The sequence below is a fragment of the Chitinophaga sp. genome, assembly GCF_036569185.1.
GTDB lineage: Bacteria > Bacteroidota > Bacteroidia > Chitinophagales > Chitinophagaceae > Chitinophaga.
On sequence record NZ_DATCRD010000162.1, the window covers coordinates 1 to 57,671 of the forward strand.

Here is a 57,671-nt window from a genome sequence, read left to right on the forward strand (position 1 = left end):
AGATGTTTTTGTTTTGATGCTATTTATGGGAAGTCAGCCGCAGCGCAGCTTTCAGCTGATCCGCCACGGAGGAGGTGTAACCGGGCATAGCGATTATTTCCCTGTTTTTATTGAGAAGGATATAGGTAGGATAACCGCTGATCTGCAATTTATCAGGATAACCGCCGGTACGGCCATTGTATAAAAAGAGCACTCCGGGCACGGCTGTACGTTTACTGAGGAATGCCTTCATTTTTTCCAGGTTAGCATCCACCGAAATAGATACAATGGTGAGCTGCCCTTTGCTTTGGCTGATCCAGTCCGGGAACTGTTTCATTCCTTCCAGGCAGCCCCAGCACCAGGTGGCCCAGAAATCAACCAGGATCAGTTCTGATTTAATATCCGCAAGCGTTATCGTTTCATTCCTTTCATTTTTCAAGGGCAGCACCGGGAATTTATTTCCAATACGTGCGCGGGTATTTTCAGAGATGACGTTGAGCAACATATTCCTGGCACTCATGCTGAGAGGATTATTTAACATAGTGGCATGGATGCGGCGTGATAACTCCTCTTTCTTTTCCGGCTCACGGTTTATGCGGTAGGCCTGCTCACAACCGGCTACCAATGCCAGCTCCCCCAGTTGTGGTGAGCTGAAGTATGCCGCTTCGTGAAGGGCCCTGTCCAGGAGGTCATCCGCGTTTCCCTTATACCGGCGGTGGGCCAGCATGATCATTCTTGTTTCCATATAATTACCCAGCAGCTTCATGTAAAACGGATTCCCCGTTGTTACAGGTGGGGTATTGAAATAGGTATTCTCAAAATGATCCATCAAACCTGTAGTATCCGGCAGCTGCTGCAGAAATAAAAGGTAATATAAGGCTGCATCATAGCGCAGCAACGGGTAGGCGGGCGACGAGGTATCGGTGGTATATTTTGATACAATATCCCGGAAACGGCTAAAAACCGTATCTGCCGGCTGTGTTAACCGGAAAAGACCGGTGGGATCTGCAAACAGCGGGTACCAGTTTTGTACCAGGTCCTGTTCCATATTATGCAGCAGCTGGTTCACGGGCATGCCGGCATTGTCTGTTACGGTGAATACACCCGTGCTGTCGTAAATGGTATAGGTGCCGCCGGGCAGTGCCAAAAAAGAGAACGATCTGTTTGCTACCAGGAGCTTCAGCAGGGGACCGCAGGAATCTGCTATCGTTGCCCGGAAACTGCCTGCCCCATTGGTAGGCACCCGTATAATTTCCACCGGCGCTTTACTGATATAATCGGCATAGCCATAAAGCGTCACAAAACTATGCGGATCTCCCTTCAGCTGCCCTTCAATAACAATAGCGCCTTTTCCCGCCAGGGGCATGATAAACAACCAGGTCAGCAGCTGCAGTAAACGGAAATTCATGTACACGATAATTTAAATATGAAGATAGTGTTTATAACTGGTAAGAAAATGTGCGTTAATTGTTCACATCTTCATACGGTAACTTTAAACCTCTCCCGAAATAAGTATGTTGTTTACAAAGAATTTACACTTGATAATCTGCATTCTTCTACCTTGAATGCGTCAGGACAAAACCTGCAACCCTTTTAACACGAAAAACCTGGACTTTATGAAAAACAATTTTACCCCAACCAGGATGAACGGCAGTAATACGGAGGCAGATGATACAAAGGAGCGGATGATAAAGATTGTCAATTCCCTGGCTAAAAGCGCCAGCCTGCTGGCATTTATACTAGGCTGCCTGTTATATTATATGACAGGCCACAAGGTCATTTTACTCCCGGCCCTGCTGGAAAGTGCCCTCTTCCTCTCTATCCTGCTGGTTACAAAATACAGCAAGCCGGTATATGGAAAACGGTTTATGTTCTTTTTACACAGTATATCCATCTGGTTCTTCGGAGTATTACTGGGGCCCGCTTCACAGATCTACCTTTTTGCCCCTTTCCTCGCTTTCTGCGTGTTCCTGGTATTTGAAAAACCATGGTCGCAGGTATTAGTACTTGCCACCAGCCTGGTGGCCATGATACTTGTTATCGTCAACTACCGCTACCCCGTTATAGCATCGCTTCCGCTTAATAAGGAAACCGAACTATATTTACACTGGCTGGTAATCGCTTCAGCTACTTTACTGAATGGCACTGCGTTGTATTATTATGCAAAAGAAAGCAGGTACCAGAACAAACAACTGAAAAAGCTGGTAAGCCAGCTCGACAAAACCAACCAGGCCATGCGTATTTATGTGCGCGAAACTACGCATGAGATCAGGTCGCCGCTCAATGTGGTGAACAGTATCCTGCAGAATTACATTGAAACGGCCGACCAGAGCAAGAGGACCGTCCAGGTTGGTTTTGCACACCTGGAAGCCATTCATTTTGCCTGCCAGGATATGCAGCTGGTAGTGAGCAATGCATTGGGATGGTCGAAAATTGAAGCCGGCAAAGACGAGATCATTAATTCCCCGTTTCACTTCGGCGACTGGGTACTGCATTTGTGCGACACTTATGAATACCTCGCCAAAAGAAGATCCGTCCATATTAATATTGCTTTGCACGATAACCTGCCGGAGTATATCCTGGCAGACAAATCCAAGTTGCGCACCATTATCGTTAACCTCCTCAGCAACGCTATCAAGTTCACGGCATTCCGCTCCATTATTACAGTAAAGGCCGGCATGAAAAACGGCCTGCTGGTGGTTTCCGTTACTGACCAGGGCGTGGGTATCCCGGCAGACCGGAAGGAACATATTTTTGATCCTTATGTTACCGAGCCGGGGCAACATACCGAATCAAGCGGGCTTGGGCTGCCCATTGCCCGGCATATGGCCCGTATGATGGGGGGCGACCTTACCGCAACTGATAACACAGATGGAAGCGGCAGTATCTTCACCCTGCGGATACCCGTGGAAATCACTACTGCGCCCTCCTCTGCCCATCATATCCTCGACTTCTCCCTATTAAAAGGACTAAAAGTACTGGTGGTAGACGATGATCCGCTGAACCATCTTGCATTTTCACTGGCGCTCAAACGCATGGGCATAGAAGTCATACTGGCAGACTCCGGCCCCCAGGGGCTTGCCAAAGCGCTGCTGCATCAGCCGGATGCCATACTGATGGATATGATCATGCCATACGCCAGCGGTGTGGAAATGCTCTCACAGTTCCGTGCCAACCGGGACCTGCGGCATATCCCTTTCATCCTGGTATCCGGCAATAGTTATAGTGAAGTAAAGGAAGAAGTGACCGCTTCCGGAGCAGATGGTTTTTTAAGCAAACCCGTAAATATTGAACAACTGTATACCATATTAAAAGACCTGGTGATAATGGCGGACGCCCAGGTTTCAACTGCCAGGTAGCGCTGATCCGGCACCTGCTAAAAAACGGGCATAAAAATCCGGCACCGGGCTGTTGCGGATACCAGCAATTGTTTCCTCCACCGGGTAAACTACTTTCCGGATAACCGGTGTAATATTATTACCGGCAACCGTAAGCTGCAGGTAAGCGGCCAGCCGGTCTTCTTCTTTCGACCTGCCTACAGACCCGGTATTGATCACCATTTTTTTCCCCGCTTTCAGCGGGCGTATATAAGAAAGATGAGTATGCCCGGTGATCATTATATCTGCATGATGTTCGTCCATCATTCCCAGCAGGTCATTTTCGTCGTGATCCTCGTAAACATATTCATTATTACTGCGGGTGCTGCCATGTACCAGCAATATTTTTGCCCCACCCGCCTCCAGCTGCAGATAGGGTGGCAGCCCCGCCAGGAAAGCCGCATGCTGTGGCGCAATGGTTTCCTTTGTATGATTAATGGCCAGCAGCCTGGCCTCCCGTTCCTCCCTGCTGTGCTTAGGGAGCGGATGTACCGGGTGATCAAAGGCAATGCGCTCATCATGATTCCCCATAATTACCGGGATATTCCTTTCCCTTATCAGGTCTATTACTTCATTATGCCAGGGCGCCGCATCGGTAAGGTCGCCCAGGCAATACACCTGGTGGGCGCCAAACTGTTCTATATCTTCCAATACCGATACCAGCGCAGGCAGGTTGGCGTGGATATCGCTGATAATGGCCAGCTTCAACATTTCATTATTCATTTTAATCACTGCAACGTTACTACTTAATTCAGGCGCTGTTCGCACCGCCCTTAAAAAATACTATAATTCCCTGTAATAGTACCACTAATTCCTATTGTTATAAACGTACTGTTACGCACCTTCTATGGTTGTTCACTCCACGCGCAACGCGCACATATACCCAACCGGGAATAACAGCGCCGGAAAAGGTCAGGTCCTGTTTCCACACAGGCGCCGGCGCAAAAATGATGCCCCGCACAATAGTTAATACCTCCTGGAAACACCGCAAGAACCGGGTTTTCTGTGGAAGCCCTGGCAGCTAATTTTATATCTCCATAAATTATTACCAGATGAAAGATATTAAGAAACGGTTGCTGCAGCACAACTGGCAGCAGGCAGCAAAAGATCTCAACGAACACGGCTATACGTTGCTCAGGGGAATGCTTACCAAAGAAGAATGCGATTCGCTCATCAGCGATTACCAGGCAGATGATACCTATCGAAAAACCATAGTAATGGAACGTTACCGTTTTGGGAAAGGGGAATATAAATACTTCCGGTATCCGCTGCCGGGGCTGATTACAGCTATCCGTGAAACGGTGTATCCGTTTATTGCACCAGTGGCCAACAAATGGATGGAGGTATTGAATATAACACAGCGGTACCCGGATACACATGCAGCGTTAAAGGAATATTGTCATGCCAATGGGCAAACGAAACCCACTATCCTCATCCTCAAATACGGGAAAGACGGCTTCAACACGCTGCACCAGGACCTGTATGGCGATATCTATTTTCCCATGCAACTGGTGGTATTCCTGAACCAGCCGGGGGAAGACTATAACGGCGGTGAGTTTGTATTGACCGAGCAAATTCCGCGGGCACAATCCAAAGCCAATGTGCTGCAACCCCAACGCGGCGATATGCTGATATTCACCACCAACTTCCGGCCGGTAAAAGGCAGCAAGGGATATTACCGGGTAAACATGAAGCATGGCGTAAGCCCCGTGCATAACGGGAACCGGCATACGCTGGGTATCATCTTCCATGATGCCCTGAGCTGAGTATTACTCTCCCCAGGCGGTAAGCAACAGGTTCCGGGGGCCGCCGTGGTTGCGGTGCTCACAAAGGTAAACTCCCTGCCAGGTACCTGTTGCAAGTCGCCCGTTGCGGATGGGGATCATCACGGAGCTCCCCAGCAGGGCGGCTTTCAGATGTGCCGGCATATCATCGGGGCCTTCATCATCATGGAGGTATTCCGGGTCATTTTCAGGAACTGTTTTACTGAAATACATTTCAAAATCTTTCCGCACAGTGGGATCTGCATTTTCATTCAATGTAAGCGATGCAGAAGTGTGCTGGATAAATACCTGCAGCATACCGGTTTTTATTTCCGAGAGTTGCGGAAATGCCTGGATGATCTCTGTGGTGATAATATGAAATCCTCTTCTTCTTTGTTGCAGTTGTAATGCCTGCTGGAATATTTTCATGCTATGCAAGTTAAACATTTCGTTACTGACCATACGCTACTTTCCAGATACGATTGGTTTTATCGTCTGTTACCAGCAATGCGCCGTTCTTTAGTACCAGTAATCCTACCGGGCGGCCGTTTACATCTGCAGTAGTGGAATCTTTTATAAAGCCGGTGAGAAAATCTTCCGGTTTACCGGAGGGTTTTCCGTTGGCAAAGGGTACAAACAATACCTTGTAACCTGATATCGGCTTGCGGTTCCAGGAACCATGCTGGGCGATGAATGCGCCATTGCGGTATTTTCCCGGGAATTTATCTCCCGTATAAAATGCCAGGCCCAGGGAAGCAGTATGAGCGCCCAGCTGCACATCAGGCACAATGGTATTGTTTACTTCCGGTGGGGCGGGATCTTCCACCCGTGTATCCTTATGCTGGCCGTAATAAGTCCAGGGCCAGCCGTAAAAACCGCCTTCTTTTACATGGGTAAGATAGTCGGGGACCAGGTCATTGCCCAGCTTATCCCTTTCATTTACTGCTACCCACAACGTGGAGGTACCAGGCGCCCAATCCATGCCCACAGGGTTTCTCAGGCCGGACGCATAAATGCGGCGGCCCGAGCCATCGGGATTTATTTCCACGATGGCGGCCCTTGACTGCTCATTCCCGATACCTTTTTCCGCGTGATCCGTGCCTGAACCTATTGCGATGTAAATTTTGGATTGGTCTTTATTGGCGATGATGTTACGGGTCCAGTGCTGGTTTATCTTACCCGCAGGAAGGTCTGTGATTTTCTCCGGTGATGCTGTAATAACGGTATCGCCGGTTTTGTAAGGATAGCGAAGTAATGCGTTGGTATTAGCTACATAGAAATGATTTCCTATCAGCAACATCCCGAAAGGCTGGTCCAGGCCGGTGAGGAAAACAGCGCGCAGGTCCGGTATGCCATCATGATCGGTATCACGGAGAAGGGTGATACGGTCCGCGCTGTTCTTCATGCTTTTGGATTTACTGGCGCCAATGATAGCAGCGCCTACCTTTATAAAAAACGGGTAGTTACTGTTAGACTCCGCCACCAGCACATCTCCGTTGGGAAGCGCATACATCCAGCGGGGATTCTGAAAACCTTCCGCATACAGTGAAACATGAAAGCCAGCTGGTGCAACCGGGGTTTCACCGGGCTGCCATCCGCGTACCTGGCTATAGTTTGCGTATGATTTTGTAGCGTGGGGCGGCGGTAAATGACTGCTGTCCTGCCCCGGCAGCCGGTAAGCTGAAGACAACAATGCAAGTGATAACAAATACTTTTTCATGAGAAGGGTGTTTTCAGGATGATACCCTGAAAACGTTACAATATCTGCGCCACCGGGTAGCGGGCACAGGTATATGTATTAGGAAATATTTAATTTGAATTCCGTTACATTTTTGTTTACCTTCAGTGTTCCCGCCAATAGAATCAAACGAGTGTGAAGACCTAAATGCTTAAAATTTTAGACATGACAAGACCACAACAGATAATGATCATTGATGATGATGCGGATGACAGGGGATTTTTCCAGGAAGCCATTAATAATATTTCCCCCATCATTGAAACCCATGTTTGTAACAGTGGAATGCAGGCATTAGCCATGCTCCAGGAAAAAAAGATCACTGCTCCCGATTACATCTTTCTTGATTTTAACATGCCCCTGATGAATGGAAGGGAATGCCTGGTAGAATTGAAAAAGATCCTGCAGCATCAGCTTACCAACATTGTTATACTGAGCACTTCCGACATGAAGGAAGATATGGAAGATGCCATGCGGCTTGGCGCCAAATTATTCCTGACCAAGCCTAATACTTTCCAGGAATTATGCGCTATGCTGAGGGGGGTACTGGAAGGGCGGTGGCATAAGCTCTTTTCCAATTCCACAGGCATAGAAAAGTAAAGAATTATTTGGCGACTGCCCCTTTATTGTATTTGTTCCTGTATTCGAGTGGTGACAATCCCGTGGTTTTCTTGAAGATTGTTCTGAATGCCTTTGTATCCGAATATCCTACCTCCCACATAATTTCATTGATGTTCTTACGGCTGCTTTCAAAGCTTTTTTTCGCCACTTCTACTTTTACCCTTTGAATATATTCCGATACCGTGTTGCTGGTTGCTTTTTTAAATCTTCTTTCCAGGCTTCTGCGGCCCACGGCGAACATAGATGACAACTGTTCCACCGTGATCTTTTCCTGCCAGTTCTGTTCAATGAATTCCTGCGCCTGTTTTACCGATTCGTCCTGGTGCTCACGCTGACCTTTAAAAATGGTAAAGGTAGCCTGGTTGGTACGGTCTATCTCAATTTCAAAATACTTGGACGCCAGGATCGCCATATCGCGGTCGGTATATTTTTCTATCAGGTAGATAAGCAGGTTCCAGAAGGAATTAGCGCCACCGCTGGAATAAATACCATTTTCATCGGTAATGATCTTTTCAGATACCAGTTCTATATCGGGGAACATATTCCTGAACTCATTGGCGGCCAGCCAGTGGGTGGAGCAACGCTTTCCTTTGAGCAAACCGGTAGATGCCAGTAAAAAGGCGCCTACGCAAAGGCTCGCCACTTCCGACCCTTCCCGGTGCTGCTTTACAATCCAGGGGAAGAATTCCTTATTCTGTTCAATGACTGTTTCCCTCTCCCCGTTTACAGCGGGAATGATGATCAGGTCGGCTTTATGTTTCTCGGTGATGAGTACATCCGGCGTTACTTTAAAAAAGCGGTCGTATTCCTGCGCTTCTTTGGAAAGTCCTACCAGCTGTACATTAAACAGGGGTTCTTTTCCAACGCTTTCCAGGAAGTCGTTGGCCTTTGTGAAACATACAAACGGGCCTTCAATACAGCTGAGCGCCACAGCGCCTTTGGGAACGAGAATGGATATTTGTTTCATAGTTCAAATCTAAGATAAAAGTTTGTCGGAATCAACCCTTAAACAGTGTTGAAGGACACTTTTTCCAGATAAAAAAAGAAGCCGGTGCTGCCGGCTTCTTTCTTAATACTATGCTTCCGCCATCATGCCTGCAGCATTGGCTACAGCGCCCTGGGCCAGTTTTCTTTTTACAATCATACTAACCCGGTACACCAGATAAATACAGGGCAGCGTTAACCCTACAATTACCCAACCGAGTGTATCGTAATGTTCAATGGGGCTGAATTTATCTTTCTGTGTTACGATCATGCCCCCGATAACGGCGGCTATTCCGCCGGCAATTTGCTGCAGAGAGGAGTTCACGCTCATAAAGGCGCCACGGTCCGACAAATCGGGGATACCCGTAGTTAATGCGGTGAACGGGATCATACGTCCCATGATACCGGCCATCATCAGCACGTTCAGGCACATGATGATCCAGAGTGGATGCGGCGATAAGTGGGTATAAATAATAATGATCACCAGGGCATATATAGAGGCGATAGTGAAGAGGGTAAACCTGTCTTTCTTATCACTCAATTTTCCAACCAGTGGCATAATGAACAGGGAACCTATACCGGTAACCATGAACAACAAGGGCAGCTGCTCCTGTGTAACATGCAGGTTGTTCACCGCAAATGCGCTACCAAAGGGCATCATCATAAATCCGCCTATAGACATTAATGCGGTGGTAGTAAAACCAACCCGGTAATCACTGTTCTTTACGGTATGCCACAGGTGAGTGAAAGCATTCCTGTCGTGCTGCACCGCCAGGTGTGCAATAACCGGTTGCATCCGGAGAATGATCAGCAGCATCACTACAGCAGCGATACCTGCTACCAGGAAAAAGGGCGCTTCCCATCCCCAGGCGTTGGCCAGGTATAACCCGATAGGAATTCCCAGCACCTGGCTGGCGCCAAATGCCATCTGCACAAAGCCCATTACGCGTCCGCGTTGTGAGATATCAAAAAGATCGGTGATGATGGCCAGGGAAATAGATCCTATTACGCCGCCAAATAAGCCGGTAATGATACGGGCCGCGATCATGGTGTAATAAGTATTGGCAAAGCCGCAGCAAAGTGTGCCTGCAATAAAGCCGGTATAAAAAAATACCAGTAACTTTTTACGGTCGAACCGGTCCGCGAAGCCTGCGGTAAGCAGCCCGGAAATACCGGCGCTGAAGGCATATGCGGATACGATCAGCCCGAACTGGTTAGGCTTTATACTCATTGATTTCATGAGCATATCGCCCAGTGGCGACATCACCATGAAATCGAGTATGATGGTAAATTGTGTGAGTGCCAACAGGGCAACTATCATTTTCTGGTGACCGGAAAATGCGGTTGATGCTTGTTTCATTTCAGGGAGATTTGAGCTTATGTATTTGTTAGTCTTCCAGCTCCGCACATTCGTACGCGCTGGCATTGATCAATGCGATAATGCGGTCCGGTACCGGCTCAGCGGCTACTACCCTGAGCACGCAGTCCACATCTTCCATGTCTACCGTCCACCGGTCAATAAAGGGTTGCTGGTCCAGTACCTGCGCTACTTTAGAGCGGGCTTCCGGGGTGGCAATATTGGTTTTGAAAATAAGAACGTGTTGCATAACCAGGTACTTTGTGAGCGAGCGTTCATTTATAAATTAACTAAAAAAAACTATTTCATTAACCCTTTTATTACGCAGTCGAATGTTTGTTTCATGACTTTATCTGAGAATTTAAATTTGCGGCCGCCAAGGCTTTGTCCTTCGTTATGAAACTTGATCAATGAATACAATGGAGCAAAAGCAACAGACCAGTATACCTCAAGCGGCATTTCGCTGATCTCCCCCCGTTTCACTGCGTTTTGTATATAGTCGCCCATGATCTTACGAAACTCCATCGTGATTGTTTCCAGCATTTTATCTTTGTAGGTGGAGTTACGCAGCTGCTCAAAGAAATTGGCCGACTGGTGATTATCCAGTGCAAAGGCGGCCCTGTTTTTCCATTGTACCCAAAGTCCTTCTTTAAAGGTCATTTCCGGGTCAAAATTTTTGAGGGTGGCCCTTGTCATCCTCAGTCCCTCTTCTGTGCTGATACTGGTTAGCAGGTCTTCCTTATCCTTATAATAAATATAAATTGTTGCCGGAGATACTCCTGCTGCTTTTGCCAGCCGGTTGATGCCAAAATTCTCCAGCCCGTCTTTAGCCACCATCTGGATAGCGGACTCGCGGATGGCCTGTATTTTATTTTCGTCCCTGTATCTCATGCGGCACAAAGATAAGTGAGCGATTGCTTATTTTAAAATATTTTTTGAGATAGGGGATTTTGTCGGACGCGGATTTTGTCTGACTCAGGATTTTGATGATTTCGCTGATTTCGCTGATTTTGTTTTTTGAATTTTATATAAGAGGGGAGATAAAAGTGGATACCCGCTTCTATCTCTCCTTTTTTTCATCCTACAAAAAACGAAATCAGCGAAATCAGCGAAATCATCAAAATCCTGAGTCAGACAAAATCCGCTTAAAGCATCACCACCAGTTAGCCTGCTGGAAAAAAGCCTGCGGCGTTTGCCCGGTGAAGGCGCGGAAGTCTTTTATAAAATGGGCCTGGTCGTAATAGCCTGCCTCGTAGGCGGCTTCTGTCAGACTTTCCGTTTCGGGGAAATGATCGAGCAGGTGGCGGAGCCTTACAATAGCGGAGAACTGCTTGGGGGTGGCGCCGACGCTGCGCCTGAAACGTTTTTCAAAAGCATCCTGGCTGATATACAGGCTGGCAGCCAGCGATTTGATCTTTACATTGCCGGCGGCTGTTTTAATTTGCTGTACTGCATTGCGGATCAGCAGATCCGGTTGCCGGCTGCTGAGCGCTGCGATAAGGAATTGTTCTACAATAGCAACACGTTGCAGGTTACTTTTTGCTTCATGCAGCTTTTCTTCTACGGCTGCAATTTTATGATGCTCCACCAGTTGATCCAATGATTCATGGGTGCCAAAGAATTCGTGAAGAGGTGTTTTGAAAAAAGCGGCGGCGCCTCCTTCCCTGAACTTCACCAGCACATTCCCTGTACCGGGCGCATAATGCAGTAAGCGGGAGGTTCTTCTCAACCCTGTGAGTGTGGTTGCCGGCAAACCGGTTGCTTCACCAGGCTCCCCTGCCGTTACCTTACCTCCAAACCTGAAAGCCATCATCACAGCGGTTTCCGGCAACACGCGGTTCTCCATGCCATCTTTACTTTCAATGACCAGGAAAGCACTGACATAAGGAGAAAGAATAACCGAGGGAAGATAGCTTTCCATATTCATGCAGAAACAAATTATGTGCTTATAAAGGTACGGAGAATTAGTGTTTAGTCCTGCGAACTAAACACTAACCCTTTCACTCAGCGCATTACTTTTATCAATGCCCCCAGCTGCTCCTCCCCGTAACCGGCCTTAATGCCTTTGTTCATGAGCTGAAGGATAAAGCCCGGCACTTCTCCCGGGATACCTGATTCAGCAGCCTGTTTCACCATTAAGGCAATAGATACCGCGCAGGTTTTCAGGCTGCTTTCCGGAAGCCCGAAATTACCCGTGCTGATCACTGCGCCTTCATGCCGCACCATTTCCCCCAGCACCGGTGCAATATTATTGATCATATCACCGAGTGCATTTACATCCAGCTTTTCAGATTCAAAGATCCTGGCTCCCTGCAGGAAGCCGGTGATCAGGCCAAACAGGCTGGAGAGAATAGCCAGGTCCCATGCAGCGGCGGCGCCTGCCGCTGCACCCATATACATAAGGTGCCCACCCAATACTTTCAGTACGGTCTCTCCTTTTTCGTAAGCCACCATATCGCCGGATAAAAAAATAGGGGTATCCGGCTTCCCTATCTGCCGCGGTGTGGCCAGCAGCGCGCCATCCAGGTAATGCGCCCCCAGCGCCCTCACCCAGGTTTCGGCAGTTCTTGCATCCTGTGGCGTACCGGTAGTTAACTCCAGTAACAAGCGGTCTTTTAAGGCCGTATCTGCCAGTATGTTGTGGGTGGTTTCATAATTATTCAGACAGGTAACGATCACCGGGCTGGCCAATACAGCAGCAGCAGGATCTGCCGCCAGTACAGCCCCATCCGCTACCAGCGCCGTTGCTTTTTCCACGCTCCGGTTCCATACCGTTACCTTATAACCATCATCCAGTAAAGTACGTGCCAGTACAAATCCCATAGGGCCTAATCCGATTACTGTAACTTCTTTCTTTGTGTTCATCGTTTTATTTTTTATGGGCCAAATGTCTTTAGTATCGTGATGGCTGCCAATACCCGAAAAAAGTTTCACCCAGGGAAAAATTTTTCGGTATACGCTGCTCCTGCATTACAACGGAAGACCATCGTAATGCTTTTATGAAACAGTGTAAAAGATTTATCTTTCCGCAAATGAAATGATATGTACGAGAAAAAGATTCCCGAGCTGCATTGTGGTATCAGCATTTTTATGAAAGTACTGGGAGGTAAATGGAAAGCCTGGATCATTGAGTGTATCCATGATGATATCAGGCGGCCCAGCGAAATACACCGGCAGATGGAAGTCGATGGCGCCAGCATGCGCGTGATCACCATGCACCTGAAAGAGTTGGAAGATCTTGGGCTGTTATACAAAAAAGTATACCCTGGTATCCCGTTAAAAGTAGAATACTACCTGACAGAAGTGGGGCTCAGCACACTACCGCTGATCAAAGCAATGGACCAATGGGGCAAAGAAAAACAGGCTTTGCTTGGAAAAGAGGTACAGGCAACTGAAATCAACTCCGTTTAACCGCACAAGTGATGAAGCGCTGCATATTGTAGCAGCATAATTGTTTTTCCATCTTTTATCTCGCCGGTACGGATCATTTCCAACGCCCTTGTAAAAGGCAGCTCCAGTACTTCGATATTTTCCTGTTCGGCTTCCAGTCCGCCGCCATCATGTACTTTCAGCTCCCTGGAATAGGCCGCCACAAAGAAATACAGGATCTCTGTAACAGAGCCGGGCGACATATACGCCTCAAACACCTTTTCCACGGCAGTTACCTGGTAACCGGTTTCCTCCATCGTTTCCCGCCGGATACATTCTTCCGCATTATCTTCATCCAGTAAACCGGCACAACATTCTATCAGCATCCCCGTTTCATTGCCATTAATATAAGTAGGCAGACGGAACTGCCGCGTTAATACCACGGTGCCCTGTTCCTTATTATATAGCAGGATAGTTGCCCCGTTGCCGCGGTCGTATGCCTCCCGCACCTGCTTCACCGCGATGCCATCACTACCTTTCATTTCATAGGTAATTTTCTTCAGGGTGTACCAGTTGTCCGACAGGATGGCCGTTTCAAGAATATTTATCGTCTTCATATTAAATGATCGTTTTTGATCGAATTTGATTATTTTTGATCAAGTTAATTATTTAAAATGAATTTCCAACTCAGGAAGCAAAAAATACTGGCGATGCTGGCATCAAAAGGTGAAGTAGGCACCGGTGAATTGGCGCAGGCATTAGGCATTTCGGAAATCACTATCCGGCGGGACCTGAACCAGTTGTCGGACGATGGGCTCCTGTACCGCACCCATGGCGGCGCTATACCGGCCAGCAGCCCGGAACAGCCTTATGAATTTGTAAACAAGGCGGCAGCCAACCAGGCGGCGAAGGATAAGATATGCCGGAAAGCGGCAGCACAGATCAACGACGGCGATATCATTTTCATGGACTGCGGCAGCACCGTTTTCCGTTTATGCCAGTTTATCAGGAACAAAAAAATCAAAGTGATCACCAACTCCCTGCCGGTGATATTTGAGCTGCAGCATTCAGCGGTATCCCTCAATATTATTGGCGGCGAATACGACGAAGCCAGGCAGGCTATACACGGAACCATGGCTACGGAGCATATCCGGCGGTACAAAGCAGGCAAGGCGTTTATTGGCGTGGACGGGCTTTCTGCACAGGGCCTGTTTGCGCATAGTGAAAAAGAAGCGGCTATCGCCACCGCACTGGCAGCACAAAGCGGTTATACCTACCTGTTATGTGATGCCGGGAAAATAGGGAAAACTTCCTATTTCAATTTTGCAGGCCTGGAGCTGGTGAATGCCATTATTACGGATGCGGATCCGGCGGAGCTGAAATTTTGTAAGAAGAAGGGAATTATGGTGATTCCTGCATAATTGATTACCTATGAAGGCTTTCATATTTGCTAACCGGCAACTAATTGGTTTTGCTCACCTGGTGAAGGGTGATATTGCCATGGGTGGCTTGTATGGCCAATTTTATCCAAACGAATACTATAAGCTCGCTGTCCAGGGGATAGTACGTCAAATCAATAACGCGTTAAATTTACAAAGCAACAAATGGTCCGCACTCCAACTACATGCGCAACTGGAAAATGGGCACAGGCTTGAACCTATTGGCGGAATCACACTCGACGATATGGCGGAATTACCTGGTGAAATCATAAGAATAGACATAGCGGGCGTTGATCCTCAAATCATCTCCACCTATTTCCCGTAGCTACTCCAGCATTCGCCTGAGCTCTCCGCGGTATTCAGGGTTATCCGTCATACCATTATGCCCCTGCCCTTTCAGGGTAATCAAGGTATCTCCCGGTTTAAAATACGCCTTTAACTTTTCGGAGGATCCATAGTAAATCACCTCATCAGCGTTGCCATGAAAGATGGTAACGGGAACGGCAGTACGCTGTATATTACGGTAAGTGGGAAAGGTATACTTCAGGAGAAAGGAAGGCAGTACCGGGTAATAATACCTGGCCATATCCTTCATGCTGAAATAGGGAGCCTGCAGAATAAGCTGCCGGGGATGATTATCAGCAGCCAGTCTTGCAGCGGTGCCCGTACCTACGGAGTAACCAAGAATTACAATTTTATTTTCAGGATAAGATGTTCTGACACTGTCATAAACAGTTTGTGCATCGGTATAAAACTGTTGTTCGCTATGGATCTTCCCCGTACTTTTCCCATATCCCCTGTAATCAAAAATCAATACATCATAACCGAGCTGCGTATACGCACCGGCTACTTCCCCCCAGGATCGCAGCGACCCCGCATTGCCGTGCAGGTAAAAGATAAGGCCTTTGTTGCCGCCCGACTTAAACAACAACGCATTCAGCTGCGCGCCATCACCCATGGGGATAGTGCGTTCTTCGAAGGGCTCCGGAAAATGAAACACATAACCCGGCGCTAATCTCTCAGGAAAAAAAAGTAACCGCTCCTGGATAAAATAAACAAGGATACAAACAGCTGCATAAAGCAGCAGCAACATCCCTATTGTTTTCAGCACCCATTTTAAGATAATTCCTGACATCGGTGTAAGATACAAAGAAGATAGCTGTTTAATGAAAATACTGTTTCAGTATTTGTTCAGCGGTAAGTGCGCCGGTAGTATTATTCAGCGAGTCTATTTTTGATACTTCCAGTTTGGCCAGCGGAATAGTGGTTGTTTCCAGCATCCGTTTCATTACCGGTAATTTTGATGCCGGCAGGGTATCGTGAAGGTATTTCTCCATGATAAGATTAGCGATAGGCACCGCAAAGGTGGACCCCATACCGGCATTCTCCACAATTACGGCAACGGCTATACGCGGATTGTCACGCGGGGCGAAGGCTACAAATACAGAATGATCCGGCAAATCAACCACTTTGCCATTTACCCGGCCCCTGTTTTCAGCAGTACCGGTTTTCCCGCAAACGGCGATGCCTTCCATCCGGGCGCCCCTGCCGGTGCCATGCTCCACTACATCTTCCATTCCAAAAATAACAGAACGGTAAGCGGTATCGGATACATGACCTACCGCATGTTTCTCTTTAAACTTTTGTAAGATGCCTGAGCTGTCGTTATCTATAGATTCTACCAGGTGCGGCAGGTAATAATAACCACGGTTGGCGATGAGGCACATGGCATTGGCCATCTGCAACGGTGTGGTAGCTACCTGCCCCTGCCCCATGCCTACATACAGTTCAGAACAGGAGTTCCAGGCGCCGCGGTACATCCGGTTCAGCACAGCGGTATCTGCTACCACGCCGGCGCTTTCGCCGGGAATATCGATGCCCAGTTTATGGCCAAGCCCGAACTGCGTCATATACTCTCTCCATTTGGCATGCCCTTTTTTTATACCCCCCCATTTATAGCTGTCTACTTCCAGGCGATAAAGATGAATGAAATAGGAATTGCACGAATGCGCCATGGCTACACGCAGGTTGGAAGCATGCCCGGCATCGCTGTGCAGGCATTTAATAATATGGCCGCAGGCATTATACGCACCGCGACAAGGATACCCGAAATCAGGTGTGATCAGTCCTTCGTCGAGCGCCACCAGTGCGGTAAGCGGCTTCATGGAAGACCCGGGCTGATAGGTTGCCTGGATGCCCCGGTTGAGAAAAGGCTCTGTGGGATCTGTAAATAACCGGCCTGCATTTTTTGTGCGGCGGCTTCCTGTTAAAAGATTGGGATCGAAAACGGGCCCGCTTACCATGGCCAGGATACCACCGCTTTGCGGATCTATGGCCACGATGCTGCCTATCTTGTTACGCATTAACCGTTCTCCCAGCAACTGTAGTTCTATATCCAGGGAAAGACGGAGATTCTTTCCCGCAATAGCCGCCGTGTCGAACTCGCCATTGGCCAGCGCGCCCTGCGGACGGTTGAGATTATCCTTGATGATATATTGTGTGCCCCGCTGGCCCATGAGTATTTTCTCATAGGTTTTCTCCAGCCCCGTTAACCCTATATAATCACCGGATTCATAATCGCCATAGGCTTTCATCTTCAGCATATCAGGCGATACTTCACCGATGTATCCCAGGATGTTGGCGGCGGCTTTATAAGGGTAAGACCTTACCTGGCGCGGCACCAGTTCAAAACCCGATTGGAACAGGTACATGCTTTCCTGCAGGCGACTGTAAGTATCGGGCGATAACATGGCCGCGAAAACCGAGGAACGCATCCGCCCGTTCTTCTTAACGGCATCGGCTATACGTAATTTGAATTCTACGGTATCTATCTGCAGGATATTACAGAGATAGGCGGTATCTATTTTTTTAACAGCGGCAGGGGTTACCACCAGGTCGTACAACACCTCGTTACCGAGTATACTCCGGTTTTTACGGTCGAAGATAATGCCCCGGCCGGGGTATACCGTTTTTCTTGTTACAGCATTGGCATCCGCCAGCCGGGCATACTTTGTTTCTATTAACTGCAGGTACATTAACCTGGCAACAAAAAGGAGGGCGAACCCTGTAATAATGAGTACTATTACGCGTTTCCTGGGTTGATTATAAACGGACATGGGAAGTAATGACGGGCATCTTTTAGAACAACAAAACTATTTCAAATAAATAGTGCTGTAAAAAAATTATAGATGAACGGCCATTAGAAAGGATAGATTCGCACGTCTTATTTTCCTATTTTTCTGTAGGTGCCATTTACCCCATCCCAGCTGTATTTTGTTGATGCTTCTTTTACCGCCATCACCGGTTCACCATTCTTATCTACCTTATCTGTTTCTTCCTCTTCATGCATTTTCAGTACAATAATATCCGGCTGTCCATCTTTCTCTCCAGGGAAAATAAAAGACTCTTCGTGGTAATATACGCCCGCATCCCCCACATCCATTCTGCCAGGCAACGGGGCAAGACGCCCGTCTTTCATCCAGGCGAAATAATAATAGTTGGTAGGCACACCGCAGGCGGCCCCACCAAAACCCAGGGATACAATATGCTGCACATTCGTAAGACCAATGCCACCCATTACTTTGGCATAAGCAAAACCGGCAGATTCATCGTCGAAGATGCGGAATGAAGTAGAAGCAAGGATCTTCCCTGCCTGAACGGCTTTCAGTTTTACGATATACTGCGATTGTTTCCGCTGCCCGATCAATGTATCCATGCGGCGGTCGTAAGCAAATATAAACTTCATATCGCCCCGGCGCATAGGGGTAAAAGAGATCAGTCCTTCCCACACATAACCTTCTTTTTCCACGCCGTTCTTATTGTACTTTATCTGTACCCAGGGAAGGGTAAGACCTTTGAGGGTAAGCATTTTCCCGGGCAGGATACTCACCGCAGTAATATCATCTCCGGCCAGCAGGGTATCGATGGCGGCTTGTTTGGTATCCGGACTAACGCGCACCAGGGCGGTATCTGCAAAAATATAACGGCTGTCATCTTTGTTCAGCGACCAGGTATTAAAGATAAATTCCTGGTCCTGGTCCTGGGCAAGAAGAGGGGTTGCAAAACAAGTTAACAAACAAGCGAGCGTAAAAAACAACATCGTTCTCATGAGGTATATTGATTAAACCGCAAAAATAGCGTTTTACCTCATGAAAACGATGTGGTATCATTTAATTTGCCGGGGGACAGATCTGCATTATGTACACTGCCCTGCTGGCCTCACAGGATTGCAGTACACCGGTTGCACAAGGCACTTTATAATTACGGTAGGTTAACCCGCGGGTAACATCGCGGTTGCCCCGGGCGGCATTGATATTTTTCCGGATTTCGCCTGATCAAGATAAGCAACCATACCTGTTTCCCTGTACAGTATCACTGCAGCGCCGATAAATGTGCCTGGTTACAAGTGTAATCAGACCATCCTTTGTGCCCGTTTACATTATTATCAGCCACTCTGCCGGTATTGGGATCATAAAGATTATTAACGCCCGGTTGTATACCTCTTTGCTTTTTGGAGATAAGCGGCTTCGCCGGTGATCTTATACAAGGTCATGGCCGGGATAACCGTGGGGAAGTTGATGTACGCATTTTTACCGCTATGGCTAAAGGTCCGGAACATACCGCCTTTTTTCCGGATCGTAAAGACCATCCCATACCCTTTTAAAACCGGAGGCTGATCCCGCCACCGAAAATTAATGATAATTATTTTAGCTTTCCCCGCATTTTGTAAAATGCATTTAGCAAGTGCCGGGCAAAGAGATCGCAAATATGCAGGGATCCGCCCGGTGCTTCTTTCTTTTTTAAAAATTAACCGGATAGTATAGAAAACCGAAAAAAAATTATGACATTACAGCCATATGCAATTATCCTGAGCCCGGCATTTTCGCTGCAAATAGCAGTTGTTTTTGCTTAAATTAGTAACATGTCAACAAACGGAACCATCACAATATCCCAACGGCTGAAACAATTCTCCCATTTCCTGATTGGAGATGCCCGGCTGTTCTCCCTGGAAAACCGGATTTTTAATGCCATCTGCGCTATTACCATCTTTATCATTATTATTAATGTACCTTATAATTACATTACCGGTCTGACTGCCACGGCGGTGATTTTTGCGCTACTGGTACCTGCATTTATCTTTATTTATTTTTTATCGAGATACCGGAAGAAGGTAAACCTGAGCGTTGCCCTTGCGGCGATTGTGGGCAATGTAATGTTCGCCATTAATTATTTCTACAGCGGTGGCATACAGGGTGCATCGCTGTTGTCTTTTACCCTGGCGTTTTTCCTGATCATGCTCATTTCCCCGCGGAAACAATACTACTGGTGGCTGGCGCTGAACCTCGTTATTGTGCTGGGGCTCATTACCTGGGAGTATTATTACCCGGCGTCTGTAGATGCAGTATATAAAACCAGGAAAGATATTTTTGCAGATATGACCCCTACCTATATCATTTGTATAGGAGTTATTTTTGTGGGAACCATCTATCTGAAAAATGCCTACAACAACGAAAAAGTGAGAGGGGAAGAAAAAACCCGCTCCCTTGAGATAATGAACACAGAAAAGAGTAAGCTCTTTTCACTCATCTCCCACGACCTGCGCAACCCGCTGGCAGCTATACAATCTTACCTGCAGCTGGTGCGGGAAGTGGAGCTGAACACGGCAGACAAAGCCCAGATAGAAACGGAGTTACTTTACGTGGTAAACAGCACCCAGGAAATGCTGTATAATATATTGGTATGGTCCAAAACGCAAATGGATGGTCTTCAAGTGAACCTTATCCCCGTAGATGTGGCCGCCGCTATACATCCAATCCTGAAAATCAATAAAATGGCGGTATCCAAAAAAAGGATCAGCCTGGATATCAATATAGATGCTTCTATCAAAGTGATGGCCGATATTAACATGCTGCAACTGATCGCGCGTAACCTGCTGGGCAACGCGGCCAAATTCACTCCTGCCGGCGGAACTATTTTCATAAAAACCAGTAAAACCGGCGATAAATGCCTCATTGAAGTAAAGGACAGCGGCCCGGGTATTGACCTTTCCAGTCAGCAGGATATTTTTTCCCTGAAGGTACGCTCCACTTTTGGTACAGATAATGAAAAGGGTATCGGGCTGGGATTGTATCTCTGTAAGGAATATACGATAGCGCAGCAAGGACATATCTGGTATGAGAACAACCCTGAAGGCGGAAGTTCCTTCTACCTGGAACTCCCGCTCGCCAATTAATTATTCTGCTTTAAGACTATTCACCGGGTTAGCGGTGGCCGCCCGGATAGCCCGGTAACTCACCGTTAAAAGCGTGATGGCAATGGCAATAAATGCGGCTATCACAAATAAGGTCCAGCTGATCTTCACCTGGTAAGCAAAATTCTGCAGCCACCGGCTCATCATATACCAGGCCAGCGGACTGGCAATCAAAATGGCCACCAGCACCAGTTTCAGGAAATCTTTCGACAGCATCGCCACAATACCCGGTACTGAAGCGCCCAGCACTTTGCGGATCCCTATTTCCCGGGTGCGTTGTTCCGCTGCATAAGTGATTAACCCAAACAAGCCCAGGGAAGCGATGACTACCGCCAGCACAGCGAAAGTAATGAAGATCTTTCCGGTGCGTTGCTCTGCAACATACAGGCGGTTGAAATCATCATCGAGGAAGGAATATACAAATGGCTGTCCGCTCATACCCGGCTGTGCTTCGTAAGCGCTTTTTATTTTCGCAATAAGCCCCTGGATATCGGCAGTATGAATGCGAAACGCCATAGAGCGGGGGTTCGATTGCAGCCGGAACACTATAGGAGGTATCTTATTCCTCAAACTGCCGGCGTTAAAGTCTTTCACGATACCGATCACTTTCAATGACCTGTTTTCTGCATAAAGATATTTCTCCTCCAGGTCATTAAAACCAAACAACTTCGCAGCGGTTTCATTAAGCAATACCGCAAAGGTATCAGAAGGCATCTCCGGTGAGAAATTGCGGCCACTCACCATTTGCATGCCCATGGTTGGAATATAATCTGCATCCACATACCAATCCGGCACACCCGTAACCTGGCCCGCGCTATGGGCCGCATCTTTTGAATAGATGTTGGTATTAAGGCTCATATCAGTAGGCAAAGAGGCGGTCATAGTACCGGATTCCACCCCCGGCATGGACAATACTTCGTTCTTAAAGTTGGGGGCATGGATCCAGAGTGAAGAAGTATTGCCCACAATGAGCACCTGTTCCCGGTTATACCCCAGCTTTTTATTCCGGATATAATTCAGCTGGCTGTTGATCACCAGCGTACCCACAATAAGCAGAATAGCAGAAGCAAACTGGAACACCACCAGGCTGCTCCGCAACCAGCCGTTCCTGAAACCGCCGTTCAGCTTACCTTTCAGCACCTTGATAGGCTCAAACGCAGAAAGGAAAAAAGCGGGATAGCTGCCTGCCAGTAAACCTATCACCCCGGCGGTAAGCAGCAGGAAAGGCAACAGCCACAAGAGGTAGCCGGTTTTCAGCACAATATGCTTACCCGATAACTGGTTAAGATAAGGCAGCAGCAACACCGCCAGTACCAATGCCAGTAACAGCGCAAAGAAGCTGGTTAATATGGATTCTGTCAGGAACTGGAATACCAAAGACCCACGTTGGGACCCCAGCACTTTCCTTACGCCCACTTCTTTTGCACGGCCTGCAGAGCGGGCGGTAGAAAGGTTCATAAAATTTACACAGGCGATGAGCAGGATGATTACCGCCACCGCGATAAAAATATACACGTACTGGATATTGCCGGAAGGTTCCACTTCATCGGCCAGTGTGGAATGCAAATGGATTTTTGTGAGCGGCATTACATTATACCCGAAATGGCCGCCCGATCTTTTCAGGTCTGCAAAGTTGCTTCCTGTCATCTTCTGCAGGGGCCCTTCCATATACTTTTTGGTAGCGGCATCCACATAGCGCTGGAGTTGTGCGCCGGTAGCGCCTTCACGCATCAGCACATAGGTGGTGTAGTTGTCGGACATCCAGCCGCCACTTTCCCGGCTTTCCGGCAGTTCGGACATGGCGCGCACAAAATCAAAATGCAGGTGCGACTGCTCCGGCACATCTTTAATCACACCGCTGATCTGGTAAGTACTCACATTATCTGTTTGCAGTGTTTTGCCTACTATATCTGTGCTGTTAAAATACTTCAGGGCCATTCGTTCGGAGATAACCATGGTATGTGGCTGCGTGAGCGCGGTTTTTGGGTCGCCACTGATCATTTCCAGGCTGAATACATCAAACAACGTGGAATCGGCAAAGCTGGCATTGTGCTCCACCAGCGTGGTGGCGCCTTTCTTCACCAGTATATTTCCCTGGTGGATGAACCGCACATAACTTTCTACGTTGGGATATTCCCGTTGTAATACCGGGGCCAGCTGGCTGGGGGTGAATCTTTCCCTGAAAGCATTGCCATTTACAAAAAAGTCGGCATCTATACGGTAAACCCGGTCGGCTTTTTTGTTGAACCGGTCGTAGCCCAGTTCATCTGTAACAAATAAAGTGATGAGCAGGCAGGTGGTAATGCCAATGGCGAGCCCGAATATGGTGATGGCTGAAAAACCTTTGTTTCTCCAAAGGTTCCTGAGTGCGATGTTGAAGTAATTCTTAAACATAAAATACAGGCGCTCTAATTGAATGCCGGAAACCATGCGTAATGATAATCAGTGCTTTAGTTTCAAGTTACCTGCTGCCGATGCCCGGTTTTAATACAGAAAGTGTCCGATAACGGTCACAAAAAAGCACGGCTGCTATCTGCCGTGCTTTTCCATTATCTGTACCCGTTACAGGAACATGCCCCCGGAGGCTTCAATACGCTGGGCGGTGATCCAGCGCGCTTCTTCCGTGCACAGGAAGGCTACTATGCCGCCAATATCGTCTGGTAAGCCGGTGCGCCGCAGCGCAGTATGCGCTGTGATATAGGATATGGCCTCTGGCGCATGCTCAAAAGTGGCTTTTGTAAAATCTGTTTCTATAATGCCAGGGGCCACCACATTGGCGGTGATGCCGCGCGCGCCCACTTCTTTAGCCAGGTACCTGGTAAACACCTCTATAGCGCCTTTCATAGAGGCGTAAGCGGCGTAACCGGGTGTGGCAAACCTGGCCAGACCGGTGGAAAGATTAATGATACGGCCATTATCGTTAATAAAAGGCAATGCTTTCTGTGTAAGGAAGTATACGCCTTTTAAATGCACATGGTACAGTTCATCGAAATCCGCTTCTGTAGTGTCGGGGATCAGGGAACTTCTGTCGATGCCCGCATTATTTACCAGGAAATCAAATTTCCCTACTCCTGTATTTTCTTCCAGGTGTGCTGCCACTTCTGCCAAAAATCCGTCAAACGCTTTTGTATCGGCGGTATCCAGTTTATACGCGATCGCCTTTTGTCCCAGGCCCTGGATTTCTGCTACCACTTTGTTTGCCTCCGCCTGGTTGCTTTTATAGGTAAGGATGATATCATGCCCGCTTTTAGCAAGCTGTAAAGACATATTCTTACCTAATCCGCGACTGCCGCCAGTAACCAGGGCTATTTTGTTTTTCGTTGCCATTTTGTTTTATTTTTTGATAAGACAAATTTCCGGGAATCTTCCCGGCTGGTTATGGTGACTGTTTAAGTATTTTATGGTAACCGTTTAAGTATTTAGTCGTGCAACAGGATCTCCAGTTGCTGTTTTAATTTCTCTTCCACTTCCGGCCCCTCGAAACCAATGTTGCTGAAGATGATGTTACCTTCTTTATTGATGAGATAGGAAGCGGGGATGATATTAAACTTAAACTTATCTCCTATAGCGGGGTCTGTATTATAATACACCGGGAAGGTATATTTTTTGTTCCCGCTCCAGCCCTGTGCATCTGCCAGGGTGTTGCGGGCGCCGCTGTTGGCGATCATAAAAACGATGTCCGGGTTTTGTTTATACTGGTCATATAAATTCTGGAGATAGGGCATTTCCTGCATACAGGGTACACACCAGGTGGCCCAGAAATCAATGAGCACAATTTTTCCTTTGAGAGAAGCTGCCGGTACCGGCTTACCTTTCATATCCACGAAGGAATTCAGCGGCGGCGCCGGGCGGTTGATCCTTTGTTTCTTTACCTTTTCCAGCAGTATTTTTTTCCGGAACTCCTGCAGCTGGTTCAGCTTCGCAACATTGTTGGTTTGCTGGTAGTAAGCCGCTGCGTTGTCCAGTGTTTCTTTATCCGCATAGTAATCCACCGCCTGTTCCATATGCTTATCTGCTGCAGCAAAGCGCCCCTGCTTCATGTCTATCAGCCCGAGCATAGACAACAGGCGCCGGCTGGCTTTATTAAATACGGCTTCGCGTGTACTGTCGTCTGCAAAAGGATAAATGTACCCGGTTTCCGGGAAATAACGGATCACGCCTACAGGGTAGCTGCGTGCACTGTCCAGCGCCCGTTGTGCATAACCGCGTGCGCTGTCGAGAGCAAGACTGTTGTCCAGCAAAGTTTGCGCAATCTGCTGCCAGGTGGTCACCCTATAAGGATTTTCCTTTTCCCTGGTCATAAAACGGGCATGGTACAATGCTTTACCACTGTCTTTTTGAGCAGCATAATACCGGAACAGCACATCGTGTATTTCAGTAAAAGACTCCGCGTTTTCCGGGGTTTCTTTTTTCAGTTCTTCTTCAAAGAAAGCGATCTGCCGGGCAGTATCTTTGCCCCTGGCCATTACGCCTGTCCTGATATCACGGCCCAGTGCAGATTCCGGGTAACGTTCCATTACCACGCGGCGGATGGAATCCAGCCGGGAATTTTCGCCAATGATCAGGTAGCCCATGGTTACCTTGTTCATATTGCCGGCCACAGTGGGCGCGCTGTTAAATTTATCTGCAATTACCCGGTGCGCCTGTTCCCTGAATTGCACCTTCTCTTTTGCTGTAGCGGCCTTATTCATTTCGTAAGTAAGCAGGCGTAGTTTCGCTTCGTAATTGCCGGGGTAACGCTTCAGTTCTTCTTTGTACAGGGCGGCCTGTTTATCTGCCAGTAAAGGCGATTTCCCCATCTGTGCAGTAAGACTGTAAGCTTTGTAAAGCGACATGTCTTGTACCGGCACTTTATTTTTATAAACGCCTATTTCGTAGTGCCGGTTTTTTGCCGGTTTATCTACCGCCTCGCCGCTTTCCAGGTAAAAGGTAGCGAAGGTAGTATAGTCAGCCAGCTTGAAGGAGGTAGTCCATTTGTTGCCAATGCGCTGCATGTCCATCCGCCAGGCGAGGTTGTAAAAATTGGAATAGGAAAACACGAGGGTTACCATGCCGGCAGTAGCCGGAATGCCTGCTCCCGGTGCAGACGGATCATACGTAATAGTTACCGTTTGCCCACGTTCCGGGAATTCCGGGCTGATCACTACCCGTTGTTGCGCATATATTTTAGTGGCTGCCATAGCAGCCACTAAAAGTAAGATGGTTAATTTTTTCATTACCGGTTATTTGTACCCGTCGTTTTGGGTAAGGTTAGCATTGGTTCTGATGGCATCAGAAGGAATCGGGTACAGGGTATCCGTTGATTGCCAGTTGGCGCCTTTAATGGGGCCCAGCACGGCATCTGCGCGTTTGGTACGCTTCAGGTCAAACCAGCGGTGGCCCCATTCTGCAAACAATTCCACTTTGCGTTCCTGCTCTACTGCCAGCAGCAGGGCAGCTTGTGTGAGCGATGTAGAGAGGTTACCCAGGCCAGCACGGTGGCGGATAACATCCAGGTCGCTACGGCCATCATCCAGTTTTCCTTGCTGGATACGGGCTTCCGCACGGATAAGGTATTGTTCAGCGAGGCGCATCACCATAGAATATTCAGTAACACCGCTGGTGCTTGTTCTTATTTTGTATTTGTAAGGGAAATAAACAGTAACGCCTGCAGTGGTTTTGTTGGAAGCAATCCAGTTGGCCAGGCGCAGGTCGTTTGGTTCATACTTCTTAATCAGGTTGGTAGTATCCAGCCTGAACACCGCTGTACCAAACAGGCCGGTGGTGGGGTTAATAGCCGGTGTGGATGTAAACCCTTCCCAGGTATTGCGGCCCCCCAGCACATTGGTTGGCTGCAACTGCCAGATAGCCTCGTTGCTGTTGGCCAGGAATACCTTGTTCAGGTCTGTTACCAGCGAATACCGGTTATCATTGATCACCAGGGAGGCCGTGGCTTCTGCCAGGGCCCAGTTCTGGTTATAGAGATATACCCTTGCCAGTAAGGCATTGGCCACCGCTTTATCAGGACGTATATGCTGTCCCGTAGGATAATCATCTCCCATTAATTCCACCGCCGCTTTCAGATCACTGATCATGGTGTTATATATATCCGCACGCGGGGCACGGGGCTTCACCCCATTTTCTTTATAGTTGGTGCCGGTGATCAGGGGCACATCTCCATACATATTCACTAAATAAAAATAGCAGAAAGCCCGCATGAAGTGCGACTCGCCCAGTAACTGGTTCTTTACAGCCGGCGTTAACGCCGTTGCGGTGGAAAGCCCTTCCACACAGGCATTCATCTGGTAAACATAACTGTAAAGATCTGAAAACATACTCTGCACATACTGGCTGCTGGGCAGTAACCTGTTCTCTTTAAAAACATCATAGTTGGCAAAGGTGGAAAAGTAAGCCAGATCATCTGCCTGCATGGCGGTGAGGTAGTTGATCAACACATTTGCAAACTGGTAATTGAACGAGTACATGTTACTATATAAACCGGTAACTGCTGCAGTAGCCGTTTTATCATCTGTAAACACCAGGCCGGATACCAGCTCATTCTTTGGCAACGGCGTATCTACGTACTTGCTGCAGGAACTGCTGCTGAGGAGGAGGGCGCCGATTAAAAATATATGAATTCGTTTCATGGTAAATCTTTTTATTTTCTTTACAAACCAAACTGTAATCCGATGGTATATGCTTTCAACGGCGGCATTACCGTACCCTGGGTTTCAGGGTCAAGACCTTTATAATTGGTAAAGGTGAGCAGGTTTTGCGCCAGCGCGTAAACGCTTACGTTATTTACTTTCCAGCGCCTGGTATATTTCGACAGGTCATATCTTACTGATACATTTTTCAGGCGGATGTAGGAGGCGTCGCCCCAATTGGCGGTCGACAGGCTATAAGCCCTGTAGTTGGCCGCTCCGGCAGAAGTGGAGGCGGCTGGTACAGCGGTGATATCCCCTTTGTTTTTCCAGCGGTCCAGTGCGCGGAGGTCCTGGTTAGAGAAAGTACCTATGCCCGGAATTCCGTATCCATAGCCTATTTGCGGACCTTCCTGTTTTACAAACTGCAATAGGAAATCAAGGCTGAATCCTTTATACGTAAAGCTGTTCTGCAGCCCGCCGTAAAATGCCGGCATTGTTTTACCGAGCGTTACATAATCATCATATTCTACCGGGCTCGTAGTAGTGCCATCGCTGCTGCTGTAGAACTGCGCCAGTCCTGTTTCCGGATCAATGCCCAGGAATTTGTATCCATTTACAATAGTGAGCGATTGTCCAACTACGTATATATTTTTGTAATTAGACGCTTCAAAACCGGGATATGCTTTCAGCTCATTTTTACTTACCGTAAGGTTTAACGAGGATTTCCAGCTGAAATTGGACCGTTGGATATTAGTGGTATTCACTTCAAATTCCCATCCGCTGTTAAGTACTTTCGCAGGGAGATTGGCCGTGATGGTAGAGAAACCTACCTGCGGCGTTAACAGATCTTCCACCAGTTGATTACCGGAAATATTATGATAATAGTTGGTATTGAAAAGGATCCTGTCGTTCAGGAATCCCAGCTCCAGGCCAATTTCCTTCTTACGGTTTTCTTCCCATCTATATAATGGATTGGCCAGGCGCGCAGGTGTTAATCCCGGTACGCCATCGTATGGATAAGAGGTTGAGCTCCAGCTGTCGAGATACCGGTAATCACCTATATTATCATTACCTGTTAAGCCAATGCTGGCGCGAAGTTTACCAAAGCTGAGGAAATGCACATCTTTCATAAACGCTTCTTTGGTAAAGATCCAGGCAGCTCCTATAGCGCCAAAGTTACCAAAGCGGTTACCCGGGCCAAAGCGGGTGGAGCCATCACGGCGGAAAGTAGCATTCAGTATATATTTGCTATCCCAGTTATAATTGATCCTTCCGAAAATGGAAGTGTAGCGGTAAAAAGCATACTGTGATGGATTGGGCGTGATAAAACCCGCTGCACTCTGATCGTCCAGCAACGCATCGCTGGAGAAGCCGGTTGCTTTTACCGACTGTCCCTGGCTGATGGTTTGCTGCCAGGTACCGCCCACCATTACGTTCAGATTCCCTTTGGCGATGGTCCTGTTATAATCTACCTGTGGTTCGATAATGTAAGAGCCTACATCAGAAGTACCGAAATACGACATGCTTCCGGAAGAAGTAAGCGGATTAAAGGTAGCATCCGGGTATACCTGCACCTGCTTCATGTTGGACTTATTGTACCCCAGGCTGGTTTTCAGGTTCAGCCCCGGCAATACAGTGTACCTGATCACCGTATTAGCCACCAGGTTATTGGTATTTATTTCAGACCGGCGTAACAGGTAAGCCTGTGGATTCTGAAGGCTTCCGAACCAGTAATATTTACCCGTAGAATCATACAGCGGGTAATTCGGCGACATATTGTAGAAGGAGGTAAGATCGCTGGCCAGTGAATTATCCTTGTTGGCAGAATAATTTACAGAAGTGTTGATGTTAAACTTGCCATCAACGCTGCTATGATTTAAATTGAAATGGCCTGCACCTCTCTGGTAGCCGAGGCTTCCCGGCATTACCGTTGTTTCCTTATGATAAGTGCCGCTTAACAGGAACTGCGTTTGTTCATTACCGGCAGACACGGAGCCCTGTGCTTCCGTGGTATGACCGGTACCCCCGATCATGAATTTCTGCCAGTCGGTGGTATGTTGCTGGTCCCATAATGTAAGATCCGGTGCGGTTTCTTCATCATAGGGTTTATTATCATTTTTAAACGCTTCTTTACGCATGGCAATGTACTCGGGCGTATTCAGCATTTTCACGGTATTCACTACTTTACTGGCGCCCGTATATACGTTGAAGTTAGCCTGTGTTTTACCTGACTTACCTCTTTTGGTCGTGATCAGCACAACGCCGTTAGCTCCCCTGGAGCCGTAGATAGCAGTAGCGTCCGCATCTTTCAGCACATCAATGCGTTCAATATCCGATGGGTTGATGGTAGCGAGCGGGCTTTGACTACCATTCGCAGAATTGAACTGGTTCAACGATTCGGAATAAAAAGGCACGCCATCGATCACATAAAGGGGATCGTTCCTGCGATCCTGGCCAACGGAGCTTTTTCCCCTGATGATCACGTTAAAGCTGGATCCCGGCAAACCGTTAGATGAAGAGATCAGTATACCGGCCATCCTGCCCTGCATAGCGGCCAGGGGGTCCATTACCGCCTGGGAGCCGATACTTTCTGCGCTCAGGCTGGAAACGGAACCGGTATTATAGCGTTTGCTGGTGGTACCGTAGCCAATCACCACGGTTTCATCGAGCTTGCTGGCTTGTTGCTTCAGGTACAATTGAAGCGGCCCATAATTGCCTATCCTGAAGGTGTGTGATTCATAACCTACATAAGACACCACCAGTTCATCACCCGGGCCTGCTGCAATGGAGAAGTGCCCGTTTTCATCCGTGATGGTACCGGTGTTGGTGCCTTTCACTTTAACGGTTACCCCGATCAGCAATGTGCCCGCGGCGTCTTTCACCACGCCCGTCACCGGTTGCTGGGTAGCTTCCGGTGCGGTGCTGATGTTGCTGCCTGCAGGCAGCGTTTTCTTCTTAATGAAAATGGTTTTGTCTTTGATCGTGTAATCCAGTGGCTGGCCTTTGAATATTTCCGTGAGGAAATCTGTGAGGCTGGTGTTTTGTGCTTTGATGGTTACCGGTTTAACGGTGCGCAGCAGGTCCCTGTCGTAAAAGAACAGGTAACCTGTTTGTTTTTTCAACGCAGTAAACACTTCTTCCATCGGCGCATTTTTTACCGATACAGACACTGTTTGTGCAAAAGCACCCGCAGATACTTTTAACGTCGCCACAATCATGAGAACAATCGTCAATCTCATAGTAAGTGCAATTTTGGTTGGGGAAAGTCCGGGTATAGAAAGGACTTTACCATGATAATTCAATTGCATAGATTTGCATTTGTTAGGATGGATAATCAGTATTCAGTATGTACAAGCAGAGTGCTACTATCATCCGGACATATTCGCCGGGGATGGGTCCAATCATCCCCGGTTTTTTGTCCGTATGACAGCATTATAAAACTAAAGTTGGTTGTGCATAAACGTTCCGTTGACAATAGCTAAAAAATAAACCCGCTGTTATTATGGTTCCACAATAATGCTGCGTCCCTGCAGGCGGAAATGGATACCGGTGCTTTCCAGTCCTTCCAATACATCCGCCAGTGGCAGCTTACGTTGAATTTCCCCCTGGAAACGGCGGGCAGGGATATTACCTGCATAAACAATTGTTACATCATACCATCTGGCCAGCTGACGCATCACGGTGGGAATGTCTGCGTCACGGAAATAAAATTCCTCTTTCTTCCAGGCCAGTATCGCGGCAGTATCTGCCTGCGCTACAAAATCAATACTACCAGGGCTTTTTACCAATGCCTGCTGACCGGGTAGTAATACCCTGGAACTATTGCCTGCATTTACTTTTACGGCGCCTTGTATAAGGGTCGTTTTAACGCCTGGTTCATCTGTATAGGCATTGATATTAAAACTGGTGCCTAATACTTCTACGTTGGTCTGGTGGCTGACCTTTACATAAAAAGGTGTTTTTGCCATGGCAGCCACTTCAAAATATGCTTCTCCTTTTACTTCCACTTCTCTTTTTTCCTGCCTGAAAGCGGTAGGGAAAGTAATAGCAGAAGCTGCATTGAGCCACACCCTGGTGCCATCCGGTAATGTGAGGCGGAATTGTCCGCCCCTGGGGGTGGCCAGTGTGTTCAGGGTGGTTTGTGCGGAATAATCCTGCGTATTGTATTGCAGCTGGCCATTATTCAGATGAATAAGGGCTCCCTGCTGTTTAATCACCGTATTGCCACTGCTGTCCAGTTGTATTACCGAGCCATCTGCCAGTGTTAAAGTGGCTTTGGTGGAACCGGGCAATACCGGCGTTGTGGCCAGCGCCGCTACCGGGGCAGGCGGGGCGGAAGGGCGGAAAAAATATATGCCTGCTCCCAATAACAGCAATACAGCCGCGGCGGCGCTCCACCACCGGTACATACGGCGCACCGGTGTAATATTTTCTGCCGGGAAATGCTTTGCGCTGAAAGCAGCCCAACCGGCGGCAGTGTCAAATTGTTCGTATTGCGACAGCTTCCCGCGAAGTATCTCCGGGTCGGTCATCTGCTCAAAAAAAAGACGGTTCTCTGCAGCCGCATCCCGCCACACACGCAGTTCTTCCTCTTCGGCTGCCGTCAGCGCCTCCTGCTGGTAACGACTTACCAGGTAAGCAATCCGCTTTGTTTCACTGTTTTGATCTGCTTCCAAACTCACCTCTTTTACTATAAAAACAACGGGATGTTATTTTCGATTAAAGAAATCTTAAAAAAATTTTTACAGGGGATCAGTAGTGATGATAATAATATTTGATAAGGGTAATATAGATGCCCAGTAACGGCACGATGTTCTTTTTGATCAGGCTGCTCCTGATCAGTTTGAGCGCCCGCAGTTTCTGCGCCCTCACGGTATTATAGGAGATCCGGAGACTGGTGGCAATCTCTTCATTTTTTCTCCCTTCAAGATAACTTAGTTTAAAGATCCGCCGGCATTGCGTTGGCAGGCGTTCTATTTCTTCATACAGCTGATGGATAATTTCGGTTTCGGTAAGCACAGGGTCAAAGCCGGCCATTTCTGTAGTGGTTTCCTCTTCCTGTAAATAAGAAAACTCTTTTTCCTTTACATGGAGCCGTTCCCGGCTTTTTATAAAATTGAGACAGGCGTTTTTGGTGGCAATGAAAAGAAAGGCTTTTATACCGGCGGCCGACTGGAAGTCGCCCCGCTTGTTCCACAGCTTTGAAAAGGTTTCCTGTACAAGGTCTTCCGCCTCCTGTGCGTCAGCAACAATGGTAAAGGCAAAATAACATAATGCTTTGTAATGCTGGTTAAATATGAAGCGGAATGCGGATTGTTCCCCACCAGCGAACTTTTGCAGTAAAATATGCTCGTTGTTTGAATACTCCTCTATCATCCCTGGAAACACCCTTCTGGCAATATAAACGATGATTTATCGGTATAAAAATACCGATAAAAGCTGATTAATTATAGATAGAGAGAAAAATACATGAGCTTGTGAGATAGCCGGGAAGTAGTTTGCATCATTTACCGGTGATGCGGTACACGCACCTGCGCTGCCCTTCCAGTATATGTTCCAGTCGCTCTACCTTTGCATGTTTGCCCAGGATAGAGGAAAATATATCCTGCTCCGACTGGCAGAACCGCCTGCAACAGGCAGCCGCAGCCTGGATGGGGCAGTGATTTTCTATGAGCAGATAGCTGTTTCCTTCATCCATATAGGAGGCCATATACCCCTCACGGTTACGGATATCCGCTAATTTGCGCACACGGCTTTCTAAAGTGGTGAGGCCCTTCAGTTCTTCCTGGTATTTTTCCAGGACGCTTTGTGCAGCCGCATCCAGCACGCCCTGCATCATATCCGGGGGAAGCGTTTTGTTCATATTGCTCAGCAGGCGCAACGCAAGGTCCTGGTGCCGGTCGGGGAAACGGGCGTTGCCTGTTTCCGTGAGCGACCAGATCTGCTTGGGTCTGCCCCTGCCCTTCGCTTCCGTGGTGGCCTGTACCAACCCTTCATTTGCCAGCTTGAGCAGCTGGAACCTGGCGCCTTCCATTGTTACCTTCAGTTCCTCTGCCAGTTTACATAAGGGCTGCGGCCCCTGTGCTTTCAGTATCCATACCGCCCGCTCATTATCTGCCAGGTTATTATTCATAATAAACAAAGTGTTTATTTGGTTTATTCAGCAAAGATACTATCTTTGTCCCAGAAAGAAAACGATCCTTGTAATACATAACGCCGGTGATGCGGCGGGGCATAGCAATGTGTATATTCATTGCCAGCCCCGTAATATACCCTGCGCATCTGTACATATGCCAGCGCGCAAGGCATATGTACCTGGTGTGTATAACCAGTGATATGTATTGCATACTGCGCTCCTGCATATACCGGCCGGCAGGGCCCTGCGGCCGGTAACAAACCTTACAGTGCGAACTATCAGTTACTGCCGGCATGTTATTGCCGGCAGGGGTAGCTGTATGTCTTACTAAAAAGTAAAGAAAATGAAAATAGCCATATTAATCGGAAGTATCCGGCAGGGAAGGCAATCACAGAAAATTGCCCATTACCTGCAGAAAAAATTAACAGAAAGGGGCCTGGACACCGACCTGGTAGACCTTGCCGAAACACAGCTCCCGATGCTGGAAGAACGGGTGGGCATTCATCCGCAATTGCCACAGGTGGTAAAGGACCTGAGTTTGCGCCTGCATGCGGCAGATGCGCTGATATTTGTTACACCCGAATACCACGGCAGCTTTTCAGGCGTACTGAAAAACGCCCTGGATTATTTCAGCAGCGAATTTTCCAGGAAAGCCATCGGGATTGTTACGGTTAGCGCCGGGAAACTGGGTGGTATCAATGCAGCCACACAACTGCAGCAGGTGATCCTCAGCGTAGGCGCTTATGCACTGCCGGTAAAACTGCTGGTACCGGAGGTATATGGCGCATTTACAGATACACAGGAACTTACCAGCGAGCACACCGCCAAATCCGCGACCCGTTTCCTGGACGAATTCTACTGGCTTGCCAGCGCTGTTTACGAAAAAAAGAAAGCAGCGGTAACTATATAAATCAAGTGCCGGCGCATGTTCCAACGGGCAGGAGCCTGCGCTGGTTGCTTTTCCCCTGTACCTCTCCCCTTTCCTCCCAACAACGCCTGCCACGAAGCATGAAAAAAATAATATCTTGTTGTGATATTATGCAATATTTGCAGCGCGGATTCGTCTTCATATGGAAATCCTTAGCCGCGTTCCGCTAAACACACCAGTTAATAATGAAACAAAAAGAGGGTAATAAAAAGAAAGAAGCCGGCATTTTCAGCCTCCTGCAACCTTACATGGGAATGGTTAGTTTGCTGATCCTGTTTACACTGCTGAGCAATGGCCTCAACCTGTGGTTACCCAAAATTATCGGGAACGGGATCGACAGCTACGAGCATGGCGCTTTCCAGCTGAATGCATTGCTGATAAAATTCCTGGTGGCAGTGGTCATCATCCTGTTGTTCACCTATCTGCAGAACATCATACAAACATATGTGTCCGAAAAAGTAGCGCGCAACCTGCGTACTAAAATATCGGACAAGATTTCCAGCCAGAGCTATGCCTGGGTGGAACAGGCCAATCCGTCGCGGTTGCTCACCAACCTGATTGCCGACGTGGATTCCATCAAACTGTTTGTTTCGCAGGCCATCGTTTCACTGGTGTCGTCTTTATTTATTATTATAGGCGCCAGCGTACTGCTGCTCACTATTAACTGGGCACTGGCGCTGGCGGTAATTGCCACACTGCCGGTAATTGGGATCACCTTTTTCCTGGTATTGCGCAAAGTAAGGTCCCTGTTCATTAAAAGCAGGGAGGTAATGGACTGGCTGAATAAAGTGATCAATGAAAGTATACTTGGCGCAGCGCTGATACGTGTAATCAACTCCCAACAGCTGGAGTACCAGAAATTCCTGGATGCCAACGGCAAAGCCATGGATTTTGGTTTATCCATTGTAAAGCTTTTTGCGGGGCTGATTCCTGTAATCACATTTACCGCAGGTATTGCTAACCTGATCATCCTTGCGCTGGGCGGACATTTCGTGATAACCGGCAGTATGAGCCTGGGCGATTATGCCGCCTTCAGCAGCTATCTTGCTTTACTTATCTTTCCTATACTGGTGATCGGTTTTATGAGCAATATTATAGCCCAGGCCACCGCTTCCTATCAAAGGATCAGCAACGTGATCAATATGCCCGATATTATGCCGGTGGGTGATATTACTACGCCTGTTAAGGGAGATATTGAATTTCAGCAGGTAAACGTTCAATACGGCCAGAAACCGGTGCTCAAGGATATTTCCTTCTCTATCAAAGCCGGATCGAAGGTGGCCATTATCGGGCCAACCGCCGCCGGGAAAACACAATTGCTGTACCTGCTTACAGGTTTACTCAAACCCTCTTCCGGCGCTGTACTGGTAGACGGGCGCCCGGTAAGCGATTATAACAGCGAATCCTTTCACAGCCAGGTGGGCTTTGTATTCCAGGACAGCATTATCTTCAATATCAGCATCCGGGAAAATATAGCATTCAATGAAACCGTTACCGAAGCAGCCATGGAAAAAGCTTTGCGTACTGCTGCGCTGAAAGAATTTACGGAAACCCTTCCCGAAAAACTGGATACAGTTGTTTCAGAAAGAGGGGCCAGTCTTTCCGGCGGACAAAAGCAACGCATCATGCTGGCCCGCGCGCTGGCCATTAACCCGAAGATCCTGCTGCTGGATGATTTCACCGCCCGTGTAGATACCAATACGGAAAAGAAAATCCTCACGAATGTACAGGCGGAATACCCTGGCATCACGCTGCTTTCTGTAACGCAGAAAATTTCTTCCGTGGCGCATTACGACCAGATCATCCTGCTCATGCAGGGTGAAATTATTGCGAGCGGCAAACATGAAGAGCTGCTGCACACCAGCCCGGAGTACATCCAGATATTTAATTCCCAACAAAGCACCAGCAACTATGAATTACAATCTTAATAAGTTTACGGAAAAAGAACAGAAGATCTCCAACTACTCCGCATTCAGAAATCTGCTGAAGCTGATTTCGCATGAGAGAAGGAACCTGGCAGTAGCTTTAACGGCTATCCTGCTCAATTCCGTGCTTAACCTGCTGGGACCATTTTTGATAGGTTATACCATTGATCATTATGTGCAGCATAAGCAATACCACGGCGTACTGGTCTTTTCCGGTATCCTGCTGGGGCTTTACCTGCTGGCATTGTTCACCAGTTATTTCCAGACAAAGCTGATGGGAGGTGTTGGCCAGCGTACCTTGTTTACCCTCCGGAATGCTATCTTCAGTAAGATACAGCAACTGCCCGTAGCTTTCTTTAACCAGAACAAAGCAGGCGATCTTATATCCCGCGTGAATAATGATACAGATAAGCTCAATCAGTTTTTTTCACAATCACTGATGCAGTTTGTAGGTAATATTTCCACCATGATCGGCGCAGGTGTATTCCTGCTTATCATCAATTACAAGATTGGTATCGCCGCACTGGCGCCGGCTTTACTGATACTCATCTTCACCCGGATACTATCTCCCTGGGTAAAAAGAAAAAATGCCGAGAACCTGAAAACGGTGGGCAACATGAGCGCTGAAATACAGGAAAGCCTCAGCAATTTTAAAGTAATAGTAGCGTTTAACCGCCGCGATTATTTCAGGCAGCGTTTCCAGGAAGCCAACGAAAAAAACTACCGCAGCGCTATCGGCACCGGGCTTGCCAACAATGTGTTCCTGCCGTTCTATGCCATGTGCGCCAGTATTGCACAACTGCTGGTACTAACCGGGGGCATCTACCTGATCACGCAAGGTGAATTCAGTATAGGCTTACTCGTTAGTTACCTGGCATACGCCACTTACTTTTATAATCCACTGCGGCAACTGGCCACGCTGTGGGCCAATTTCCAGGTGGCTATGGCCGGCTGGGACAGGATCTCTGAAATTCTCGGGCTGGAAACAGATCTCGTAACAGTGCCTGCCGCTACAGCTTCCGGCAATACAACAGCATTACTGGAATTCAGGAACGTACATTTTGGCTATCCCGAAGGAAGGGAAATCCTGCACAACATCAGTCTTTCCCTGGAAAAAGGAAAAACATATGCCCTGGTAGGCCCAACCGGTGGCGGTAAAACCACTACCGCTTCGCTGATGGCGCGTTTGTATGATCCCACACAGGGCATGGTGCTGCTGGATGGCAGGGATATACGTAGTTACAGTGCGGAAGACCGTTCGCAGAAAATAGGCTTTATCCTGCAGGAACCTTTCCTGTTCACCGGAACGGTAAAAGAAAATATCCTGTATGGCAATCCTGCTTACAAAGATTTTTCCAATGAACAGCTTACAGAAGTGATCAGGGAATCCAACCTGGAAAAGCTGCTGGCTATTTTTGAAAACGGGCTGGAAACAAAGGTCCTTTCCGGAGGCGACAGTGTGAGCCTGGGGCAAAAACAGCTGATTGCCTTTATGCGGGCCGTGCTGCGTAAACCTGACCTCCTGATCCTCGATGAAGCTACTGCCAACATCGATACAGTAACCGAACAGCTACTTGGAGAAATACTGGAAAAATTACCTGAAAGCACCACCCGGGTAATTATTGCCCACCGTTTGAATACCATTGAAAATGCAGATGAAATATTTTTTGTGAATTCGGGAGAAGTAACTCGGGCGGGGTCTTTACAAAATGCGATGGAAAAACTATTGCACGGCGTAAGGGCAAGCTGATTCCCGGGTTTAAAGGGGTGCCGCTATAAAGTATCTTCAGTCACTTCTCTCTTAACATTAAAAAATCAAAACCACAAACGCCTTTTTAAAATAATGATCCAACCAACCGTCTCTTTATCTCCCCTAATACTAAAAAATCAAAACCGCAAACACCTTTGTTTAAAAATCAAACAATGATCCAACCCACCATCTCTTCATCTCCCTAATACTAAAAATCAAAACCACAAACACCTTTGTTTAAAATAATGATCAAATCAAACATCCGTTCATCTCCCCTAATACTAAAAAAATCAAAACAGCAAACAACCCGCTGTTTAATCAAATCAAAAAAATCAGCATAATCAGCGTAATCAGTGCTCCAGGACAATCGCCGAAGGCGATCCCCTTCGCCCGCCTCCGGAAAAATTTTGTACTATTTGGTAAAGAATGTATCTTTGGGGAATAAAAGGGAGAGATATGTCGGGCAGACCAAAAATATTTGATGACCAGGAAGTGCTCAACAAAGCAGCTGATGTTTTCTGGCGACAGGGGTATGAGGCTACTTCTACGGAAGACCTGCTGGAGGCGATGGGTATAGGTAAAGGCAGTTTTTACCTCGCTTTTAAAGGCGGCAAAAAAGAGCTGTATGAAAAAGCGCTGGGCCAACGCAGCGATCAGGCGGTGGCGCAATTCAGAAAAGAACTGGATGCGGCAGATGACCCTGTGGAATATATCCGCGAATTTTTCCGCAGGATAGCGCATAGCACCAGGGCCAAACATCAGAACGGCTGCATCTTTGGCAATGCGGTAGCAGAGCTTTCCAATATCGAAAACCCCATGATGAAAAGGGCCGCCACCCACCTGCAGGGACTGGAAGCGCTTTTTCTTGACGCCCTGCAAAGAGGGAAAAAACAAGGCGTCTTGCATTCAAAACTGGAACCCGCAGTACTGGCCCGCCTGCTTCTCAACAACTGGAACGGGCTTGGTATTACCCGGCGGATTTATCCCGATAATGAGGCGCTCTCCGAACTGATAGAAACACAATTGAAAATACTTGATTAAGCCGGAATGTAATCAACACACTATTTAAATGCTCCTACTTGCAGATGCGGCTATTGGAAATGTATCTGCGAATGTAATCAACACACTATTTTAAATGCCCGGAAATACATTTAAAACCAGTTTACCAACAAACCAATAACTTTTTTTTCATCAATTTTGTACCATATAGTACAAAACAACTATTACACCCATGCAGAAATTTAACCGTTACACTGCCCTGCTGTTCGCAATAGCAGGCGGGCTCGCTGTTGCCAATGTATATTATGCACAGCCCCTGCTGAACAGGATAGGCAACGACCTTGACATTCCTTCACGCTCACTGGGCGTTATAGTTACCGTTACCCAAACAGGATATGCCCTCGGGCTATTGCTGCTGCTGCCACTGGGCGATCTATTCAACCGTCGCAAACTGATTGCCACCCAGCTGTTGCTGGCAGCAGCAGCGCTGGCTACCGCTGCCTCGGCGCCTGCTAAACTGCCTTTCCTGGGTGGTATTGCAACAGTAGGATTACTGGCAGTAGTTACGCAAACCCTGGTAGCCTACGCCGCTACGCTGGCAGCTCCGGAAGAACGCGGCCGCGTGGTGGGCCTCGTTACCAGCGGCGTGGTACTGGGCATCCTGCTGGCCCGCACTGTATCCGGCGCTATTGCAGATATAGCCGGATGGCGGGCGGTATACTTTTTTTCCGCAACGCTGATGTTACTTACCGCCGGTACCTTATACAGGGTATTACCTGTTAACGACCCACAGAAAGCCAACGCCAATTATCCACAACTACTGCTTTCTGTTTTCCGTTTATTCTTAGAAGAGCCTGTACTACGGGTACGCGCCATTATTGCCTTTTTCATTTTTGCCGCATTCAGCGTGTTGTGGTCATCGCTGGTATTGCCACTCAGCGCGCCACCCTATTCCTTTTCCTCTTCTGCCATAGGCATGTTCGGATTGATTGGCGTGGCAGGCGCATTGGGCGCAGCACGTGCAGGCAGGCTGGCCGACCAGGGGCATGGGCAACGCACTACAGGCGTTGCGCTGGCGTTATTACTGGTTTCGTGGCTGCCGCTGGGATTTGCCCCTCATTCGCTGGCGGCCCTTATTGCCGGCATCGTCCTGCTGGACCTGGCTATCCAGGCAGTACATGTCACCAACCAAAGCATGCTTTATACTATCCGGCCTGAATCAAGGAACCGCATGGTAGCCGGGTATATGCTTTTTTATTCCATTGGCAGCGGCTTTGGCAGCATTGCCGCCACCACGGTGTATGCCTATGCCGGGTGGACGGCCGTATGCCTGCTGGGCGCTGCACTTAGCGCCACCGGCCTGCTTTTCTGGGCCACTACCCTTCCCCGGAAGATACACGCACAAAAAAGCAATACCTTTACTTTACAACACCAAAAATAACCGTCATGCCGCATATACCCATTTACCAGGTAGATGCTTTCACACATGAGCTGTTTGGCGGAAACCCGGCAGCCGTATGTATCCTGGAAGCATGGCTGCCAACAGCAATACTTCAGAAAATTGCAGCGGAAAACTTCCTGCCGGAAACGGCCTTCTTTATTCCTTCCGGCCGGCAGGGTCACTATGAGCTGCGGTGGTTCACACCCGAAATAGAAATGGACCTTTGCGGGCACGCCACCCTGGCCAGTGCGCACGTACTGTTCAACCACCTGGGATGGGACATGCACCAGATCACATTCCATACGCAAAGCGGTCCGCTGACCGTTTCTAAAAACAATGACCTGCTCACGCTTGATTTTCCGTCAAGACCAGCAGTTCCTTCCACGCTGCCAACAGAAATCCTCAAAGGAATAGGCGTATATCCTATGGAAGTACTAAAGGCCAGGGATTATATCCTCGTATATCACGATGAGGAAATTGTACGTAACCTTCAACCGGATAAAGCCATCCTCGACCAGATCAACCTGGACCCGGGCGGCATTATTGTAACCGCCAAAGGCAAACACGTGGATTTTGTATCCCGTTTTTTCACACCGCAAGCCAGCATCTTTGAAGACCCGGTGACCGGTTCGGCCCATTGTTCACTCATCCCCTTCTGGAGCCGGCAGCTGGATAAGAAAGAAATGATTGCCCTGCAGGTATCAGCCAGAACAGGAAAGCTTTACTGCATAGATGCAGGCGATCGTGTGCTGATAGGAGGCGCCTGCAAAACCTACCTGGAAGGAAATATTTTTGTACCTTAATTTCATGAGATATATACCTATCCTGCTGGCATGCCTGCTGATAGCAAATTCCGGCGGAGCCCAGGCCCTCCCGCAGATAGACAGCACCATACAGGCTTTCATGAACCGGTATCATGTACCGGGAATGTCTGTTGCAGTAACATACCACGGTAAACTGGTATATGCCCGCAGCTACGGCTATGCCGATACCGCACAACATACCGCCGTAACCCCGCAACACCTGTTCCGTATCGCCAGCGTATCAAAGTGTATAACGGCGACGGCTATATTAAAATTAGTGGAAGCTGGAAAGCTCTCGCTCAACGACCGGGTATTTGGCCACAATGCAGTGCTCGGCACACGTTATGGAACACCTCCCTACGCAGAAAACCTGGAAAAGATCACCATCCGCCAGCTGCTGGAACATACCTCCGGCGGGTGGACCAACAACAACGCGGATCCTATGTTCAGCCATCCAGGCATGACGGCAAACGAACTGATTTCATGGACCATTGATCATCAGCCATTGGATAATATCCCCGGAACAGTATACGCCTACTCCAATTTTGGTTACTGCATTCTCGGACGGGTCATCGAAAAAGTATCCGGTATGCCATATGAAGCTTATGTAAAAAAAGCAGTGCTGCAACCCTGCGGTATTATTGATATGCAAACAGGCGGCAATACACTTGCCCAAAGAAATCCACTGGAAGTAATGTACTACGGTCAACATGGAGAACAACCCTATATCTATAACATTTCCCGCATGGATGCACACGGAGGATGGATTGCCAGCGCCACAGATCTTGCACGCCTGATGGTGCATGTAGACGGATTCCCCGCACCGGCGGATATACTAAATATAAAAACGATCAACATAATGACCACCGGTTCCGAAGCCAACCCAGGCTATGCCCTGGGATGGGCCGTAAATCCTTATCATAACTGGTGGCACTCCGGTTCCCTTCCCGGCACCGCCAGCGAAATAATACGCGCCCATAAAGGATTCAACTGGGTAATGCTTTGCAACACACGTACCGATGGCAGCTTCTTCAACGACCTCGATGGGCTCCTGTGGAAAGCAGTAAATGACCCCAATACAAAGTGGCCGGATACCGATCTATTTATACATGAGGCCGATCATGCGGTTATGAAAAATTAAGGCAAGGCGCCCTGCCATTTGGGATCTACGGCTTCAATTAACTCATACTTATCTTTTCACCTGAAGAGATCATTCTTCCCCGGCGGCAGTTATTCACCAGCTGCCCAGAATATAGCGTTCTCAAATAACTGCGTGTAGGCTGTGTTACCAAGCAATGCGGGGCCATGACCCATGAAAATATAAATGTTCCTGGCCTTATAATGTTCATTGGTCCATATTACCGGGTGATCACCCATTTTTTTATCGGAAGCAGGCACATAAGAATTTTCATTCACACTGGCCAGCACATGCACCTGCGGGCGGGGGCTCATGTTGTAGGTATACCATTCTTCTTTATTAATAATAAAGGGAGATGTAATATTCCTCATCACGGGATGTTGCTTATCCTCTACCGTTACTGTTCCGTTGGCAAAACCGGCGATATAATTGGTAAAACGGATCCCCCCCATAAAAGCGGAGAACCAGTTCCACATAGGAAAGCCGTCGAATTCGCCAAGCAGGGTGGCATGATGGAAACCGATCCAGCCTCCCCGGCCCTCATTAATATAGCACTCAAAAGCTGCGGCTGCTACAGGTTTCCAGCCATACGGAGGATAATCCAGCTGGATGAAAAGCCGGTACTGTTTTAAGTATGCTTCATTGATATTGTCTGTATTTGTGATATAGGTAAGATGAATATGCCTTTTTACAGCCAGGCTATCCAGCCAGGTTTTGGCCGCTTTGGAAAATGCCAGGTGATGACCGCCGTTTTCATACAGCACCAGCGCAGCAAAGACAGGTTTGTTACGGTCGGGATACAAGGTAGCATTGATTTCATCCAGCAGGTACTCCTTTTCATCGGAGGCATATTCCCAGAACATCACGCCGCCCATCTTACTGGCGGTTACATAATTGCATTTGTTTTGTACCGACCATTCATCATCATATGTAATAAACTCACGAGTGGAAGGATTGAACAGGTACGGCGCTTTGGCGCTTTCATCGTGGTAGGCGTGGAAACCGTTTTTATTAACGAGACTATCTTTGGTAAACGTATAGCCCTTACCGAAAGACTGTGCTACGATCTTCCCACCCAGCCCGGTACCAATACTGTCGGCCAGTTGGAAACGACGCCCGTAAAAAGCAATGCCCATTACCAGCTTTTCCACCGGCACACCGGCGGCCACATACGCTTTCACCGCTTTATCGGCTGATAATACGCCGGGGTTATCTGCCGGCGTATAAAGATTTGTATGATGCCCTGCTTTCTTATCTGAATAAAAATCATAGGTCATCAGGTTTACATAATCCAGGTATTGCGCCGCCTTCCCCATTTCCGTGGTTTCCAGGAATGCCGCAAAACCACCAACGGCTGTAGTAAGCAGCTTTTTCTGGTGGGTTTCTTTCTGTAACTTATCCAGCTCCTTACGGAGCTCCATAAACATCAGCGTAAAATGCTGCTTGTCTTCCGGACGATAAACATTACCTTCCTCACCAGGACGGCCGGGATATTCCCAGTCGATATCCACTCCATCCAGTTTATATGTACGGATGATATTCACCGCGCTTACTGCAAAGGCTTTACGCGAGGTATCCGTTAATACGGCATCGGAAAAATTCTCGCTCCAGGCCCAGCCTCCGATAGAGATAAGGATCTTCAGCTCCGGGTTGATGGCTTTGAGTTCATTGATACGGCGCAGGTTTACCGTATCTGTTTTTTCGTTGGTAAGCACTGCGCGGTTATGCTGCACATTCACAAACGCATAATTAATATGCGTGAGCTTGCGGGCCGCAATCATGTCTGTATTCACCAGTCCCCTGAACCCGCCAACATAGCCAATGATCACCGGCTTCGCCTGCGTTGCAGTATGCTGTTCAGACATCCATGGCGAAGGGGTGGCAGCGTTAAGTAAAGCCGGGAGGAGTAGCATTAAAAAACAGATACCTCCTCTCTTTGGTGAATGCAAATACTTCATCATATCTTTTGATTTGAACATTTCAGATCTTTAGCCATAGTTCCTTTTTCTCCGAAGCCCCCAGAGTGATCCGCATAAAGACCACTGTTAACCTCTCCGATTTTCTTCTAAAAGTAACAGAATAGCCTGTTTTCTGAAAATTAATAGCGTTAACCGGCTATTAATTACTGCAATTAATGCTTTGTTAACGCTGCTGTTAGTCCTTCCCGCTTTACTTGCATCTTATTCCGGCACGGATGCCGGGAGCACAATTAAGGTGAATGCAAAACCTTTGGAGAATCCGGGCAAGCCGGGTTCTCCTCTTTTTAGCAACAGTTTCCACGTTAATAACAAACAGTATACATATGAAGCGTATTTTAACAGCTATTCTCTCCCTGCTGGGTATAACCACCATGGCACAATTGAAACACAGCAGGGAATCGCAGTACCCTACTTATCATGGCCTGGTAATGGCCGGCTACCAGGGATGGTTCCGGGCGGAAGGCGATGGCTCCGGCGCACGCCGCTTTTCTTATGGCGATGAAACCCGCAGTGGTATTGACATGTGGCCGGATGTAAGCGAGTATGAAAAAACATATGCCACCCCATTTAAACTGGCCAATGGGCAGCCCGCACGTTTTTTCAGCTCCTACGATAAAAGCACCGTGGATATCCACTTTAAATGGATGCAGCAATATGGGGTAGACGGTGTATTTATGCAGCGTTTCTTTAATAATGCCAAACACCGCGACAGCATCTCTTCTGTTATCCTGAAAAATGCCTTCGCCGCGGCATCAAAATACAAAAGGGCTATTGCCGTGATGTATGACCTTTCCGGGTTAAGCGCTCATGGAGAGGATTGTTCCGCTATTATTGAAGACTGGAAGTACCTGGTAGACCAGCTGAAAGTAACCAATCAGCCAGGGAGCAAAACTTACCTGCAACAAAATGGTAAACCAGTGGTAGCTATCTGGGGGATCGGGTTTCCCGACCGGCCTTATAACCTCCGGAATATCGGCCTGGAGCGGCTTATTGATTTTCTCAAAAATGATCCGGTGTATGGCGGTTGCGCCATTATGCTGGGCGTACCCACGGCATGGCGCAACCTGAATGCGGATTGTTTGCCGGACCCTTACCTGCACACCATCATCAAACAGGCGGATATAGTGCTGCCATGGACCGTGCAACGCTACTCCCCGCTGCTGCATAACGATATGGACCGGTTCCGTGACAACCTTATCGACGACCTGGCCTGGTGCCGCGCCAATCACATCGAATATGTGCCCTGTGTATATCCCGGCTTCAGCTGGCATAACTTAAGCCGCTACGAATTCCCGGATGATGTGAAACCCGTGGGCTCTATCCCCCGCCAGGGTGGACGCTTTTACTGGCAGCAGATCTCCACTGCCTTAACCGCCGGCGCCACTATGTTGTATGTAGCCATGTTTGATGAAGTAAACGAAGCCACAGCCATTTTTAAAGCAAGCGACCAGCCCCCGGTGAGCAGCACCACTCCCTTTATTAATTTAGATGGAAAACCATCGGATCATTACCTGTGGCTAACCGGGGAAGCCGCAAAAATGCTGCGCAATGAAAAACCTCTGACCACGAAAATGCCGGAAAGGAAATAATATGAACCGGTAATAAAAGACAAGGTCCCGGCAACCAGTCGTTACCAGGACCTTGTCTTTTTATTACCTTTTATTTTACAAAAATGTATAAATACCTGCATGGGCAGGGGTTTTCTTTTTTGCCAGCAGGTAAACACCACTGAAGTAAGAAACAATGCCCGCTGCCATAAATATCAGCACCATCCATATTAACCTGCGCCTGTTCTCTTTACGTCTTGTATTTCTGTCAAGCACCAGCTGCTCCACTTCCAACCATCTTCTGCCCGGATCACCACTGGTATAGCGTTCTGTTAACCGTCCCTTGCTCATCATCTGCCGGTACATGGCCGCTACTGATTTTGCATTGGGTATATTGTCCATCAATTCGCATAATTCCCTTGTATCATCATCTGTCACTTTCCGCCCGGGAACATCCGGTTGGGTTAACTTCCCCGGCAGCAGCCTATCTGTCATCATTTTAAAATAACTATTCATAAAAATGCCTGTATGATATGGTATGATATCGGTAATCTATTTACGAAATTTAAGTGCTCCACAGTTTTCATATAACCAAAAAATGACGAAAAACCCGACGGGGATTTTTCTCCCCAAAATACCTTGTCTACACATTCCATCATATGGATGCCTAACCGTAGGATCCCTGAAAGCGGGCTACAGCAGTTCTCCGGAGCGTCTGCCGCCGCTACAGAATTCCTTTAGGAATTATACCTACTTTTAGCGCATGAAAGTGTTGATAATAGAAGATGAACCTGCGCTCAGGGCCAGCATACAGGAATACCTGGAACGCCAGGGATATATTTGTGAACTGGCGGCGGATTTCCCGCAGGCCATTGATAAAGTCAATGAATTTGATTACGATTGTATAGTGGCAGATATCGGTCTCCCCAGGGGCAACGGGCTGGATATAGTGAAAGAGCTGAAACTACTGGAATCCAAAGCGGGCATCATCATTATTTCAGCCAAAGATTCCCTGGAAGATAAGCTCAGCGGGCTTGAGCTTGGGGCAGACGACTACCTGACCAAACCCTTCCATCTTTCGGAACTTAACGCCCGGGTAAATGCCATCCTGCGCCGGAAAAACTTCGACGGCAATACCACCGTTACTTTTCATGAAATTACTATCAAGCCCGCCTCCAAAACAGTGCTGGTGCACAACAAATCCATTACTCTCACAGGAAAAGAATACCAGTTGTTACTGTATTTCATTGCCAACCAGCACAGGGTTGTTACCAAATCAGCGCTGGCAGGGCATCTGTGGGGCGATGAATACGACCAGGCGGGCTCTTACGACTTTATTTACACCCATATTAAAAACCTGCGGAAAAAGATGCTGGAAGCCGGTGGGGAAGATTATATCAAAACAGTGTATGGAACCGGTTACCGTTTTGGATAACATTATTAAAAACAGATGGCGTACATGAAACTGCTGACCAAAACAACGCTGTATTTTTTGCTGATCATGCTTCCTGTTTTTACAGCTGGCGCTTTTTACCTGTATTCAAAATTCAACAAAGAGATAAAACATGAAACAGATGAAGAACTTGTGAACGACAAGCTCCAGTGGATGCGTTATCTCGATACCGCCCGCGTGGATAATCCCATTTTCCATGTCAGTACCCCGGAATTTAACCTGCGCCCCACGGAGAATGCCGCACAAACCGGGCATCAGTTGAAAAGTGTAGACATTTACCAGGAACCGGAAAATACCTACGCGCCTTTCCGGCAGCTTACACAGGTGATCCATGTAAATAATAAAAATTATGAACTGGTACTGCGCAAATCGGTCATTGAAAAAGACGACCTGGTCAATAACATCATACATGTAATGCTGGCAGCCTTTGCAGGCCTGTTGCTATTTGTACTGGTTTCCAACTGGCTCATCAGCAAAAGCGTATGGAAACCATTTTACCGGTCGCTGGGCAAAATACAAAAGCTGCAGCTGAACAAACTGGAAGCCATTGTTTTTGAGCGTACTACCACCCATGAATTCAACCAGCTGAATACCGCTTTGGGTAACATGACCACCCGCATTCACGGGGATTATACAAGTATGAAGGAATTAACGGAAGATGCAGCCCATGAAATGCAAACGCCTCTCGCCATTGCACAAAGCAAGCTGGAATTATTGCTGCAGGACGATACGCTTTCCGAAACTCAACAGAACAGTATCCTCGCCAGCTATGAAGAGCTGCAGCGCCTGTCGCGCCTCAATCACAACCTCCTGTTGCTGGCTAAAATAGAAAACCAGCAATACCCGGTAACAGCGCAACCGGATCTTTGCACCGTTGTTGAAAAATACCTGTTACTTTTTGAAGAGCTGATTAAAGAAAAAGAACTGCAGATCCATAAAGAAATGACGGCCACTGCCCCCTGGCCATTGCACCCTGCTCTTGCCGACATACTGGTGAGCAACCTGCTGGGCAACGCTATCAAATACAATTATACGCAGGGCAATATTACCATCCGCATCACAACAGACACATTTACCGTTTCCAACAGCAGCCACTTACCTGAAATACCCGCCAACGTGCTATTCCAGCGGTTTAAAAAACATAACAGCAACTACACCAACTCCAATGGGCTCGGACTGGCCATCATCAAAAAAATGGCCGACTCCTATGGCTTCAGCGTTCAATACGCCTATGCAAACGGAGAACACAATTTCCTCGTGAGCCACGGCTGATCGTAGCGAATGTTGTCTGACTCAGGATTAGGATGATTATACTGATTTTCCTGAGTTACTTTTTTGATTTTTAAAGGATTGGGGGAGATACTCGCTCGTATCTTCCCAATCCTTTAAAAATCCCAAAAGTCAAATCCATGTAATCAGTATAATCAGCCTAATCCTGAGTCAGACAACATCCGCGGCGATCAGATTTGCTCCAGATTCGATGCTTTTATTTGTGCTATGAACAAGCATCTGAAATACGTCATACCATCTGCAATGCTCCTGGGTATCACTAATATACTACATGCGCAAAATCGTATGCCCGTTCCCGTTAAAGATACCAGTATGCCCGCTGTGAAAGATACCATCAGCAAAGCGTCGAACCTGGAAGAAGTAATTATTTCCTCCACGCGGAACAGCAGCCGCATTGAAGACCTCCCCATGAAAGTAGAAGTGCTGGGAAAGGAAGACATGATAGAAGAAAGCGGTATCAAACCCGGCAACGTAGCCGGCATCCTGGGCGATCTTTCAGTGATCCATATCCAGAATACCTCGGCCGTGAGCGGCAACAACGCTATCCGCATGCAGGGGCTCGATGGAAAATACACCCAGTTGCTGCGTGACGGAGTGCCTGTATACGAAGGGCTCAGCGGCAACTTCGGAGTACTATCCATCCCCCCGCTGGACCTTAAACAAATTGAAATAATCAAAGGATCCGTTTCCACGCTCTACGGTGGCGGCGCTATCGCCGGCATCATCAACTTCATTGCCAAAACACCCGGGGAAAAACCGGAGCTAACAGCACTGATTAATCGCAGTACCTTAAAAGAAACCAACGTCAATGCTTATTATGCAGAAAAATACGGCAAAACGGGCCTGACCCTTTTTGCCGGCGTTACCACACAAAATGCTACCGATGTAAACAAAGACGGGTTCAGTGATGTGCCCCGCCTGCGGCAATACCTCCTCCATCCCCGCTTCTTCTGGTATCTGGACCCGAAAACCACGCTCGTGGCAGGATATACAGGCACCATTGAAAAACGCGAAGGCGGCGATATGCAGGTACTCGATCATGCCGCTACAGACGTACACCGGTATACAGAAATAAACAACAGCGAAAGACATAGCATAGATCTCCAGTTCACCCGCAGGCAACCGGGCGGCGGCGCCCTGTCGGTAAAAGGCGTGGGCAGCTTTTATCATCTGCAGAACAACGTCGAAACTTTTGCCCTGCTGGGCAACCAAACCAGCACCTACGGGGAAGTTTCCTACCATAAAACAAGCGGCCGGCACGATTGGGTAGCCGGTATCAATAACACCGGCGAAATATACCACCGGGCCAAAAGCGACAGCACCCTGCTGGGCAATTACCAGTACAACACCACCGGCCTTTTCGTTCAGGATGGGTTCCGGATTACTGATCGGTTGATGGCTGAAGCCGGGCTCCGCACCGACTATCATAATAAATTCGGATGGTACATTTTACCACGGCTGGCCTTTGTGTATAAACCGGTGGAAGACCTGTCCATCCGCCTCAGTGGAGGCACGGGTTATAAATCCCCCGCTGTTTTTACTGCACAAACGCAAACCCTGGGCTACCGCTACCTGCTACCCCTCAGTGCCGGTATAAAGTCTGAAAGAAGCCAGGGCATCAACTTCGACGGGAATTATCATACCAGCATAGGCCAGGTGGACATGACCCTGAACCAGGCGTTTTATTATACCCACATCAAAGATCCTATCCTGCCGGTGCTGCAAACCGGTGCCCGGGGCATGTACCTGCTGCAGAATATGCCTTATGATGTAAACAGCCTGGGCACCGATACTTATCTCCGCTTTGCCCTGGATGGCCTGGAACTTTACCTGGGATACAACCATACGGTATCCCGGTACAATAATACCGCCCGCACCAATATTGCCTTTGCGCCACAGGACAAGTTTGCCGGCACCCTTGCATACGATATTGAAGGCAAATGGCGCTTCGGGATTGAAAACAGCTGGATAGGCCATCAATACGACGATAACAACCAGGCAACGCCCAACTACTGGTTCTGGGCCGCCATGATATCCCGGCAGTTCGGGGAACATGTTACCCTGGTGCTGAACGGGGAAAACCTTTTCGATGCCAGGCAGGGCAAAAATACCCCGCTGTTCACCGGTACCGTCACCCACCCGGAATTTGCGCCGCTATGGGGTCCTGTTGATGGAAGAATCATAAATATGTCATTGAAAGTTAATTTTTAGTTAAATCCTTAAAGAACAATGTACCTTCGCGGTCTTTAATTTCTATACACCATGAATTCTGTTAAAAACAGGTACGCTGTACTGTTTGGCTTTGGTACCGTACTCCTGATCCTGTCATTCCTCGTTAGAACTGCCTTGCTCATATGGGCTTTCCCTCAATCCGGGCTTCGTTTATCCCATTTACCGGCCATATACGGTAAAGGGCTCATCTACGACATCGGGGTGGCGTTATTTTTTACTATTGGCTATGCCTTGTACTTATTATTGCTGCCCCAGCGATTAAATAACACCCTGTTTAACCGGCTATTCACCTATACCGGCTTTTTCCTGGCAATGGTGATCCTGGTATTTTCCTTTTTTGCGGAATTTACTTTCTGGGGGGAATATGCCGGCCGGTTCGACTTCATCGCAGTCGATTATCTCATTTACACTTATGAGGTGATCAGCAATATCAACCAATCGTACCCACTGCCCCTGCTGATCGGCGGCGTATTACTATTCACAGCCTTCATTACCTGGGTGCTGGCACGCCGGGGTACTTTCCGCAACAGCTTCCAGTCAAACACGCCCTTCCTGAAACGACTGTTCACTTTCGCTGTGCTGATGGGACTTATGCTGCTGCACATCTTCTTCATCAATAATACCTGGGCAGAAAAAAGCAAAAACCGGTACGCGCAGGAGCTCTCCAAAGCAGGCGTGTATTCCTTTGTATCCGCCTACCTGAACAATGAACTGGCTTATGATAAGTATTACCTGCTGGAAGATGACAACAGCGCTTTCAGCAGGTTACGCACACTGCTGCAAGCGCCCGACAGCCACTACCTTACCAGTGGCAACAGCATTTACAGGAGTATAACGGATACGGCTACACGCGTTACACCCAACGTGATCATGGTTACCATTGAAAGCTTCAGCGCCGATTTTATGGAACGCTTCGGCAACACGGGGCATATTACTCCTGTGCTGGACAGCATTGCGAAAGAAAGCATCCTGTTCACCAACATGTATGCCACCGGCACCCGTACCGTAAGAGGAATGGAAGCATTATCACTGGCTGTACCGCCTACACCGGGACAAAGCATTGTTCGCCGGAAAAAGAATGAAAACCTCTTTTCTGTAGGACAGCTTTTTGAAAAAGAAGGATACGAAAGCACCTTCTTTTATGGCGGCGACGGCTATTTTGATAACATGAACAAATACTTTGGCAATAACGGCTATGACATTACCGACCGGCTCCGTCATAAACTGGTAGACGATCATATCACCACAACCCGTACCAACATCCCCGACAGCGCCGTACAATTCGAAAATGCCTGGGGCGTTTGCGATGAGGACATTTACAATGCTGCTATTAGAAGCGCCGACCAGAAATATGCTGCAGGCAAACCATTCTATGATTTTGTGATGACCACCTCCAACCATCGCCCATATACTTATCCGTCCGGTAAAATAGATATTCCCTCCGGCAGTGGCCGCGATGGCGCGGTGAAGTATACCGATTACGCCATCGGGCAGTTCCTGAAAAAGATCAGCACCAAACCCTGGTTTAAAAATACCGTGATCATTTTCGTGGCCGACCACTGCGCCAGCAGCGCCGGTAAAAATGAAATAGAGATCAGCAAATACCATATTCCCTGCATCCTGTACAATGTTCCCGGAGTAGCGCCACAGGAAATCAGCGTGATGTGCTCCCAGATAGATATCTATCCCACCCTGCTGGGAATGCTGCACTGGAGCTACAACAGCAAGTTTTACGGTGAAAACGTACTGCTACCAGGTTACAGGCCCCGCGCCATGGTGAGCACTTACCAGAAACTCGGTTACCTGGAACCAGGTAAACTGCTCATCCTGAGCCCACAGCAGAAAGCGCAGTGCTTCAGCTGGAACAAGGAGCGCAATGAACAACACGCCACTACGATGGACAGCAGTCTTCTTAAAAACAGTATCGCCAACTATCAAACCGCCTATTCGCTGTTTAAAAATGGCGGTATGGGCAAATAATACAGCTACCGGGAGCGTGGCTCCGCTCCCGGTAATAATTCCTTGTTCGTTTTCTCCGGTTAATTCCCTAATTTTATTTCCCCGGTATCAATATAATTACCCCGGCATTCATAATCTGGCCTCTTTTTTTGCATTAATAAAACCAACACCGCTCATGCTGGCTACTGCAGCGTTGCGTCAACAAAAGTTACTGGATATCATCGGTAGTATTCCTCCGGATTACGGACTGCAGGAACATCCCGATCATGCTGTTCAGCAAATGTTGGGGCAACTGATGGAACTGACCGTAAGTGCTTACGGTTTTGTGGGGGAGCTAAAGAAAAGCAATACGCCACCGCAATTGCACGCCATTACCATTATCAATCATGCGCCTGAGCATGGATGGAATTTTACCCCTGCTCTGCAGGAGGTAGCCTCCAGCGGGCTACCACTGGTACTCCCGGCAGGAGATACCACGCCCGCCTTTATCGGGCTGCCGTTGATACACCAGCAGCAGGTAATGGCGGTAATAGGACTGGCCGGCAATACCGTTTATTCAGATACCGCTGCTTTCCTCCAGCCCCTGTTGCAGGTATTGGGACATCTTCACTTTCATGCCGCCCGGGAAAAGGAAACCCGGCAGCTGCAATCCGCTTTTACACGGCTGAAATCCGAATGGGATTCCCTGATGCTTACCCTGGATGATATTTTATTTGAGATGAATGACCAGAAAGTCTTTACCAGGGTATGGTGCAGTAACGACAGCCTGCTGTTCAGGCCCAGGGAAGAAGTGATCGGTAAAACCATCTGCGAGGCGCTTGGTGAACATGCCGGCGTGTTTGACCGGCTGGCCGATAAACTGCTGCAAACAGGAGAAGACCAGGAATATGTATATCCCGATATCCGGCAGGGACCGGAAAACTGGTACCAGCTGAAGATGAGGATCATAAGGGATAAACCGCCCGCTCCCAGGCGCATCCTGCTGATGATCCGGAATATCTCCGAAATTGAAAAAAAGAACAACAGCTATTTACAGGCACAATCGGAATTACGCCGGAGCAACCAGCTGCTGAGCATCTGCCAGCAAATGGGAAAAATGGGCGGATGGGAATTTAATGTGGCTACCGGTGAAACTTACTGGACCCGGGAGGTGTATGAATTGAGGGAGATCCCGCATGATTTTCCCGTCTCCTTTCATTCCGCTGTTGCTTTCTGGCACCCGGACGACCAGCCCGCTTTTATTGCTGCAAGGGAAGCCATGATTGCTCATAAAACGCCCTACGACCTGGAACTGCGGCATATTTCTGCCAAAGGCAAACAAACCTGGATGCGCACCATCGGCAGGGCAGTATACAACAACCATGGCCAGCTCACACATTTCAGGGGCATTATCATGGATATTACCGATAAGAAAGATACCGAGCTGGCGCTCACTGCTGCGCGCGACAGCGCACAGAAAGCCGCGCAATCGAGGAGTGATTTTTTATCCGTCATGAGCCACGAAATCCGTACGCCGCTCAATGCTATTATCGGTATTGCCGGTATTCTCGCGGAAAACCCCGCAACCGAGCAGGCAGAAGTAGTGCATAACCTGCAGTTTTCTGCGCATCATTTGCTGGGCCTTATCAACGATATCCTTGATTTCAGTAAGATGGAATCAGGAAAGATTGAACTGGAAAACATACCATTCGACCCCCAGGCACTGCTTACCGGCATTGTACGGAACTACCAGCCCCTGGCCACCAGCAAGGGAATTGACCTGGTAGCCCGGCTCGGTCATTTGCCTGCTGCGTTGAAGGGCGACCCTGTAAGACTCTCACAGATACTCAACAACCTCCTGAACAATGCCATCAAATTTACCGACGCCGGATCTGTAATACTGGAAGTCAGCCAGGTAAATATGACATCAGATACCTGTACCCTTTCCTTTGCCATAAAGGATACCGGTGTAGGTATTATCCCGGAAATGCAGGATAAAATATTTGATACGTTTGTACAGGAAGATTCTGCTACTACCCGCCATCATGGCGGAACAGGATTGGGACTGGCCATCACCAAAAAACTGGTGGCGCTTCACAACAGCCATATCATCCTGGAAAGTAAAAAAAACGAAGGCACTACCTTCCGCTTTGATATCAGTTTCGCAATACCGGAAACAAAGCGTGAAGACATACATCACAAAAACAAACAACGGGTGGGGCATCTGAAAAACATGAAATTACTGGTGGTGGAAGATAATGCCATCAATATCCGTATCCTCGAACTACAGTTGAAAAATTCAGGCGCACAGATTGAAACAGCCAGCAATGGCAGGCTGGCGCTGCAAAAAATGCAGGAGCAGTCTTTTGACGGCATCATACTGGACCTGCATATGCCGGAAATGAACGGCTATGAAACCATTCCACATATCCAGCACCTCCAGCCGGATGCCTTTATCATTGTATTAACAGCCGATATTATGCCGGAAGTAACAGAGCGGCTGGCAAATCTCCGTGTAAAGGACATGCTGCCCAAACCCTATGCAGCAGAAGATCTGCTGGATATACTGGAACAGTACAGGAAAACATAACCTGCTTTTATAGTACCTTCGCGGCTGCACCAACAGCCAGCAATTATGCAAACATCTTCTCTGTCGGCCCGTGATCTGGACGTGATCTGGCATCCCTACACACAAATGCAGACAGCTCCTGCCCCTATTGGTATTGTGCGTGGCGAGGGCGCACTGCTTTTCGATGAAAATAATAACAGCTATATAGACGCCACCTCCAGCTGGTGGGTGAACATTCACGGTCATGCACACCCGCATATCGCACAGCAACTGGCCGCACAGGCGTTGCAGCTGGAGCACTGCATCTTTGCAGGGTATACCCATCCGCCGGCGGTTAACCTGGCGGAAAGATTATTACCCCTCCTGCCTTCAAACCAGCGCCGCGTTTTTTATTCAGACAACGGCTCCACTGCCATAGAAGTGGCGCTGAAAATGGCCATCCAGTACTGGGACAACAAAGGCACACCCAAACATAAGATACTGGCCTTTCACAACGCCTATCACGGCGATACTTTCGGCGCTATGAGCGTGAGCGGCAGAAGTGTGTTCACCCGCGTTTTTGATGACCGCCTGTTTGATGTTCAGTTCATAGAAGTGCCCACTGCGGAGAACATCTCCCAAATTATAAACAACATTACTGCGCTGCAACCGGAAGATATAGCGGCTTTTGTTTTTGAACCATTGCTCCAGGGCTCCGGCGGGATGATAATGTATGATGCCGCCGCCTTTGAGCAGCTGCTTCAGTTCTGCACCGCCAATGATATTTTGCTGATTGCCGATGAAGTAATGACCGGCTTTGGCAGGACAGGGAAAAATTTCGCGATGGAGTACCTGCAAACACCGCCGGATATTATTTGTCTTTCTAAAGGACTCACCGGCGGCGCCATGGCCCTGGGAGTAACTACCAGCACTGCCGCAGTGTATGAAGCCTTTCTTTCCAGCGATAAGCTGAAAACACTGTTCCACGGCCACTCCTTTACCGCCAACCCACTGGCGTGCACTGCTGCCCTGGCCAGCCTCGACCTGTTTACCGATCCCGCGTGCAAAGCCAACCGGGAACGTATACACGAAAAACATGCGGTATTCCTGGAAGAGCTGCGTAAAAGCCCAATAATAAAGCATCCAAGGCTGCTGGGCACCATCCTCGCCTTTGAAATAGTAACGGCTAACGCCGATGGTTATACGAATGCACTGGCAGATGACCTGCACCGTTTCTTCCGGGCCAGAAGAGTGATGTTGCGGCCACTGGGCAATACCCTTTACATACTTCCTCCCTACTGCATTACCGATGAGCAGCTGAACGAGGTGTATCACAGTATCCGCGAACTGCTTACCACTTTATCACCGTCATAAAAAAGGGATATCAAAAATAAATGCCCCGCTCAGCTTCGCTTAAACGGCGGCTGACCTCCATCAGGTACCCGGATAAAAAAAGGGTGTATCATATTTTTTGATACACCCCCTGGAAATTTTTCTGGTGAAATTATTTAACCGGTACAGATATTTTAGTATCGTCCCATTCAAATACCACGGCCTTTCCGGGTAAGGTGAAGGTCAGTTTTTCTACGGGAGTAGACAGTGCCTCGCGTTTTACTTTCACGGACACTACATCCTCGCCTTTATTTTTATCATAATCATATGCACCCCACTGGCCCAGTTTACCGTTCAGGATAACAGTCCAGGTTTTAGGATCAGGAATAGAGAATAAAGTATAAGTACCGGCCTTTACGGGTTTACCGCCAAATACCACGTCTTTACTGAAAGTAATTTCAGTGGCTTCATCAGCGCCTGTACGCCATACTTTACCAAATGGTTCCAGTTTACCAAAAATTTCGCGGCCTTTTTTGGACGGTTGTCCGTACACTACTTTAATACCGTTGGCTTCTACTGTAACGTGGGGGCTTTTACGAGCCTTCTCCTGAGCAAAAACGAGGCTGGTAAACGCCAGAAATAAGGTTGCCAAAAAGAAATGTTTCATTTTTTTTGTTTTTTCTGTAAGAAGTTGTTGAGATACGATAACAATTTAAATCATAAAAACCATCG

General features: G+C 48.1%; 47 protein-coding genes. 21 read left to right on the top strand and 26 right to left on the bottom strand.

Annotated features, from left to right (window positions below):
- Positions 1-19 precede the first annotated feature (19 nt).
- Positions 20-1,387 carry a TlpA disulfide reductase family protein gene (locus tag VIM72_RS12005; protein WP_332003071.1) on the bottom strand — a complete coding sequence of 456 codons (1,368 nt, stop codon included), beginning with the start codon at positions 1,385-1,387 and terminating at the stop codon, positions 20-22.
- Positions 1,388-1,595: 208 nt separating this feature from the next.
- Between VIM72_RS12005 and VIM72_RS12010 the strand changes: the two genes are divergently transcribed.
- Positions 1,596-3,338, top strand: coding sequence for an ATP-binding response regulator (locus VIM72_RS12010; protein WP_332003072.1), 1,743 nt, complete (start codon positions 1,596-1,598; stop codon positions 3,336-3,338).
- Here the strand turns inward: VIM72_RS12010 and VIM72_RS12015 are convergent.
- Positions 3,324-4,067: a metallophosphoesterase family protein gene (locus VIM72_RS12015; RefSeq protein WP_332003073.1), complete on the bottom strand. Its 744-nt coding sequence runs from the start codon at positions 4,065-4,067 to the stop codon at positions 3,324-3,326. The genes VIM72_RS12010 and VIM72_RS12015 overlap by 15 nt on opposite strands.
- A 341-nt stretch (positions 4,068-4,408) precedes the next feature.
- Here VIM72_RS12015 and VIM72_RS12020 point away from each other — a divergent pair, with 341 nt between their 5' ends.
- A complete protein-coding gene (locus VIM72_RS12020; RefSeq protein WP_332003074.1) occupies positions 4,409-5,122 on the top strand; it encodes a 2OG-Fe(II) oxygenase in 714 nt (237 codons plus the stop codon).
- A 3-nt stretch (positions 5,123-5,125) separates the two neighbouring features.
- Here the strand turns inward: VIM72_RS12020 and VIM72_RS12025 are convergent, their stop codons facing one another.
- On the bottom strand, positions 5,126-5,548 hold the full coding sequence (locus tag VIM72_RS12025; protein WP_332003075.1) for a secondary thiamine-phosphate synthase enzyme YjbQ: 423 nt from the start codon (positions 5,546-5,548) through the stop codon (positions 5,126-5,128).
- Between the two features lie 22 nt (positions 5,549-5,570).
- Positions 5,571-6,839, bottom strand: coding sequence for a sorbosone dehydrogenase family protein (locus tag VIM72_RS12030; protein WP_332003076.1), 1,269 nt, complete (start codon positions 6,837-6,839; stop codon positions 5,571-5,573).
- Positions 6,840-7,022: 183 nt separating this feature from the next.
- Between VIM72_RS12030 and VIM72_RS12035 the strand changes: the two genes are divergently transcribed.
- The gene (locus VIM72_RS12035) at positions 7,023-7,454 is read left to right on the top strand and encodes a response regulator (RefSeq protein WP_332003077.1); all 432 of its coding nucleotides are present in this window, start codon (positions 7,023-7,025) and stop codon (positions 7,452-7,454) included.
- A 4-nt stretch (positions 7,455-7,458) separates the two neighbouring features.
- On the opposite strand, the gene VIM72_RS12040 is transcribed toward VIM72_RS12035, so the two are convergent.
- From VIM72_RS12040 to VIM72_RS12065, 6 genes are all read right to left on the bottom strand, one after another.
- The gene (locus VIM72_RS12040) at positions 7,459-8,442 is read right to left on the bottom strand and encodes a GlxA family transcriptional regulator (RefSeq protein WP_332003078.1); all 984 of its coding nucleotides are present in this window, start codon (positions 8,440-8,442) and stop codon (positions 7,459-7,461) included.
- 108 nt (positions 8,443-8,550) lie between these two features.
- Positions 8,551-9,819, bottom strand: a complete 1,269-nt coding sequence (locus VIM72_RS12045; protein ID WP_332003079.1) for an MFS transporter — start codon at positions 9,817-9,819, stop codon at positions 8,551-8,553.
- Between the two features lie 28 nt (positions 9,820-9,847).
- Positions 9,848-10,066 (bottom strand): hypothetical protein, encoded by a 219-nt coding sequence (locus VIM72_RS12050; protein ID WP_332003080.1) that lies wholly within the window; start codon positions 10,064-10,066, stop codon positions 9,848-9,850.
- Between the two features lie 50 nt (positions 10,067-10,116).
- Positions 10,117-10,707 (bottom strand): TetR/AcrR family transcriptional regulator, encoded by a 591-nt coding sequence (locus tag VIM72_RS12055; RefSeq protein ID WP_332003081.1) that lies wholly within the window; start codon positions 10,705-10,707, stop codon positions 10,117-10,119.
- Positions 10,708-10,969: 262 nt separating this feature from the next.
- Positions 10,970-11,737 carry a helix-turn-helix domain-containing protein gene (locus tag VIM72_RS12060; RefSeq protein ID WP_332003082.1) on the bottom strand — a complete coding sequence of 256 codons (768 nt, stop codon included), beginning with the start codon at positions 11,735-11,737 and terminating at the stop codon, positions 10,970-10,972.
- Positions 11,738-11,820: 83 nt separating this feature from the next.
- Entirely contained in the window at positions 11,821-12,681 is an 861-nt protein-coding gene (locus tag VIM72_RS12065; RefSeq protein ID WP_332003083.1) for an NAD(P)-dependent oxidoreductase, read from the bottom strand.
- A 177-nt stretch (positions 12,682-12,858) separates the two neighbouring features.
- Between VIM72_RS12065 and VIM72_RS12070 the strand changes: the two genes are divergently transcribed.
- The gene (locus VIM72_RS12070) at positions 12,859-13,227 is read left to right on the top strand and encodes a helix-turn-helix domain-containing protein (protein WP_332003084.1); all 369 of its coding nucleotides are present in this window, start codon (positions 12,859-12,861) and stop codon (positions 13,225-13,227) included.
- On the opposite strand, the gene nudK is transcribed toward VIM72_RS12070, so the two are convergent.
- Entirely contained in the window at positions 13,224-13,802 is a 579-nt protein-coding gene (gene nudK, locus VIM72_RS12075) for a GDP-mannose pyrophosphatase NudK (RefSeq protein ID WP_332003085.1), read from the bottom strand. The two genes, VIM72_RS12070 and nudK, sit on opposite strands and share 4 nt — an antisense overlap.
- Positions 13,803-13,859: 57 nt before the next feature.
- Between nudK and VIM72_RS12080 the strand changes: the two genes are divergently transcribed.
- Both VIM72_RS12080 and VIM72_RS12085 read left to right on the top strand, forming a co-directional pair.
- The gene (locus VIM72_RS12080; RefSeq protein ID WP_332003086.1) at positions 13,860-14,606 is read left to right on the top strand and encodes a DeoR/GlpR family DNA-binding transcription regulator; all 747 of its coding nucleotides are present in this window, start codon (positions 13,860-13,862) and stop codon (positions 14,604-14,606) included.
- Positions 14,607-14,616: 10 nt separating this feature from the next.
- Positions 14,617-14,949 carry a hypothetical protein gene (locus VIM72_RS12085; protein WP_332003087.1) on the top strand — a complete coding sequence of 111 codons (333 nt, stop codon included), beginning with the start codon at positions 14,617-14,619 and terminating at the stop codon, positions 14,947-14,949.
- Here the strand turns inward: VIM72_RS12085 and VIM72_RS12090 are convergent, their stop codons facing one another.
- The 4 genes from VIM72_RS12090 to VIM72_RS12105 form a co-directional block, all read right to left on the bottom strand.
- On the bottom strand, positions 14,950-15,759 hold the full coding sequence (locus VIM72_RS12090) for an alpha/beta hydrolase (RefSeq protein WP_332003088.1): 810 nt from the start codon (positions 15,757-15,759) through the stop codon (positions 14,950-14,952). It abuts the gene before it with no gap.
- A 28-nt stretch (positions 15,760-15,787) separates the two neighbouring features.
- Complete coding sequence (mrdA, locus tag VIM72_RS12095) at positions 15,788-17,740, bottom strand: penicillin-binding protein 2 (protein WP_332003089.1); 1,953 nt, start codon at positions 17,738-17,740, stop codon at positions 15,788-15,790.
- 107 nt (positions 17,741-17,847) lie between these two features.
- Positions 17,848-18,732, bottom strand: coding sequence for an SH3 domain-containing protein (locus VIM72_RS12100; protein ID WP_332003090.1), 885 nt, complete (start codon positions 18,730-18,732; stop codon positions 17,848-17,850).
- A gap of 372 nt (positions 18,733-19,104) precedes the next feature.
- On the bottom strand, positions 19,105-19,272 hold the full coding sequence (locus VIM72_RS12105; protein WP_332003091.1) for a hypothetical protein: 168 nt from the start codon (positions 19,270-19,272) through the stop codon (positions 19,105-19,107).
- Between the two features lie 273 nt (positions 19,273-19,545).
- Here VIM72_RS12105 and VIM72_RS12110 point away from each other — a divergent pair, with 273 nt between their 5' ends.
- Positions 19,546-20,856, top strand: coding sequence for a HAMP domain-containing sensor histidine kinase (locus VIM72_RS12110; RefSeq protein ID WP_332003092.1), 1,311 nt, complete (start codon positions 19,546-19,548; stop codon positions 20,854-20,856).
- On the opposite strand, the gene VIM72_RS12115 is transcribed toward VIM72_RS12110, so the two are convergent.
- The 8 genes from VIM72_RS12115 to VIM72_RS12150 form a co-directional block, all read right to left on the bottom strand.
- On the bottom strand, positions 20,857-23,268 hold the full coding sequence (locus VIM72_RS12115; RefSeq protein ID WP_332003093.1) for an ABC transporter permease: 2,412 nt from the start codon (positions 23,266-23,268) through the stop codon (positions 20,857-20,859). It abuts the gene before it with no gap.
- 168 nt (positions 23,269-23,436) lie between these two features.
- Positions 23,437-24,201, bottom strand: a complete 765-nt coding sequence (locus tag VIM72_RS12120) for an SDR family oxidoreductase (RefSeq protein WP_332003094.1) — start codon at positions 24,199-24,201, stop codon at positions 23,437-23,439.
- Between the two features lie 92 nt (positions 24,202-24,293).
- Positions 24,294-26,090, bottom strand: a complete 1,797-nt coding sequence (locus VIM72_RS12125; RefSeq protein WP_332003095.1) for a TlpA disulfide reductase family protein — start codon at positions 26,088-26,090, stop codon at positions 24,294-24,296.
- A 6-nt stretch (positions 26,091-26,096) separates the two neighbouring features.
- Positions 26,097-27,500, bottom strand: a complete 1,404-nt coding sequence (locus VIM72_RS12130) for a RagB/SusD family nutrient uptake outer membrane protein (protein WP_332003096.1) — start codon at positions 27,498-27,500, stop codon at positions 26,097-26,099.
- Between the two features lie 20 nt (positions 27,501-27,520).
- On the bottom strand, positions 27,521-30,739 hold the full coding sequence (locus VIM72_RS12135) for a SusC/RagA family TonB-linked outer membrane protein (protein ID WP_332003097.1): 3,219 nt from the start codon (positions 30,737-30,739) through the stop codon (positions 27,521-27,523).
- 261 nt (positions 30,740-31,000) lie between these two features.
- On the bottom strand, positions 31,001-32,176 hold the full coding sequence (locus VIM72_RS12140; protein WP_332003098.1) for a FecR family protein: 1,176 nt from the start codon (positions 32,174-32,176) through the stop codon (positions 31,001-31,003).
- Between the two features lie 76 nt (positions 32,177-32,252).
- Positions 32,253-32,876: an RNA polymerase sigma-70 factor gene (locus VIM72_RS12145; protein ID WP_332003099.1), complete on the bottom strand. Its 624-nt coding sequence runs from the start codon at positions 32,874-32,876 to the stop codon at positions 32,253-32,255.
- A gap of 127 nt (positions 32,877-33,003) precedes the next feature.
- Complete coding sequence (locus VIM72_RS12150; protein WP_332003100.1) at positions 33,004-33,633, bottom strand: metalloregulator ArsR/SmtB family transcription factor; 630 nt, start codon at positions 33,631-33,633, stop codon at positions 33,004-33,006.
- A gap of 346 nt (positions 33,634-33,979) precedes the next feature.
- On the opposite strand from VIM72_RS12150, the gene VIM72_RS12155 reads away from it, so the two are divergent.
- From VIM72_RS12155 to VIM72_RS12185, 7 genes are all read left to right on the top strand, one after another.
- On the top strand, positions 33,980-34,546 hold the full coding sequence (locus VIM72_RS12155; protein WP_332003101.1) for an NAD(P)H-dependent oxidoreductase: 567 nt from the start codon (positions 33,980-33,982) through the stop codon (positions 34,544-34,546).
- Between the two features lie 203 nt (positions 34,547-34,749).
- Entirely contained in the window at positions 34,750-36,492 is a 1,743-nt protein-coding gene (locus tag VIM72_RS12160) for an ABC transporter ATP-binding protein (RefSeq protein ID WP_332003102.1), read from the top strand.
- On the top strand, positions 36,476-38,239 hold the full coding sequence (locus tag VIM72_RS12165; RefSeq protein ID WP_332003103.1) for an ABC transporter ATP-binding protein: 1,764 nt from the start codon (positions 36,476-36,478) through the stop codon (positions 38,237-38,239). Before VIM72_RS12160 ends, VIM72_RS12165 begins: the two co-directional genes overlap by 17 nt.
- Before the next feature lie 456 nt (positions 38,240-38,695).
- Positions 38,696-39,280, top strand: a complete 585-nt coding sequence (locus VIM72_RS12170) for a TetR/AcrR family transcriptional regulator (RefSeq protein WP_332003104.1) — start codon at positions 38,696-38,698, stop codon at positions 39,278-39,280.
- Between the two features lie 190 nt (positions 39,281-39,470).
- The gene (locus VIM72_RS12175; RefSeq protein WP_332003105.1) at positions 39,471-40,679 is read left to right on the top strand and encodes an MFS transporter; all 1,209 of its coding nucleotides are present in this window, start codon (positions 39,471-39,473) and stop codon (positions 40,677-40,679) included.
- 5 nt (positions 40,680-40,684) lie between these two features.
- Entirely contained in the window at positions 40,685-41,482 is a 798-nt protein-coding gene (locus VIM72_RS12180; RefSeq protein ID WP_332003106.1) for a PhzF family phenazine biosynthesis protein, read from the top strand.
- A gap of 4 nt (positions 41,483-41,486) precedes the next feature.
- Complete coding sequence (locus tag VIM72_RS12185) at positions 41,487-42,623, top strand: serine hydrolase domain-containing protein (RefSeq protein ID WP_332003107.1); 1,137 nt, start codon at positions 41,487-41,489, stop codon at positions 42,621-42,623.
- Between the two features lie 89 nt (positions 42,624-42,712).
- Here VIM72_RS12185 and VIM72_RS12190 read toward each other — a convergent pair whose 3' ends face one another.
- Positions 42,713-44,581: a glycosyl hydrolase family 18 protein gene (locus VIM72_RS12190; RefSeq protein ID WP_332003108.1), complete on the bottom strand. Its 1,869-nt coding sequence runs from the start codon at positions 44,579-44,581 to the stop codon at positions 42,713-42,715.
- A 341-nt stretch (positions 44,582-44,922) separates the two neighbouring features.
- Here VIM72_RS12190 and VIM72_RS12195 point away from each other — a divergent pair, with 341 nt between their 5' ends.
- Positions 44,923-46,188 carry a glycoside hydrolase family 71/99-like protein gene (locus tag VIM72_RS12195; protein WP_332003109.1) on the top strand — a complete coding sequence of 422 codons (1,266 nt, stop codon included), beginning with the start codon at positions 44,923-44,925 and terminating at the stop codon, positions 46,186-46,188.
- A 75-nt stretch (positions 46,189-46,263) separates the two neighbouring features.
- Here the strand turns inward: VIM72_RS12195 and VIM72_RS12200 are convergent, their stop codons facing one another.
- Entirely contained in the window at positions 46,264-46,662 is a 399-nt protein-coding gene (locus VIM72_RS12200; protein ID WP_332003110.1) for a hypothetical protein, read from the bottom strand.
- A 247-nt stretch (positions 46,663-46,909) separates the two neighbouring features.
- On the opposite strand from VIM72_RS12200, the gene VIM72_RS12205 reads away from it, so the two are divergent.
- From VIM72_RS12205 to bioA, 6 genes are all read left to right on the top strand, one after another.
- The gene (locus VIM72_RS12205) at positions 46,910-47,581 is read left to right on the top strand and encodes a response regulator transcription factor (protein WP_332003111.1); all 672 of its coding nucleotides are present in this window, start codon (positions 46,910-46,912) and stop codon (positions 47,579-47,581) included.
- A 24-nt stretch (positions 47,582-47,605) separates the two neighbouring features.
- A complete protein-coding gene (locus VIM72_RS12210) occupies positions 47,606-48,871 on the top strand; it encodes a sensor histidine kinase (protein ID WP_332003112.1) in 1,266 nt (421 codons plus the stop codon).
- A 225-nt stretch (positions 48,872-49,096) separates the two neighbouring features.
- Positions 49,097-51,100: a TonB-dependent receptor plug domain-containing protein gene (locus VIM72_RS12215; protein ID WP_332003113.1), complete on the top strand. Its 2,004-nt coding sequence runs from the start codon at positions 49,097-49,099 to the stop codon at positions 51,098-51,100.
- Positions 51,101-51,151: 51 nt separating this feature from the next.
- Entirely contained in the window at positions 51,152-53,101 is a 1,950-nt protein-coding gene (locus VIM72_RS12220) for an LTA synthase family protein (RefSeq protein WP_332003114.1), read from the top strand.
- Between the two features lie 154 nt (positions 53,102-53,255).
- On the top strand, positions 53,256-55,649 hold the full coding sequence (locus VIM72_RS12225; protein ID WP_332003115.1) for a hybrid sensor histidine kinase/response regulator: 2,394 nt from the start codon (positions 53,256-53,258) through the stop codon (positions 55,647-55,649).
- A gap of 45 nt (positions 55,650-55,694) precedes the next feature.
- Positions 55,695-56,981 (top strand): adenosylmethionine--8-amino-7-oxononanoate transaminase, encoded by a 1,287-nt coding sequence (gene bioA / locus VIM72_RS12230; protein ID WP_332003116.1) that lies wholly within the window; start codon positions 55,695-55,697, stop codon positions 56,979-56,981.
- A gap of 130 nt (positions 56,982-57,111) precedes the next feature.
- Here bioA and VIM72_RS12235 read toward each other — a convergent pair whose 3' ends face one another.
- Positions 57,112-57,591, bottom strand: coding sequence for a DUF2911 domain-containing protein (locus VIM72_RS12235; RefSeq protein ID WP_332003117.1), 480 nt, complete (start codon positions 57,589-57,591; stop codon positions 57,112-57,114).
- Between the last annotated feature and the right edge of the window lie 80 nt (positions 57,592-57,671).

What these genes read in the sequence shown, in the direction of transcription:
- VIM72_RS12100 (WP_332003090.1), bottom strand. Translation starts at nt 18,732, where the DNA reads ATGAGAACGATGTTGTTTTTTACGCTCGCTTGTTTGTTAACTTGTTTT.
- VIM72_RS12030 (WP_332003076.1), bottom strand. Translation starts at nt 6,839, where the DNA reads ATGAAAAAGTATTTGTTATCACTTGCATTGTTGTCTTCAGCTTACCGG.
- VIM72_RS12080 (WP_332003086.1), top strand. Translation starts at nt 13,860, where the DNA reads ATGAATTTCCAACTCAGGAAGCAAAAAATACTGGCGATGCTGGCATCA.
- VIM72_RS12020 (WP_332003074.1), top strand. Translation starts at nt 4,409, where the DNA reads ATGAAAGATATTAAGAAACGGTTGCTGCAGCACAACTGGCAGCAGGCA.
- VIM72_RS12175 (WP_332003105.1), top strand. Translation starts at nt 39,471, where the DNA reads ATGCAGAAATTTAACCGTTACACTGCCCTGCTGTTCGCAATAGCAGGC.
- VIM72_RS12040 (WP_332003078.1), bottom strand. Translation starts at nt 8,442, where the DNA reads ATGAAACAAATATCCATTCTCGTTCCCAAAGGCGCTGTGGCGCTCAGC.
- VIM72_RS12130 (WP_332003096.1), bottom strand. Translation starts at nt 27,500, where the DNA reads ATGAAACGAATTCATATATTTTTAATCGGCGCCCTCCTCCTCAGCAGC.
- VIM72_RS12085 (WP_332003087.1), top strand. Translation starts at nt 14,617, where the DNA reads ATGAAGGCTTTCATATTTGCTAACCGGCAACTAATTGGTTTTGCTCAC.
- VIM72_RS12210 (WP_332003112.1), top strand. Translation starts at nt 47,606, where the DNA reads ATGAAACTGCTGACCAAAACAACGCTGTATTTTTTGCTGATCATGCTT.
- VIM72_RS12200 (WP_332003110.1), bottom strand. Translation starts at nt 46,662, where the DNA reads ATGAATAGTTATTTTAAAATGATGACAGATAGGCTGCTGCCGGGGAAG.
- VIM72_RS12165 (WP_332003103.1), top strand. Translation starts at nt 36,476, where the DNA reads ATGAATTACAATCTTAATAAGTTTACGGAAAAAGAACAGAAGATCTCC.
- VIM72_RS12185 (WP_332003107.1), top strand. Translation starts at nt 41,487, where the DNA reads ATGAGATATATACCTATCCTGCTGGCATGCCTGCTGATAGCAAATTCC.
- VIM72_RS12180 (WP_332003106.1), top strand. Translation starts at nt 40,685, where the DNA reads ATGCCGCATATACCCATTTACCAGGTAGATGCTTTCACACATGAGCTG.
- VIM72_RS12025 (WP_332003075.1), bottom strand. Translation starts at nt 5,548, where the DNA reads ATGAAAATATTCCAGCAGGCATTACAACTGCAACAAAGAAGAAGAGGA.
- VIM72_RS12120 (WP_332003094.1), bottom strand. Translation starts at nt 24,201, where the DNA reads ATGGCAACGAAAAACAAAATAGCCCTGGTTACTGGCGGCAGTCGCGGA.
- VIM72_RS12125 (WP_332003095.1), bottom strand. Translation starts at nt 26,090, where the DNA reads ATGAAAAAATTAACCATCTTACTTTTAGTGGCTGCTATGGCAGCCACT.
- VIM72_RS12205 (WP_332003111.1), top strand. Translation starts at nt 46,910, where the DNA reads ATGAAAGTGTTGATAATAGAAGATGAACCTGCGCTCAGGGCCAGCATA.
- VIM72_RS12195 (WP_332003109.1), top strand. Translation starts at nt 44,923, where the DNA reads ATGAAGCGTATTTTAACAGCTATTCTCTCCCTGCTGGGTATAACCACC.
- VIM72_RS12155 (WP_332003101.1), top strand. Translation starts at nt 33,980, where the DNA reads ATGAAAATAGCCATATTAATCGGAAGTATCCGGCAGGGAAGGCAATCA.
- VIM72_RS12055 (WP_332003081.1), bottom strand. Translation starts at nt 10,707, where the DNA reads ATGAGATACAGGGACGAAAATAAAATACAGGCCATCCGCGAGTCCGCT.
- VIM72_RS12010 (WP_332003072.1), top strand. Translation starts at nt 1,596, where the DNA reads ATGAAAAACAATTTTACCCCAACCAGGATGAACGGCAGTAATACGGAG.
- VIM72_RS12150 (WP_332003100.1), bottom strand. Translation starts at nt 33,633, where the DNA reads ATGAATAATAACCTGGCAGATAATGAGCGGGCGGTATGGATACTGAAA.
- VIM72_RS12110 (WP_332003092.1), top strand. Translation starts at nt 19,546, where the DNA reads ATGTCAACAAACGGAACCATCACAATATCCCAACGGCTGAAACAATTC.
- mrdA (WP_332003089.1), bottom strand. Translation starts at nt 17,740, where the DNA reads ATGTCCGTTTATAATCAACCCAGGAAACGCGTAATAGTACTCATTATT.
- VIM72_RS12115 (WP_332003093.1), bottom strand. Translation starts at nt 23,268, where the DNA reads ATGTTTAAGAATTACTTCAACATCGCACTCAGGAACCTTTGGAGAAAC.
- VIM72_RS12090 (WP_332003088.1), bottom strand. Translation starts at nt 15,759, where the DNA reads ATGTCAGGAATTATCTTAAAATGGGTGCTGAAAACAATAGGGATGTTG.
- VIM72_RS12190 (WP_332003108.1), bottom strand. Translation starts at nt 44,581, where the DNA reads ATGATGAAGTATTTGCATTCACCAAAGAGAGGAGGTATCTGTTTTTTA.
- nudK (WP_332003085.1), bottom strand. Translation starts at nt 13,802, where the DNA reads ATGAAGACGATAAATATTCTTGAAACGGCCATCCTGTCGGACAACTGG.
- VIM72_RS12050 (WP_332003080.1), bottom strand. Translation starts at nt 10,066, where the DNA reads ATGCAACACGTTCTTATTTTCAAAACCAATATTGCCACCCCGGAAGCC.
- VIM72_RS12160 (WP_332003102.1), top strand. Translation starts at nt 34,750, where the DNA reads ATGAAACAAAAAGAGGGTAATAAAAAGAAAGAAGCCGGCATTTTCAGC.
- VIM72_RS12060 (WP_332003082.1), bottom strand. Translation starts at nt 11,737, where the DNA reads ATGGAAAGCTATCTTCCCTCGGTTATTCTTTCTCCTTATGTCAGTGCT.
- VIM72_RS12170 (WP_332003104.1), top strand. Translation starts at nt 38,696, where the DNA reads ATGTCGGGCAGACCAAAAATATTTGATGACCAGGAAGTGCTCAACAAA.
- VIM72_RS12035 (WP_332003077.1), top strand. Translation starts at nt 7,023, where the DNA reads ATGACAAGACCACAACAGATAATGATCATTGATGATGATGCGGATGAC.
- VIM72_RS12045 (WP_332003079.1), bottom strand. Translation starts at nt 9,819, where the DNA reads ATGAAACAAGCATCAACCGCATTTTCCGGTCACCAGAAAATGATAGTT.
- VIM72_RS12220 (WP_332003114.1), top strand. Translation starts at nt 51,152, where the DNA reads ATGAATTCTGTTAAAAACAGGTACGCTGTACTGTTTGGCTTTGGTACC.
- VIM72_RS12105 (WP_332003091.1), bottom strand. Translation starts at nt 19,272, where the DNA reads ATGGTCTTTACGATCCGGAAAAAAGGCGGTATGTTCCGGACCTTTAGC.
- VIM72_RS12015 (WP_332003073.1), bottom strand. Translation starts at nt 4,067, where the DNA reads ATGTTGAAGCTGGCCATTATCAGCGATATCCACGCCAACCTGCCTGCG.
- VIM72_RS12225 (WP_332003115.1), top strand. Translation starts at nt 53,256, where the DNA reads ATGCTGGCTACTGCAGCGTTGCGTCAACAAAAGTTACTGGATATCATC.
- VIM72_RS12145 (WP_332003099.1), bottom strand. Translation starts at nt 32,876, where the DNA reads ATGATAGAGGAGTATTCAAACAACGAGCATATTTTACTGCAAAAGTTC.
- VIM72_RS12070 (WP_332003084.1), top strand. Translation starts at nt 12,859, where the DNA reads ATGTACGAGAAAAAGATTCCCGAGCTGCATTGTGGTATCAGCATTTTT.
- VIM72_RS12215 (WP_332003113.1), top strand. Translation starts at nt 49,097, where the DNA reads ATGAACAAGCATCTGAAATACGTCATACCATCTGCAATGCTCCTGGGT.
- bioA (WP_332003116.1), top strand. Translation starts at nt 55,695, where the DNA reads ATGCAAACATCTTCTCTGTCGGCCCGTGATCTGGACGTGATCTGGCAT.
- VIM72_RS12135 (WP_332003097.1), bottom strand. Translation starts at nt 30,739, where the DNA reads ATGAGATTGACGATTGTTCTCATGATTGTGGCGACGTTAAAAGTATCT.
- VIM72_RS12065 (WP_332003083.1), bottom strand. Translation starts at nt 12,681, where the DNA reads ATGAACACAAAGAAAGAAGTTACAGTAATCGGATTAGGCCCTATGGGA.
- VIM72_RS12005 (WP_332003071.1), bottom strand. Translation starts at nt 1,387, where the DNA reads ATGAATTTCCGTTTACTGCAGCTGCTGACCTGGTTGTTTATCATGCCC.